General features: G+C 52.7%; 62 protein-coding genes and 1 pseudogene (1 of these 63 cut by a window edge). 58 read left to right on the forward strand and 5 right to left on the reverse strand.

Annotated elements, in window-relative coordinates; translation table 11 throughout:
• The first annotated feature begins 69 nt into the window (after positions 1 to 69).
• The 38 genes and pseudogenes from rpoC to MUN82_RS20970 all read left to right on the forward strand — a co-directional run bounded on the left by rpoC (position 70) and on the right by MUN82_RS20970 (position 26,642).
• The gene (rpoC, locus tag MUN82_RS20785) at positions 70 to 4,419 is read left to right on the forward strand and encodes a DNA-directed RNA polymerase subunit beta' (protein WP_245093507.1); all 4,350 of its coding nucleotides are present in this window, start codon (positions 70 to 72) and stop codon (positions 4,417 to 4,419) included.
• A gap of 95 nt (positions 4,420 to 4,514) precedes the next feature.
• A complete protein-coding gene (locus MUN82_RS20790; RefSeq protein ID WP_245093508.1) occupies positions 4,515 to 4,847 on the forward strand; it encodes a DUF3467 domain-containing protein in 333 nt (110 codons plus the stop codon).
• A gap of 211 nt (positions 4,848 to 5,058) precedes the next feature.
• Entirely contained in the window at positions 5,059 to 5,487 is a 429-nt protein-coding gene (rpsL, locus tag MUN82_RS20795; RefSeq protein ID WP_185281368.1) for a 30S ribosomal protein S12, read from the forward strand.
• A 92-nt stretch (positions 5,488 to 5,579) separates the two neighbouring features.
• Positions 5,580 to 6,047: a 30S ribosomal protein S7 gene (gene rpsG / locus MUN82_RS20800; protein ID WP_187320311.1), complete on the forward strand. Its 468-nt coding sequence runs from the start codon at positions 5,580 to 5,582 to the stop codon at positions 6,045 to 6,047.
• Positions 6,048 to 6,146: 99 nt separating this feature from the next.
• Positions 6,147 to 8,288: an elongation factor G gene (gene fusA / locus MUN82_RS20805; protein ID WP_245093509.1), complete on the forward strand. Its 2,142-nt coding sequence runs from the start codon at positions 6,147 to 6,149 to the stop codon at positions 8,286 to 8,288.
• A gap of 21 nt (positions 8,289 to 8,309) precedes the next feature.
• Complete coding sequence (gene rpsJ / locus MUN82_RS20810) at positions 8,310 to 8,615, forward strand: 30S ribosomal protein S10 (protein ID WP_185281366.1); 306 nt, start codon at positions 8,310 to 8,312, stop codon at positions 8,613 to 8,615.
• A 316-nt stretch (positions 8,616 to 8,931) separates the two neighbouring features.
• Positions 8,932 to 9,552 (forward strand): 50S ribosomal protein L3, encoded by a 621-nt coding sequence (gene rplC / locus MUN82_RS20815; protein ID WP_187320309.1) that lies wholly within the window; start codon positions 8,932 to 8,934, stop codon positions 9,550 to 9,552.
• Between the two features lie 6 nt (positions 9,553 to 9,558).
• Positions 9,559 to 10,197 (forward strand): 50S ribosomal protein L4, encoded by a 639-nt coding sequence (gene rplD, locus MUN82_RS20820; RefSeq protein ID WP_245093510.1) that lies wholly within the window; start codon positions 9,559 to 9,561, stop codon positions 10,195 to 10,197.
• Positions 10,197 to 10,484, forward strand: a complete 288-nt coding sequence (gene rplW, locus MUN82_RS20825; RefSeq protein ID WP_185281363.1) for a 50S ribosomal protein L23 — start codon at positions 10,197 to 10,199, stop codon at positions 10,482 to 10,484. The genes rplD and rplW overlap by 1 nt, the downstream gene beginning before the upstream one ends.
• Before the next feature lie 30 nt (positions 10,485 to 10,514).
• Positions 10,515 to 11,342: a 50S ribosomal protein L2 gene (gene rplB, locus MUN82_RS20830; RefSeq protein WP_185281362.1), complete on the forward strand. Its 828-nt coding sequence runs from the start codon at positions 10,515 to 10,517 to the stop codon at positions 11,340 to 11,342.
• Positions 11,343 to 11,345: 3 nt separating this feature from the next.
• The gene (gene rpsS / locus MUN82_RS20835; protein ID WP_185281361.1) at positions 11,346 to 11,624 is read left to right on the forward strand and encodes a 30S ribosomal protein S19; all 279 of its coding nucleotides are present in this window, start codon (positions 11,346 to 11,348) and stop codon (positions 11,622 to 11,624) included.
• A gap of 1 nt (position 11,625) precedes the next feature.
• The gene (gene rplV / locus MUN82_RS20840) at positions 11,626 to 12,093 is read left to right on the forward strand and encodes a 50S ribosomal protein L22 (RefSeq protein ID WP_245093511.1); all 468 of its coding nucleotides are present in this window, start codon (positions 11,626 to 11,628) and stop codon (positions 12,091 to 12,093) included.
• Positions 12,094 to 12,098: 5 nt separating this feature from the next.
• Positions 12,099 to 12,947, forward strand: coding sequence for a 30S ribosomal protein S3 (gene rpsC, locus MUN82_RS20845; RefSeq protein ID WP_187320304.1), 849 nt, complete (start codon positions 12,099 to 12,101; stop codon positions 12,945 to 12,947).
• 39 nt (positions 12,948 to 12,986) lie between these two features.
• Positions 12,987 to 13,409: a 50S ribosomal protein L16 gene (rplP, locus tag MUN82_RS20850; protein WP_185281358.1), complete on the forward strand. Its 423-nt coding sequence runs from the start codon at positions 12,987 to 12,989 to the stop codon at positions 13,407 to 13,409.
• 6 nt (positions 13,410 to 13,415) lie between these two features.
• The gene (gene rpmC / locus MUN82_RS20855) at positions 13,416 to 13,628 is read left to right on the forward strand and encodes a 50S ribosomal protein L29 (protein WP_245093513.1); all 213 of its coding nucleotides are present in this window, start codon (positions 13,416 to 13,418) and stop codon (positions 13,626 to 13,628) included.
• Positions 13,629 to 13,631: 3 nt separating this feature from the next.
• The gene (rpsQ, locus tag MUN82_RS20860) at positions 13,632 to 13,925 is read left to right on the forward strand and encodes a 30S ribosomal protein S17 (protein WP_219156805.1); all 294 of its coding nucleotides are present in this window, start codon (positions 13,632 to 13,634) and stop codon (positions 13,923 to 13,925) included.
• A 1-nt stretch (position 13,926) separates the two neighbouring features.
• Positions 13,927 to 14,295, forward strand: a complete 369-nt coding sequence (gene rplN / locus MUN82_RS20865) for a 50S ribosomal protein L14 (protein ID WP_187320301.1) — start codon at positions 13,927 to 13,929, stop codon at positions 14,293 to 14,295.
• A gap of 3 nt (positions 14,296 to 14,298) precedes the next feature.
• Positions 14,299 to 14,538 (forward strand): annotated as a pseudogene (rplX, locus tag MUN82_RS20870) (50S ribosomal protein L24); the annotation flags it as partial.
• 39 nt (positions 14,539 to 14,577) lie between these two features.
• A complete protein-coding gene (gene rplE, locus MUN82_RS20875; RefSeq protein WP_245093514.1) occupies positions 14,578 to 15,132 on the forward strand; it encodes a 50S ribosomal protein L5 in 555 nt (184 codons plus the stop codon).
• Entirely contained in the window at positions 15,132 to 15,401 is a 270-nt protein-coding gene (gene rpsN, locus MUN82_RS20880; RefSeq protein WP_187320299.1) for a 30S ribosomal protein S14, read from the forward strand. Before rplE ends, rpsN begins: the two co-directional genes overlap by 1 nt.
• 180 nt (positions 15,402 to 15,581) lie before the next feature.
• Complete coding sequence (gene rpsH, locus MUN82_RS20885) at positions 15,582 to 15,980, forward strand: 30S ribosomal protein S8 (RefSeq protein WP_185281352.1); 399 nt, start codon at positions 15,582 to 15,584, stop codon at positions 15,978 to 15,980.
• Between the two features lie 18 nt (positions 15,981 to 15,998).
• Positions 15,999 to 16,553 (forward strand): 50S ribosomal protein L6, encoded by a 555-nt coding sequence (gene rplF, locus MUN82_RS20890; protein ID WP_245093515.1) that lies wholly within the window; start codon positions 15,999 to 16,001, stop codon positions 16,551 to 16,553.
• Positions 16,554 to 16,562: 9 nt separating this feature from the next.
• On the forward strand, positions 16,563 to 16,913 hold the full coding sequence (gene rplR, locus MUN82_RS20895) for a 50S ribosomal protein L18 (RefSeq protein WP_185281350.1): 351 nt from the start codon (positions 16,563 to 16,565) through the stop codon (positions 16,911 to 16,913).
• Between the two features lie 4 nt (positions 16,914 to 16,917).
• A complete protein-coding gene (rpsE, locus tag MUN82_RS20900) occupies positions 16,918 to 17,445 on the forward strand; it encodes a 30S ribosomal protein S5 (RefSeq protein ID WP_245093516.1) in 528 nt (175 codons plus the stop codon).
• A gap of 6 nt (positions 17,446 to 17,451) precedes the next feature.
• Positions 17,452 to 17,631: a 50S ribosomal protein L30 gene (gene rpmD / locus MUN82_RS20905; protein ID WP_245093517.1), complete on the forward strand. Its 180-nt coding sequence runs from the start codon at positions 17,452 to 17,454 to the stop codon at positions 17,629 to 17,631.
• Between the two features lie 14 nt (positions 17,632 to 17,645).
• The gene (rplO, locus tag MUN82_RS20910; protein WP_245093518.1) at positions 17,646 to 18,095 is read left to right on the forward strand and encodes a 50S ribosomal protein L15; all 450 of its coding nucleotides are present in this window, start codon (positions 17,646 to 17,648) and stop codon (positions 18,093 to 18,095) included.
• A gap of 13 nt (positions 18,096 to 18,108) precedes the next feature.
• Positions 18,109 to 19,425 carry a preprotein translocase subunit SecY gene (secY, locus tag MUN82_RS20915; RefSeq protein WP_245093519.1) on the forward strand — a complete coding sequence of 439 codons (1,317 nt, stop codon included), beginning with the start codon at positions 18,109 to 18,111 and terminating at the stop codon, positions 19,423 to 19,425.
• Between the two features lie 5 nt (positions 19,426 to 19,430).
• Positions 19,431 to 20,201, forward strand: coding sequence for a type I methionyl aminopeptidase (gene map, locus MUN82_RS20920; RefSeq protein ID WP_245093522.1), 771 nt, complete (start codon positions 19,431 to 19,433; stop codon positions 20,199 to 20,201).
• A 4-nt stretch (positions 20,202 to 20,205) separates the two neighbouring features.
• Positions 20,206 to 20,424: a translation initiation factor IF-1 gene (infA, locus tag MUN82_RS20925; RefSeq protein WP_185281344.1), complete on the forward strand. Its 219-nt coding sequence runs from the start codon at positions 20,206 to 20,208 to the stop codon at positions 20,422 to 20,424.
• Positions 20,425 to 20,534: 110 nt separating this feature from the next.
• Positions 20,535 to 20,651 (forward strand): type B 50S ribosomal protein L36, encoded by a 117-nt coding sequence (ykgO, locus tag MUN82_RS20930; protein WP_034256541.1) that lies wholly within the window; start codon positions 20,535 to 20,537, stop codon positions 20,649 to 20,651.
• An 18-nt stretch (positions 20,652 to 20,669) separates the two neighbouring features.
• Positions 20,670 to 21,047 (forward strand): 30S ribosomal protein S13, encoded by a 378-nt coding sequence (gene rpsM / locus MUN82_RS20935; protein ID WP_187320293.1) that lies wholly within the window; start codon positions 20,670 to 20,672, stop codon positions 21,045 to 21,047.
• Between the two features lie 70 nt (positions 21,048 to 21,117).
• Positions 21,118 to 21,510, forward strand: coding sequence for a 30S ribosomal protein S11 (gene rpsK / locus MUN82_RS20940; RefSeq protein ID WP_185281342.1), 393 nt, complete (start codon positions 21,118 to 21,120; stop codon positions 21,508 to 21,510).
• A 140-nt stretch (positions 21,511 to 21,650) separates the two neighbouring features.
• On the forward strand, positions 21,651 to 22,256 hold the full coding sequence (gene rpsD / locus MUN82_RS20945) for a 30S ribosomal protein S4 (protein WP_245093524.1): 606 nt from the start codon (positions 21,651 to 21,653) through the stop codon (positions 22,254 to 22,256).
• Between the two features lie 151 nt (positions 22,257 to 22,407).
• A complete protein-coding gene (locus tag MUN82_RS20950) occupies positions 22,408 to 23,397 on the forward strand; it encodes a DNA-directed RNA polymerase subunit alpha (RefSeq protein ID WP_185281340.1) in 990 nt (329 codons plus the stop codon).
• A 202-nt stretch (positions 23,398 to 23,599) separates the two neighbouring features.
• Positions 23,600 to 24,193, forward strand: coding sequence for a 50S ribosomal protein L17 (gene rplQ / locus MUN82_RS20955; RefSeq protein ID WP_245093526.1), 594 nt, complete (start codon positions 23,600 to 23,602; stop codon positions 24,191 to 24,193).
• A gap of 198 nt (positions 24,194 to 24,391) precedes the next feature.
• Positions 24,392 to 25,663: a phosphopyruvate hydratase gene (gene eno / locus MUN82_RS20960; protein WP_245093527.1), complete on the forward strand. Its 1,272-nt coding sequence runs from the start codon at positions 24,392 to 24,394 to the stop codon at positions 25,661 to 25,663.
• A gap of 154 nt (positions 25,664 to 25,817) precedes the next feature.
• On the forward strand, positions 25,818 to 26,132 hold the full coding sequence (locus MUN82_RS20965) for an FtsB family cell division protein (RefSeq protein ID WP_187320289.1): 315 nt from the start codon (positions 25,818 to 25,820) through the stop codon (positions 26,130 to 26,132).
• Positions 26,133 to 26,186: 54 nt separating this feature from the next.
• Positions 26,187 to 26,642: a hypothetical protein gene (locus MUN82_RS20970; protein ID WP_245093528.1), complete on the forward strand. Its 456-nt coding sequence runs from the start codon at positions 26,187 to 26,189 to the stop codon at positions 26,640 to 26,642.
• Between the two features lie 81 nt (positions 26,643 to 26,723).
• Here the strand turns inward: MUN82_RS20970 and hscA are convergent, their stop codons facing one another.
• Positions 26,724 to 28,583 (reverse strand): Fe-S protein assembly chaperone HscA, encoded by a 1,860-nt coding sequence (gene hscA / locus MUN82_RS20975; protein WP_245093529.1) that lies wholly within the window; start codon positions 28,581 to 28,583, stop codon positions 26,724 to 26,726.
• 635 nt (positions 28,584 to 29,218) lie between these two features.
• On the opposite strand from hscA, the gene MUN82_RS20980 reads away from it, so the two are divergent.
• From MUN82_RS20980 to MUN82_RS20990, 3 genes are all read left to right on the forward strand, one after another.
• Positions 29,219 to 29,422, forward strand: a complete 204-nt coding sequence (locus tag MUN82_RS20980; RefSeq protein WP_245093530.1) for an alpha-L-fucosidase — start codon at positions 29,219 to 29,221, stop codon at positions 29,420 to 29,422.
• A 71-nt stretch (positions 29,423 to 29,493) separates the two neighbouring features.
• Positions 29,494 to 29,646, forward strand: a complete 153-nt coding sequence (locus MUN82_RS20985; RefSeq protein WP_245093531.1) for a hypothetical protein — start codon at positions 29,494 to 29,496, stop codon at positions 29,644 to 29,646.
• Between the two features lie 194 nt (positions 29,647 to 29,840).
• Positions 29,841 to 30,680 (forward strand): murein L,D-transpeptidase catalytic domain family protein, encoded by an 840-nt coding sequence (locus tag MUN82_RS20990; RefSeq protein ID WP_245093533.1) that lies wholly within the window; start codon positions 29,841 to 29,843, stop codon positions 30,678 to 30,680.
• 78 nt (positions 30,681 to 30,758) lie between these two features.
• Here the strand turns inward: MUN82_RS20990 and MUN82_RS20995 are convergent, their stop codons facing one another.
• From MUN82_RS20995 to MUN82_RS21005, 3 genes are all read right to left on the reverse strand, one after another.
• Positions 30,759 to 31,820 (reverse strand): Ldh family oxidoreductase, encoded by a 1,062-nt coding sequence (locus MUN82_RS20995; RefSeq protein WP_245093535.1) that lies wholly within the window; start codon positions 31,818 to 31,820, stop codon positions 30,759 to 30,761.
• A gap of 104 nt (positions 31,821 to 31,924) precedes the next feature.
• Entirely contained in the window at positions 31,925 to 32,866 is a 942-nt protein-coding gene (locus MUN82_RS21000; RefSeq protein ID WP_245093537.1) for a Ppx/GppA phosphatase family protein, read from the reverse strand.
• Positions 32,867 to 32,976: 110 nt separating this feature from the next.
• On the reverse strand, positions 32,977 to 33,858 hold the full coding sequence (locus tag MUN82_RS21005) for a class I SAM-dependent methyltransferase (protein WP_245093539.1): 882 nt from the start codon (positions 33,856 to 33,858) through the stop codon (positions 32,977 to 32,979).
• A 50-nt stretch (positions 33,859 to 33,908) separates the two neighbouring features.
• Here MUN82_RS21005 and dapF point away from each other — a divergent pair, with 50 nt between their 5' ends.
• The 11 genes from dapF to MUN82_RS21060 all read left to right on the forward strand — a co-directional run bounded on the left by dapF (position 33,909) and on the right by MUN82_RS21060 (position 47,429).
• Complete coding sequence (dapF, locus tag MUN82_RS21010) at positions 33,909 to 34,712, forward strand: diaminopimelate epimerase (RefSeq protein WP_245093541.1); 804 nt, start codon at positions 33,909 to 33,911, stop codon at positions 34,710 to 34,712.
• A 49-nt stretch (positions 34,713 to 34,761) separates the two neighbouring features.
• Complete coding sequence (locus MUN82_RS21015; RefSeq protein WP_245093543.1) at positions 34,762 to 35,325, forward strand: GNAT family N-acetyltransferase; 564 nt, start codon at positions 34,762 to 34,764, stop codon at positions 35,323 to 35,325.
• A 138-nt stretch (positions 35,326 to 35,463) separates the two neighbouring features.
• Positions 35,464 to 36,720, forward strand: coding sequence for a glycosyltransferase family 1 protein (locus MUN82_RS21020; RefSeq protein WP_245093545.1), 1,257 nt, complete (start codon positions 35,464 to 35,466; stop codon positions 36,718 to 36,720).
• Positions 36,721 to 36,774: 54 nt separating this feature from the next.
• Positions 36,775 to 37,956 carry a UDP-galactopyranose mutase gene (gene glf, locus MUN82_RS21025; protein ID WP_245093547.1) on the forward strand — a complete coding sequence of 394 codons (1,182 nt, stop codon included), beginning with the start codon at positions 36,775 to 36,777 and terminating at the stop codon, positions 37,954 to 37,956.
• A 239-nt stretch (positions 37,957 to 38,195) separates the two neighbouring features.
• Positions 38,196 to 41,600, forward strand: coding sequence for a preprotein translocase subunit SecA (secA, locus tag MUN82_RS21030; protein ID WP_245093548.1), 3,405 nt, complete (start codon positions 38,196 to 38,198; stop codon positions 41,598 to 41,600).
• 149 nt (positions 41,601 to 41,749) lie between these two features.
• Positions 41,750 to 42,430, forward strand: coding sequence for a deoxyribose-phosphate aldolase (gene deoC / locus MUN82_RS21035; protein WP_245093549.1), 681 nt, complete (start codon positions 41,750 to 41,752; stop codon positions 42,428 to 42,430).
• On the forward strand, positions 42,408 to 42,950 hold the full coding sequence (locus tag MUN82_RS21040; RefSeq protein WP_245093550.1) for an SPOR domain-containing protein: 543 nt from the start codon (positions 42,408 to 42,410) through the stop codon (positions 42,948 to 42,950). The genes deoC and MUN82_RS21040 overlap by 23 nt, the downstream gene beginning before the upstream one ends.
• A 42-nt stretch (positions 42,951 to 42,992) precedes the next feature.
• Positions 42,993 to 44,195 carry a M20 metallopeptidase family protein gene (locus tag MUN82_RS21045; protein ID WP_245093551.1) on the forward strand — a complete coding sequence of 401 codons (1,203 nt, stop codon included), beginning with the start codon at positions 42,993 to 42,995 and terminating at the stop codon, positions 44,193 to 44,195.
• A gap of 26 nt (positions 44,196 to 44,221) precedes the next feature.
• On the forward strand, positions 44,222 to 45,046 hold the full coding sequence (locus tag MUN82_RS21050; protein ID WP_245093552.1) for a hypothetical protein: 825 nt from the start codon (positions 44,222 to 44,224) through the stop codon (positions 45,044 to 45,046).
• Positions 45,047 to 45,284: 238 nt separating this feature from the next.
• Positions 45,285 to 45,737, forward strand: a complete 453-nt coding sequence (locus tag MUN82_RS21055) for an Hsp20/alpha crystallin family protein (RefSeq protein ID WP_245093553.1) — start codon at positions 45,285 to 45,287, stop codon at positions 45,735 to 45,737.
• Between the two features lie 186 nt (positions 45,738 to 45,923).
• Positions 45,924 to 47,429 carry a Do family serine endopeptidase gene (locus MUN82_RS21060; protein ID WP_245093554.1) on the forward strand — a complete coding sequence of 502 codons (1,506 nt, stop codon included), beginning with the start codon at positions 45,924 to 45,926 and terminating at the stop codon, positions 47,427 to 47,429.
• Positions 47,430 to 47,580: 151 nt separating this feature from the next.
• Here the strand turns inward: MUN82_RS21060 and MUN82_RS21065 are convergent, their stop codons facing one another.
• Positions 47,581 to 47,985, reverse strand: a complete 405-nt coding sequence (locus MUN82_RS21065; RefSeq protein WP_245093556.1) for a hypothetical protein — start codon at positions 47,983 to 47,985, stop codon at positions 47,581 to 47,583.
• Positions 47,986 to 48,179: 194 nt separating this feature from the next.
• Here MUN82_RS21065 and MUN82_RS21070 point away from each other — a divergent pair, with 194 nt between their 5' ends.
• From MUN82_RS21070 to MUN82_RS21095, 6 genes are all read left to right on the forward strand, one after another.
• Positions 48,180 to 49,475: a zinc dependent phospholipase C family protein gene (locus MUN82_RS21070; RefSeq protein WP_245093558.1), complete on the forward strand. Its 1,296-nt coding sequence runs from the start codon at positions 48,180 to 48,182 to the stop codon at positions 49,473 to 49,475.
• 234 nt (positions 49,476 to 49,709) lie between these two features.
• A complete protein-coding gene (gene amaB / locus MUN82_RS21075) occupies positions 49,710 to 51,308 on the forward strand; it encodes an L-piperidine-6-carboxylate dehydrogenase (RefSeq protein ID WP_245093560.1) in 1,599 nt (532 codons plus the stop codon).
• Between the two features lie 316 nt (positions 51,309 to 51,624).
• Complete coding sequence (locus MUN82_RS21080; RefSeq protein WP_245093562.1) at positions 51,625 to 52,194, forward strand: RNA polymerase sigma factor; 570 nt, start codon at positions 51,625 to 51,627, stop codon at positions 52,192 to 52,194.
• A gap of 97 nt (positions 52,195 to 52,291) precedes the next feature.
• Complete coding sequence (locus MUN82_RS21085; protein ID WP_245093564.1) at positions 52,292 to 53,035, forward strand: hypothetical protein; 744 nt, start codon at positions 52,292 to 52,294, stop codon at positions 53,033 to 53,035.
• Positions 53,032 to 54,297, forward strand: coding sequence for a hypothetical protein (locus MUN82_RS21090; protein WP_245093566.1), 1,266 nt, complete (start codon positions 53,032 to 53,034; stop codon positions 54,295 to 54,297). Before MUN82_RS21085 ends, MUN82_RS21090 begins: the two co-directional genes overlap by 4 nt.
• A gap of 288 nt (positions 54,298 to 54,585) precedes the next feature.
• A protein-coding gene (locus MUN82_RS21095) for a PaaI family thioesterase (protein ID WP_245093568.1) crosses the window boundary here: on the forward strand, positions 54,586 to 55,100 show its 5' portion. Its footprint extends 10 nt past the window's final position; the window shows 515 of its 525 coding nt (coding positions 1-515); the start codon lies at positions 54,586 to 54,588; its stop codon lies beyond the right edge, outside the window.

A 55,100-nucleotide genomic window follows, 5' to 3' on the forward strand; every position in this document is an offset into this window, starting at 1 on the left:
CCGACCTGTCTTAAGACTAGCGGAACCAACAAACAGATACAAGCCAACAGCTAACAACAGCTACCCTACATGGCGTTTGCAAAAAACAAGAAACTGGTACAGGACTTCTCGAAAGTTACCATTTCGCTGGCTTCGCCCGAATCCATTTTGGAGAGGTCGAACGGTGAAGTAGTGAAACCTGAGACGATCAACTACCGGACGTACAAGCCCGAAATGGGCGGTCTATTCTGCGAGCGAATCTTCGGTCCGGTGAAGGACTGGGAGTGCCACTGCGGCAAATACAAGCGGATTCGCTACAAGGGTATCATCTGCGACCGTTGCGGCGTGGAGGTAACCGAGAAGAAAGTGCGTCGGGAGCGGATGGGCCACATCGAATTGGTGGTGCCCGTTGCGCATATCTGGTACTTCAAGTCCCTACCTAACAAGATCGGCTACTTGCTGGGCCTACCCACCAAGAAGCTCGACCAGATTATCTATTACGAGCGTTACGCTGTAGTGCAGCCAGGTATTTTGGCTGAAGAAGGCGTACAGCAACTTGACTTCCTCACAGAAGACGAGTACTTGGACATCATCGACCGTCTCCCCCGCGAGAACCAGATGCTGCCTAACGAAGATCCGAACAAATTCATCGCCAAGATGGGTGCCGACGCGTTGCAAATGCTGCTCGAGCGTACCAACTTGGATGAGCTGTCTTACTCTCTGCGTGACTCAGCTGCCCACGAAACATCGCAGCAGCGGAAAGCTGAGGCTCTGAAGCGTCTGCGCGTAGTGGAAGCATTCCGCGATGCCGCTACCCGCATCGAGAACAAGCCTGAGTGGATGGTAATCCGCATGGTGCCGGTGATTCCGCCAGAACTGCGCCCACTCGTGCCGTTGGATGGTGGCCGTTTTGCTACCTCCGATTTGAACGACCTGTACCGTCGCGTTATCATCCGCAACAACCGTCTCAAGCGCCTGATTGAAATCAAGGCTCCTGAGGTGATTCTGCGGAACGAGAAGCGCATGCTCCAGGAAGCTGTAGACTCGCTGTTCGACAACTCACGTAAAGTGAATGCCGTGCGTGCTGAGGGTAACCGTGCGCTGAAGTCGCTGTCTGATATGCTGAAAGGCAAGCAGGGCCGCTTCCGCCAGAATCTGCTCGGTAAGCGCGTTGACTATTCTGGTCGTTCGGTTATTGTTGTAGGCCCCGAGTTGAAGCTGCATGAATGCGGTCTACCCAAAAATATGGCCGCTGAGCTGTTCAAACCGTTCATCATCCGCAAGCTCATCGAGCGTGGCATTGTGAAGACGGTGAAGTCAGCGAAGAAGATTGTAGACCGCAAAGACGCCGTAGTGTGGGACATTCTGGAGAATGTGCTGAAAGGCCACCCTGTTCTCTTGAACCGTGCTCCTACCCTCCACCGCTTAGGTATTCAGGCTTTCCAGCCGCGTCTCATTGAAGGCAAGGCTATTCAGTTGCACCCGCTCGTTTGTACAGCCTTCAACGCTGACTTTGACGGTGACCAAATGGCTGTGCACGTTCCGCTAGGACCGGCTGCTATTCTTGAAGCCTCCATGCTCATGTTGGCTTCGCATAACATCTTGAACCCAGCCAACGGCGCGCCCATCGCGGTACCGTCGCAGGACATGGTTCTGGGTCTGTACTATGTGACTAAAGGCAAGCGCTCAACCGACGACGAGAAGATTCAAGGCGAAGGCCGAATGTTCTATTCGGACGAAGAAGTAGTAATTGCTATCAACGAAAAGCAACTTTCTAAGCATGCCTATATCAAGGTGCGCACGAAGGTTCGTGATGAAGACGATAACCTCGTTACTAAAATCATCGAAACCGTTGCTGGTCGTGTGCTATTCAACCAACTCGTGCCCGAGGAAGTAGGATTCGTAGACGAACTGCTGACGAAGAAGAAGCTTCAGCAGATTATCTCGCTGGTGTTCAAGCGGACCGGAATGGCCCGTACCGCACAATTCCTTGACGACATCAAGACGCTTGGTTTCCAGTCGGCTTACAAAGGTGGTCTGTCGATGGGTCTGGGTGATATCCAGATTCCACAGGAGAAGGACGAGCTGATTCTGCAAGCCCAGAACGACGTGAAAGCCGTAACCCAGAACTACCAGATGGGTCTGATTACGGACAACGAGCGTTACAACCAGGTTATCGACATCTGGACGCGCATCAACAACCAAATCACTGAAACCCTCATGGGTCGCCTCGAAAAGGAGAACCAGGGCTTCAACTCGATTTACATGATGATGCACTCTGGCGCCCGTGGCTCGCGCGAGCAGATTCGTCAGCTCGGCGGTATGCGGGGTCTGATGGCCAAGCCGCAGAAGTCGTTGCAGGGTTCGGTAGGGGAGATTATCGAAAACCCGATTCTGTCTAACTTCAAAGAAGGGCTGGACGTAATCGAGTACTTCATCTCTACCCACGGTGCCCGTAAGGGTCTGGCCGATACCGCTCTGAAAACGGCTGACGCTGGTTACTTGACGCGTCGTCTGGTAGACGTTTCACAAGACGTGATCGTGAATGAGGTAGACTGCGGTACGCTGCGTGGCATCGAAACCTTTGCCTTGAAAGACAACGAGGATATCGTAGAATCGTTGGCTGAGCGTATCCTGGGTCGAGTAGCAGTGCACGATGTAATCGACCCGCTGACCGATGAGGTAATCTTGACGGCTGGCGATGAAATTACCGAAGAGGTAACGCGTCGCATTGATCAGACCAGCATCGAATCGGTTGAAATCCGTTCGGTACTGACCTGTGAATCGAAGCGTGGTATCTGTGCGAAGTGCTACGGCCGTAACCTGTCATCGGGCCGGATGGTACAGAAAGGCGAAGCAGTAGGTGTTATTGCTGCTCAGTCTATCGGTGAGCCTGGCACTCAGCTGACGTTGCGTACCTTCCACGTAGGTGGTACGGCTTCCAACATTGCGGTGGAAGCTAGCACCCGTGCCAAGTTCAACGGTGTTATCGAATTCGAAGATGTGCGGACGGTAGATACTACCAATGCCGAAGGTGAATCGGTGAAAGTGGTAATGGGCCGTTCAGGCGAGATTCGCATCGTGGAGCCTGGAACTGGCAAAGTGTACATCTCGCACCACATTCCATATGGTTCATTCCTGCTTGTTGACGAAGGTCAGCAGGTGGAAAAAGGCCAAGAACTCAATAACTGGGATCCGTATAACGCGGTAATTCTAGCTGAGTTTGACGGTACAATTCAATACGATTCAATTACGGAAGGTGTAACCTACCGTGAAGAATCGGATGAGCAGACAGGTCACCGTGAGAAGGTAATCATCGAATCACGCGATAAGACGCAGAACCCGTCTATCATTGTTAAGTCGAGCCGTAAAGATGCTGAGGAGTCTCAAAAAGGCTACAGTGTACCAGTAGGCTCTCACTTGAACGTGGAGAATGGCCAGAAAATCAAAGCAGGTTATATCCTCGCTAAGATTCCGCGTGCCGTAGGTAAGACCCGTGATATCACCGGTGGTCTACCCCGTGTTACGGAACTATTCGAAGCGCGTAACCCCTCGAACCCGGCTGTTGTGTCCGAAATCGATGGTGTAGTAAGCTACGGTACAGTAAAGCGTGGTAACCGTGAAATCTTTGTCGAGTCGAAAGACGGTGTGAAGAAGAAATATATGGTGCCGCTGTCGAAGCACATTTTGGTGCAGGACAACGACTTCATCCGAGCCGGTATGCCTCTCTCTGATGGTGCCATCACGCCGAACGATATCCTGAGCATTCAGGGGCCGGGCGCTGTGCAAGAATACCTCGTGAACGAGATTCAAGAAGTATATCGTCTGCAGGGCGTGAAGATCAACGACAAGCACATTGAGGTGGTAGTGCGCCAGATGATGCAGAAAGTTGTGATTCTCGATGCCGGCGATACGAGCTTCTTGGAGCACCAGGTAATCGACAAGGTGATCTTCATGGAAGAGAACGATACCATCATCGACATGAAGGTGGTAACCGATGCCGGTGACTCTACTAATCTACGCCCTGGCCAGATTGTGTCAGCTCGTAAGCTACGCGATGAGAACTCGTCACTTAAGCGTCGCGATTTGAAGCTAGTAGAAGTACGTGAAGCGCAACCCGCCGTATCGCGTCCTACCCTCCAGGGTATTACGCAGGCTTCGTTGGGCACGCAGTCGTTCATCTCGGCCGCTTCCTTCCAGGAAACAACCAAAGTACTGTCGGAAGCTGCCATCCGTGGCAAAGCTGACGAACTGCTGGGCCTGAAGGAGAACGTAATCGTAGGTCACCTCATCCCAGCCGGCACAGGCTTGCGCGAATACACGCGGCAGGTAGTTGGTTCGAAGGAGGAACTCGAGGCATTGCAAAACGCTCGGGTAACTGAAGAAGTCGTTGCTCCTAAGAGGACTTCGCGCGCTAAGCGTGAATCAGTGTCGGAGTAATGCGATAACGAATGCATAAAGAACGGCCGGTTAGAGTACTCTAACCGGCCGTTTTGTTTCTAGTATCTTTAGCTTCTCATCTTTCTACTTCAAACATGAGTCATCCATCAGATCCGAGCATTCCGCAAGACCCAAATGCTATTAACATAGAATTACCTGAAGACATCGCTGAAGGGCAATATGCTAATTTGGCTATGATTGCGCATAGCAGCAGTGAGTTTGTCATTGACTTCATCCGTTTGATGCCGGGCTTACCTAAAGCAAAAGTAAAAGCTCGTATTGTCATCACACCAGAACATGCCAAACGTTTACTGGCAGCATTAGCTGATAATGTAGAACGCTTTGAGCAAACATTTGGTCCAATAAATGCGCAGCCAGAAATGCCTAGTTTTCCTATGAATTTTGGAGGCGCTGTGGGAGAAGCATAAAATACAACTGATATAGCTACAGGACTTGGTCAAACTGCGTCTCACCTTACCTAGAAGGGTAGGGGAGTATGAATGAGAAGAGCAATGATAGATTATCTTACGATTCTCTAAAACAAACTATTTCAACCTGTTTGCTATTTCAAAACACTTTTTCTACCTTTGCAAGCCTAATTTTTTGGGAGAAAACCCTCCTGGACAAACCATTCCGTAGATGCCTACCATTAACCAGTTAGTACGTAAAGGCCGCGAGAAGCTGACGACGAAGTCAAAGTCGCCGGCTCTTGATGCGTGCCCGCAGCGCCGCGGCGTTTGCACCCGTGTATATACCACTACGCCTAAGAAGCCAAACTCGGCTATGCGTAAAGTTGCCCGTGTGCGCCTAACCAACGGCAAAGAAGTTAACGCCTACATTCCCGGTGAAGGCCACAACCTGCAGGAGCACAGCATCGTGCTGATCCGTGGCGGCCGCGTGAAAGATTTGCCAGGTGTGCGTTATCACATCATCCGTGGTGCCCTTGACACTGCCGGTGTAAACGGCCGTTTGCAGCGTCGTTCGAAATATGGCGCTAAGCGTCCGAAGCCAGGTCAGGCTCCTGCAGCCGGTAAAGGTGGGAAACCAGCACCCGGTAAGAAAAAGTAAATACTAAGAGATGAGTAGTTAGAAGTGAGAGGTGGGCACCCTATTGTGGTTCCTATCTCACTTCTCACTTCTCGGTACTCACTTCTGCTACTATGAGAAAGTCAAAACCGAAGAAGCGCATTCTCCTTCCTGATCCCAAATACAAGGAGACGCTGGTAACCCGTTTCGTCAATTACATGATGTACGACGGGAAGAAAAATCTAGCCTACACTATTTTCTATGATGCCTGCGACCTAGTGGAGCAGCGCACCAAGGAGAGTGGCTTGGAAATGTGGCGTAAAGCCTTGAACAACGTGATGCCAACTGTAGAAGTAAAGAGCCGCCGTGTAGGTGGTGCTACCTTCCAGGTGCCAATCGAAGTTCGCGCTGACCGTCGTATTGCTGTTGGCTCAAAGTGGTTGATCCAATATGCTCGTCGTCGTGGTGAGAAAACGATGAAAGATAAGCTGGCTGGAGAAATTATTGCTGCTGCTAAAGGTGAAGGTGCTGCCGTTAAGAAAAAGGACGACACTCACCGCATGGCTGAAGCCAACAAAGCCTTCTCGCACTTCCGATTCTAAATCGTTGTTAAGGACTTAGGGTCTTAGGAACTTAGTTTTCTCTTTGAAGCTTACTAGGTGCCCAAGACCCTAAGCCCTTAAATAACACTTAATAAAGCAATGGCTGTTAATAAAGACCTGCAATACCTCCGGAATATCGGGATTATGGCGCACATCGACGCCGGTAAGACTACGACTTCGGAGCGCATTCTCTACTACACCGGCAAAACCCATAAAATCGGCGAAGTGCACGAAGGTGCCGCTACGATGGACTGGATGGAGCAGGAGCAGGAGCGTGGTATTACAATTACCTCGGCTGCAACCACTACGTTTTGGAACTATCCAACCGTACAGGGTGACCCGACTCCTGAAACTAAGCAATATAAGATCAACCTCATCGATACCCCCGGTCACGTTGACTTTACGGTAGAGGTAGAGCGTTCGTTGCGTGTACTGGATGGTGCTGTAGCATTGTTCTGCGCTGTGTCAGGCGTAGAGCCTCAGTCTGAAACTGTATGGCGTCAGGCTGATAAGTATAAAGTGCCCCGCATTTGTTTCGTTAACAAGATGGACCGTGCTGGTGCGGACTTCTTCAAAGCCGTTAACGAAATCAAGGAAAAACTCGGTGCTAATCCCGTGCCGCTACAAATTCCTATTGGTGCTGAAGATACCTTCAAGGGCGTAGTTGACCTACTGACTGGTAAGGCCATTGTATGGGACGACGCTACCCAAGGTAAAACTTACAAAGAGGTTCCAGTTCCTGAAGATCTCGTAGACACGGTTGCTGAGTGGCGTGAGAAACTCGTAGAAAGCGTTGCTGAATACGACGACACGTTGATGGAGAAATTCTTCGACGATCCGGATAGCATTACGCGTGAGGAAATGATGGACGTTATCCGCAAAGCGGTTATCGACATGAAGTTTTCGCCTGTAATGTGTGGCTCAGCCTTTAAAAACAAGGGTGTACAGGCTATGTTGGATGCCGTTATGGCCTACCTGCCGTCGCCTCTCGATATGCCTGCTGTCATTGGTACCAACCCTGATACCGGCGAGGAAGTAGAGCGTCACCCCGACAACGATGAGCCTTTCACTGCGCTAGCATTCAAAATTGCTACTGACCCATTTGTAGGTCGTCTATGCTTCTTCCGTTGTTATAGCGGCCAGCTTGACGCTGGTTCGTATGTATTCAACAACCGCACGCAGAAGAAAGAGCGTATCTCGCGTTTGATGCAGATGCACTCCAATAAGCAAAACCCAATTGAGAAAATTCAAGCGGGCGATATTGCTGCTGGTGTAGGCTTTAAGGACATCAAAACAGGTGACACACTGACTGCTGAAGGCAAACCTTTGGTATTGGAATCAATGTCGTTCCCTGAGCCTGTAATTGGCTACGCCATTGAGCCAAAGACGCAAGCTGACGTAGACAAAATGGGTATGGCTATTGCCAAACTCGTAGAGGAAGATCCTACCTTGTCGGTACAGACAGATCAAGAAACTGGTCAGACAGTATTGCGTGGTATGGGTGAACTTCACCTCGAAATCATCATCGACCGTATGCGTCGTGAGTTCAAGGTTGAAATCAACCAAGGTGCTCCTCAGGTTGCTTACAAAGAGGTTCTTACTAAAAAAGTAGAGCACCGCGAAACGTACAAGAAGCAGACGGGTGGTCGTGGTAAATTCGGCGACATTGTATTCGAACTCGGTCCGAAGGAAACTGATCCCGAGAAACCAGGTCTGGAGTTTGTGAATGACATTACGGGTGGTGTTATCCCCCGTGAATTCATTGCACCAGTTCAGAAAGGCTTTGAAGAAGCAATGAAGAACGGCCCATTGGCTGGCTTCCCGCTCGACAACATGAAGGTGCGTCTATTCTTCGGCTCGTACCACGATGTTGACTCTGATGCCTTGTCGTTCGAACTAGCTGCCCGTGGTGGTTTCCGTGAAGCCGCTCGTCAGGCTGGTCCTAAACTGCTTGAGCCCATTATGGCAGTAGAAGTAGTAACCCCAGACGAGTATACCGGTTCCGTAACAGGTGACTTGAACCGTCGTCGTGGTATTATGAAAGGTATGGATACAAAAGGTGGTGCCAACGTAGTGAAAGCTGACGTTCCTCTGTCGGAGCTTTTCGGTTACGTAACGTCACTGCGTACTATCACGTCGGGTCGTGCTTCAGCTTCGCTGACTTTCTCGCACTATGACCAAGTACCTACCAACTTGGCTGATGGTATCATCGCTAAGCAAAAAGGTAACGCCATTCGCTAATTCCGCTTTCACATTACAGAAATGAACCAGAAAATTCGCATTAAACTCAAATCCTACGACCACAACTTGGTGGACAAATCGTCGGAGAAGATCGTGAAGGCGGTGAAGGCTACGGGCGCTGTTGTTAGTGGCCCTATCCCACTGCCCACCAACAAAGAGAAGTTCACCGTACTTCGTTCGCCCCACGTGAACAAGAAGTCACGTGAGCAGTTTCAGCTTTGCACCTACAAACGTCTTGTAGATATCTACTCAACCTCATCGAAGACAGTAGATGCTCTCATGAAGCTAGAACTGCCCAGCGGTGTTGACGTTGAAATCAAAGTCTGAGGATTCAATTTCTCCGACTAATTAGGAAAGGACGCCCTATCAACTATTTTAGTTGATAGGGCGTCCTTTTTTGCACGAAAAACTGTGTAGTACGGGTAAAGCTTAAATACAATAATAATATGTGCTCAGAAGGGCGATGAAGTATTCTGGGCAATAGTAAAGTGTTTGATTGTTAGTGATAAACTGAAAACCACAGCATGAAAATATTTTAGAACTGGGCTGGCTTCTTATGAAAACTTTCCATAGCTTTGCACTCCCATTACGAAAACGCTATTTGGGCGTTTTCACTGTGTCTTTTTCATAAACATCCAATAGAATGCCTGGCATCATCGGTAAAAAAATCGGTATGACAAGCCTCTTCACTCCGGACGGGAAGAATGTTCCCTGTACCCTCATTGAGGCGGGTCCGTGCGTAGTGACGCAGGTGAAAACGCTCGAGAACGACGGTTATACCGCTGTTCAACTCGGTTACGGCGAGAAAAAAGCGAAAAATACCACAAAAGCACTGGCTGGCCACTTCGCCAAAGCTGGTACTACTCCTAAGAAGAAGCTCGTTGAGTTTCGCGTTGATGACGTAACTAGCTATTCGGCCGGCAGCGAATTAAAAGCTGATCTGTTCGAAGAAGGTGAGTTCGTAGACGTAGTAGGCACTTCAAAAGGTAAAGGTTTCCAAGGCGTTGTGAAACGCTATAACTTTGCCGGTGTAGGTGGTCAAACACACGGTCAGCACAACCGCGGCCGTCACCCTGGTTCTATCGGTGCTTGTTCTTGGCCTTCGCGTGTATTCAAAGGAATGCGTATGGGTGGCCGTATGGGTAACGACCGCGTGAAGGTGCAGAACCTGAAGGTAATGCGCATCGTGGCCGATAAAAACCTGATTGTGGTAAGCGGCTCTGTTCCCGGCGCGAAGAATTCTTACGTGGTCCTGGAAAAATAAGGCGAGATGGAACTGTCAGTATACAATATCAAAGGCGAAGACACTGGTCGTAAAGTGACCCTGTCAGACGCCATCTTCGGTCTTGAACCGAATGAGCACGTCATGTATCTCGACGTGAAGCAGTACTTGGCTAATCAACGCCAAGGAACGCACAAAGCGAAACAGCGCAATGAAGTAAGCGGCACGACCAAGAAGCTGAAGAAGCAAAAAGGTACGGGCGGTGCTCGCGCTGGTAGCATGAAGTCGCCTGTATTCATTGGTGGTGGCCGAGTTTTCGGTCCACAGCCTCGCGACTACGGCTTCAAACTTAACAAGAAAACCAAACGTCTAGCGCGTCTGTCAGCTCTTAGCTCATTGGCGAAAGATGGTAAAATTTCTCTTGTAGAGAACATTACGCTGTCGGCTCCGAAGACGAAAGATTTCGTGAACATCCTAGCTGGTCTGAAGCTGAATAACGGCAAGAAGACTCTGTTAGTAACTGGTGAAGTGGACAAGAACGTTGTTTTGTCGGCTCGCAATATTCAGAAAGTAAGCGTGGCTACTCCAGTAGCTTTGAACACGCACGATTTGCTGAATACTGACACATTGCTGTTGTCAGAAGATGGTCTGAAGTCTTTAGAACAACTTTATACCTCTGCTGAATAATGAGCACGCTGAAGAAACCGGTTGTAACCGAAAAGGCTACTAGCCTGAACGAAAAAGGCCAGTACGTGTTTGAAGTAACCCGTACGGCTAATAAGGTTCAAATCAAGAAGGACATCGAGCAGTTTTACGGCGTGACGGTTACGGGCATTAGCACCATCCGCACGAATGGTAAAGTAAAATCGAAGTTCACGAAAGGTGGTGCTGTAAGCGGCCGCCGTCCTCATGGCAAAAAGGCTATTGTAACGGTGAAAGAAGGCGACGTAATCGACTTCTACAGCGGTATCTAAGCCTTCTGATAGAGCAAACCAGCTATAGTAATGGCACTCAAAAAACTAAGACCAACATCACCGGGTCAGCGCTTCCGCATCGCCCCGGCATTCGACGAGATTACGACGTCGACGCCGGAGAAGTCGCTGTTGGCACCCCTCAAAAACTCTGGTGGCCGTAACAATTCGGGTAAGATGTCGAACCGCTATATTGGCGGTGGACACAAAGCGAAGTATCGTGTTATTGACTTCAAACGTGATAAAGCTGGTGTTCCAGCCACGGTGAAGACAATTGAGTACGATCCAAACCGCACTGCCCGTATCGCACTCGTAAACTACGCTGACGGTGAAAAGCGCTACATTATCGCGCCCGCCGGTTTGACAGTAGGTGCTACGATTGTTTCGGGCCCAGGTGTAGCACCTGAAGTAGGCAACACGCTTCCTCTGCGTGAAATGCCACTCGGTACAATTGTACACAACATCGAACTAATGCCTGGTAACGGTGCTGCTATGGCCCGTTCAGCAGGAACTTACGCACAGCTTGTAGCTCGCGAAGATAAATATGCCACTTTGAAATTGCCTTCCGGTGAAATGCGTATGGTACTGGTTACCTGCATGGCTACAGTAGGCACTGTTTCAAATGGCGACCACATGAATGTGCGTCTAGGCAAAGCCGGTCGTAACCGTTGGTTAGGCCGTCGTCCTCGCGTTCGTGGTGTAGCTATGAACCCTGTCGATCACCCAATGGGTGGTGGTGAAGGCAAGTCGTCGGGTGGTCACCCACGCAGCCGTAATGGTATCTTCTCGAAAGGACAGAAGACCCGTAATAAGAACAAGTATTCCGAGCAGCTCATCGTTAACCGTAAAGGCAAGAAATAACCAATGGCACGTTCGCTAAAAAAAGGGCCGTACATTGACTTTCGGCTCGAGAAGAAAGTAACGGCAATGGATGAAGCCGGTAAGAAATCAGTGGTGAAGACTTGGTCGCGCCGCTCGATGATTTCTCCGGATTTCGTTGGCCACACATTCGCCGTACACAACGGCAATAAATTTATTCCGGTATACGTGACCGAAAACATGGTCGGTCATAAGCTCGGTGAGTTTGCGCCTACGCGTAACTTCCGTGGCCACGTAGCCAAGAAAGATAAAGGCAAGCGCTAAGATGGAAGCAGTAGCTAAACTCCGTAATGTGCCTACCTCGCCGCGCAAGATGCGCTTGGTAGCCGACATGGTTCGTGGTCAGAAAGTGACTCGTGCCTTAGGCCTGCTGAAGTTTGAAGCTAATTCGGGCGCCGCAAAAATCGAAAAATTGCTTTTGTCAGCTCTAGCTAATTGGCAGCAGCAGAATGAAGATGAGCGTATCGAAGATGCTAACCTTTATATCAAGACAATCTTCGTTGACGAAGGTCGCCAGTTGAAGCGTTTACGTCCCGCTCCTCAAGGTCGCGGTCACCGTATTCGTAAGCGTAGCAACCACGTAACGTTGATTATTGATACGAAAGTTGAGCCTTTAGGCAGCAAAGCTGCCGCTAAGCAGGCTGCTGAAACGACTGGTAATGCGAGTGACGCAAAAGTTACCCGTCGTTCGTCTAAGAAATCGACCGCAAATCAAGCTGAGGCTACCGCATAAGCACTATGGGACAGAAAGTAAATCCAACCGGCTTCCGCCTGGGAGTCATTAAAGGATGGGACTCGAACTGGTACGGCGGTAAAGATTTTGCCGATAAGCTGGTTGAGGACGAAAAAATCCGTAAATATATCCTCGCTCGTATTCCGAAAGGCGGTATTTCCCGCATCGTAATAGAGCGTACTTTGAAGCGTATTACTATTACAATCAACACGGCCCGTCCGGGTGTTGTAATTGGTAAAGGTGGTCAGGAAGTTGATAAGATTAAGGACGAGCTGAAGCAAATCACTAGCAAAGACGTCCAAATCAACATCTTCGAAATTAAGCGTCCTGAGCTTGATGCGAAGCTGGTAGGAGAAAGCATTGCACAACAATTGCAGGCTCGTATCTCTTTCCGTCGCGCCATGAAGATGTCTATCCAAGCTGCTATGCGGGTTGGTGCTGAAGGCATCAAGATTCAATGTGGTGGTCGTTTAGGTGGCGCTGAAATCGCTCGCTCTGAGCAGTATAAAGAAGGTCGTACTCCTTTGCACACTTTACGTGCAGATATCGACTACGCTTTGTCAGAAGCTCAGACGGTTTACGGTAAGATTGGCATCAAAGTGTGGATCATGCGTGGCGAAGTTTTCGGCAAGCCTGATTTGTCGCCTAACCAACAGCCAACTAATCCTGGTAACGGTGAAAGCCGCAACGACCGTGGCCCACGCGGTGACCGTGGTGACCGAGGCCCTCGTCGTGAGCGTGGCGACCGTAATGACCGTGGTGGTGACAACCGTGGCGGCCAAGGTGGTGGTAACCGTCGTGGAGGCCAAGGCGGTGGAAACCGTGGTGGTCAAGGTGGCGGCCCTCGTCGCTAGGCCCTTTTTCTCATCTCGAATCTTTTTTTCGTATAACTCATGTTACAGCCGAAAAGAACTAAGTATCGGAAGATGCAGAAGGGTCGCATCCACGGCCTCGCCCATCGCGGCAGCACTATCGATTTCGGTTCATTCGCTATCAAGTCTTTGGAGCAGGCTTGGATTACGGCACGCCAGATTGAGGCTGCTCGTATCGCTATGACTCGCGCAATGAAGCGTGAAGGTCAAGTTTGGATCCGCATCTTTCCTGATAAGCCTATTACGAAAAAGCCCGCAGAGGTACGTATGGGTAAAGGTAAAGGCTCACCTGAGTATTGGGTAGCTGTAGTTAAACCTGGCACCATTATGTTCGAATCGGACGGGGTGTCATTAGAAGTAGCGCAGGAGTCGCTGCGTCTAGCCGCGCAGAAGTTGCCGGTTAAGACTAAGTTTGTTGTTCGTCGCGACTACGTAGAAAGCTAAGACAAGATGAAGAACACAGATATCCGCGCCCTTTCGCTGGAAGAGCTGAAAGAGCAAATCAAAACCGAACAGACCAACGGACAGTCATTGCGTTTCGCACATGCCATCTCTCCTTTGGAAAACCCGGTTCGCCTGAAGCATAGCCGCAAAAACGTAGCCCGTCTGCTGACGGAGCTGAACCGTCGCGAGAACGAGCAGGCTAACCAAACTGCTAAATAAACGATGGAAAGCAACGCAGCACAGCAGCCGGTAGCCGGCGCACCTGAGCGCAATATGCGCAAGGAAATCATCGGGCGCGTTTCCAGCTCCAAGATGGATAAATCCATTACGGTAGTTGTGGAAATTAAACAGAAGCACCCGATCTATGGTAAGTTCGTGTCTAAGACCACCAAGTTCATGGCACACGACGAAAACAACGAATGTGGCGAAGGGGATACGGTTCGTATTATGTCGACCCGTCCGCTTAGCAAAAACAAGCGTTGGAGATTGGTAGAAATTCTAGAGCGCGCTAAGTAAGATGATCCAGCAAGAATCCCGTCTGACCGTCGCTGATAACAGCGGCGCCAAAGAAGTGCTCTGCATCCGTGTCCTTGGTGGTACGGGTAAGAAATATGCCAGTGTTGGCGATAAGATTGTAGTAGCTATTAAATCAGCTATTCCTTCTGGCAACGCCAAAAAAGGCACTGTATCTAAAGCAGTAGTAGTACGCACAAAGAAGGAAGTACGCCGCAAAGATGGTTCGTACATTCGCTTTGATGACAACGCTGCTGTACTGCTCAATAATAACAACGAGCCCCGTGGCACCCGCATCTTCGGCCCCGTGGCCCGCGAACTGCGTGAGAAGCAGTTTATGAAGATTGTTTCACTGGCTCCTGAAGTTCTCTAAGCAATGGCAACGAAAACGAAAGCAAAGCCCGTTAAACTGCACGTTAAAACTGGTGATACCGTGAAGGTAATTGCTGGTGATGAGCGCGGCAAAACCGGTGTGATCAAGTCGGTGAACCGTTCTACACAACGTGTAATCGTTGAAGGCCTAAATTTGGTCACTAAGCACAATAAGCCTAGTGCAAAAAATCCTCAAGGGGGTATTACCAAAATTGAGGCACCGATTCACGTGAGTAACGTGCAGCCAATTGCAACGACAAACGCCTAATCTGGCTTCACGACAATGGCTCGACTCAAAGAAAAATATCAAGCAGAAGTAGTACCCGTGCTCCAGGAGAAATTCCAATTCAAGAGCATTATGCAGGTACCACGCATCACTAAAATCTGCATTAACCGCGGCATTGGCGCAGCAGTAGCTGACAAAAAGCTAGTAGATAATGGCGTAGAAGAACTGACTACCATCGCTGGTCAGAAGGCAGTGCCCACTATTGCAAAGCGTTCAGTTTCTAACTTCAAACTCCGCGAGGGAATGCCTATTGGTGCTCGCGTCACCCTACGTGGTGAGCGGATGTATGAATTTTTGGACCGCCTATTGACTGTTGCCCTACCCCGGGTACGTGACTTTAAAGGTATTAATGACAAAGGCTTCGATGGCCGTGGTAATTATACCTTAGGCATTAAGGAGCAAATCATTTTTCCTGAAATCTCTATTGATAAAATCAAATCGATTTCGGGTATGGATATCACCTTCGTAACGACAGCTGAAAATGATGAGCAAAGCTATGAGCTGCTCAAAGCTTTTGGTATGCCGTTTACAAACGCCAAGAAACAAAGCTAATGGCTAAAGAATCCGCAAAAGCAAGAGCGCGTAAGCGCATCGCCACTGTTGCTCGCTATGCTGAGAAACGCGCTGCTCTAAAAGCTGCTGGCGATTACGAAGGGTTAGATAAGCTTCCACGTGACGCTTCCCCCGTTCGTTTACACAACCGTGACATGATTGACGGCCGTCCGCGTGGTTATATGCGGAAATTTGGCATCAGCCGTGTTCGCTTCCGTGAGATGGCTCTCGCTGGTAAAATCCCTGGTGTAACCAAATCGAGTTGGTAAACTAGAAAGGCTGGGTAGTTTTAAAACTATCCAGCCTTCTGTGCCTAAGAAACCATTGGCCGAGCCCAGACAGCCGAGCCAAGCAGTCTTAACCCGAAAATTTCAAAGTTGCCTTGAGCAATGATGAAATTTTCTTATCTTTGCGGCTCTCTAAAAATAGGGACTCGCTCTAATAGTCAAATGAATACAGATCCAATTGCCGACTACCTGACCCGGTTGCGCAATGCCATTAAGGCAAATCATCGGGTAGTAGAGATTCCGGCCAGTAACATCAAGAAGGAGATTACGAAAGTACTCTACCACAAAGGGTACATTCAGAGCTACCGCTTTGATGATTCGTCGGTACAGGGCACTATTAAAATCGCTCTGAAATACAATCCGACTACGAAGCAGCCTGCAATCACTAAGCTGCAGCGTGTAAGCACGCCAGGTTTGCGTACTTATGCACACGTAGAGAATTTGCCTCGCGTATTGAGCGGTTTGGGTATCGCTATTCTGTCAACATCGAAAGGTGTAATGACGGAAAAAGAAGCTAAGAACGAGAATGTGGGCGGCGAGGTGCTGTGCTACGTTTACTAACCGAGAGGATTCGAGACTATGTCACGTATTGGTAAACTGCCGATCAGCCTGCCCACCGGTGTTCAGGTTGATGTAAACAACGAAAATCAGGTAACCGTGAAAGGCCCTAAAGGCACACTGGTAACACCGGTTGATCAAGATATTAAGGTTTCTACCGTTGATGGCCAATTGGTAGTAGAGCGTCCTACCGAGCAGAAGCGTCATAAAGCTATGCACGGCCTATATCGCTCCCTTATCAACAACGCTATTCAAGGTGTTAGCAACGGGTTTGAGGAGAAGCTAGAATTGGTAGGGGTAGGTTACAAAGCTACTGTTGCTGGAAATACGCTGGAACTCGCTCTAGGGTATTCACACAATATCTTCTTGGCTCTACCGAAAGAAGTAACTGCTACTGCTGTTACGGAAAAGGGTAAGAATCCCATTGTTACGCTGAACAGCATCGACAAGCAATTGCTTGGTCAAGTAGCTGCTAAAATACGTTCGCTGCGCAAAGTTGAGCCTTACAAAGGTAAAGGTGTGCGCTTCGTGGGCGAGCAAATTCGTCGCAAGGCTGGTAAAACAGCTTCGAAATAATTTCACATCATGGCTTTCGATAAAGCATCTAGAAGAAAACGGATCCAGCGCATCATCCGCACAAAGGTTGCTGGCACGTCCGAGCGTCCACGTTTGTCGGTATTTCGTAGCAATACAGGCATTTATGCCCAAATTATTGACGATACTACTGGTCACACGTTGGCGTCTGCTTCCTCGAAGCACGTTTCGGTGGAGGGGGGCAACGGAGTCGCCCTTGCTGCCGCAGTAGGCAAAGAGCTTGCCTCCCGTGCTCAAGGTAAAGGCATTACGAAAGTGGTATTCGACCGTTCCGGTTATCTCTACCACGGCCGCGTAAAATCACTGGCAGATGGCGCGCGTGAAGGCGGGCTGAATTTCTAAGACAATGTCCAAAGAGAATAGAGATAACAACAAGGTTGTTCGCGCTAACGAGACCGACCTTAAGGAGAAAGTGGTTGCAATCAACCGCGTTGCCAAAGTAGTAAAAGGTGGTCGCCGCTTTAGCTTCTCTGCTATCGTAGTAGTAGGCGATGGTAATGGAGTAGTAGGTTATGGGCTTGGCAAAGCCAACGAGGTAACTGACGCTATTGCGAAGGGCATCGACGATGCGAAAAAGAACCTTGTGAAGGTGCCACTGTATAAGCATACGGTGCCACACGCAATGGAAGGTAAATACTCGGGTGGATTTGTATTAGTACAGCCAGCAGCTGCAGGTACTGGTGTAATTGCTGGTGGTGCTATGCGCGCTGTTTTTGAAAGTGCTGGCATCAAAGATGTGTTAGCAAAATCAAAAGGCTCTTCCAACCCGCACAACGTAGTGAAGGCCACCTTTGACGCTTTAGCCAAAATGCGCGACCCGTTGCAGATTGCGCAGCAACGTGGTATTAGCCTTCAACAAGTATTTAACGGCTAAGCAGAGATGACACAGATTAAAATCACCTTGGTGAAAAGCGTTATTGACCGCCCTGAGCGTCAGAAACGTACTGTTCAGGCTCTTGGTCTGGGCAAAATAGGCAGCACAAAGGAAGTTGAAAATACTCCTCAAATTGCTGGTATGGTAGCTGCAGTACAGCACCTTGTAGAAGTAACAGAACTCTAGGTAGTAAGTCGAATATGAATCTCAGCAATCTAAAGCCCGCTATTGGTGCTACCCGCAATGAAAAGCGTGTAGGTCGTGGTACGGGTTCCGGCCGCGGCGGCACGTCGACGCGTGGTCATAAAGGTGCCAAGTCCCGTTCGGGTTATTCCAAGAAGTCGGGTTTTGAAGGTGGCCAAATGCCCCTGCAGCGCCGAGTGCCTAAGTTTGGTTTCAAAAATATCAACCGTGTGGAATATAAGAGCATCAATTTGGATGTTCTAGCTTCACTCACTGAAAAAGACAGCACTATTTCTACTTTAGACGCTGCTTACTTCGTGAATGCTGGTTTGGTATCTAAAAACGCTAAGGTAAAGATTCTAGGCCGCGGTGAAATTACCAAAGCAGTAGAAGTTCATGCTCATGCCTTCTCAAAATCGGCTGTTGAGGCCATTGAAAAGGCTGGAGGCAAAGCTGTGACGCTGTAAAGCATACTAAGCAATGAAAAAGTTTATCGAGACGATAAAAAATATTTTCAAAATTGAGGATCTGAGAACTCGGATCCTCAATACTGTTTTTTTCATTGCTATCTATCGGCTAGGCTCTTATGTAGTTTTGCCAGGGGTAGACCCTACTCAGTTAAAACAGGGTGCTCAAGGCCTTTTCGGTATTCTAGACACTTTGTTGGGGGGAGCATTCAGTCATGCTTCCATCTTTGCACTCGGTATCATGCCTTATATTTCGGCATCTATCGTGTTGCAACTTTTGACTATCGCTGTTCCTTATTTTCAGAAATTACAGAAGGAAGGCGAGTCTGGTCGAAAGAAAATCAACCAGTACACTCGCTTCCTTACGATACCTATTGTGATGGCTCAATCAGTGGGTTTCATCGCAACTATCAATGCAGAAGCAATAACTAATCCTGGATTATTATTCACCATTACTACGATGGTAGTAATCACTGCGGGCACATTGTTCTGCATGTGGTTGGGTGAAAAGATTACCGATAAGGGCATTGGTAACGGCATTTCCATGATCATCATGATCGGGATTGTATCACGTCTGCCTGGTGCTTTGATTGGGGAAGCGGCAGCCAAGCGTATGCAAGGCTCTCTTATCTTCCTGATTGAACTCGTTGTGCTATTTTTAGTGGTGATGGCTGTTATTGTGTTGACTCAGGCTGTTCGCCGCATTCCAGTTCAGTACGCTAAGCAAATTGGTGGTACAACGCAATTGAATGCACAGCGTCAGTTCATCCCAATGAAGGTGAATGCAGCTGGTGTAATGCCTATCATTTTTGCGCAGTCATTGATGTTTGTTCCTGCTATTGTTGCATCAGTTTGGCAGAACGAAAGCGATACTGCAAGTTATATTGGGCTGAAATTTTCAGATTACACATCTTGGCAGTATAACCTAGTTTTTGCTACTCTCATTATTGTCTTTACTTACTTCTACACTGCTATCAGCGTTAACCCTAACCAAATTGCAGATGATCTGAAGCGTAGTGGAGGTTTTGTTCCCGGTGTGAAGCCTGGACGAGATACCTCAGAATACATTGATGAAGTATTAACGCGGATTACACTGCCTGGTGCAGTAGCTCTTGCATTGATTGCTATCTTCCCTGCTTTCGCTTTACTGCTAGGTGTAACGCGCCCCTTTTCAGCTTTCTATGGTGGTACGTCCCTCATTATTATGGTAGGGGTAGTATTGGACACCTTAAACCAGGTAGAAAGCTACTTACTCATGCAACGATATGATGGCATGATGAAAAGCGGAAAAGTACGAGGCCGGTCGCAGAATATCGCTTTGGCTTCTTAGTTCTAATGATAGTTTACAAAACAGAAGAAGAATTAGAGTTGATGAGAGCCAGTGCGAAAGTGCTGGCTCAAGCTCATGGAGAGGTAGCTAAGCTTATTAAAGAAGGTGTAACTACGCGGCAGCTGGACCAGCGTGCCGAGGAGTTCATCCGTGATAATGGTGGAATACCTTCTTTCAAGGGCTATAACGATTTTCCCTTTAGTCTCTGTATATCACCTAACTCAGTGGTAGTTCATGGTTTTCCAAGTGACTACACATTAAAGGACGGAGATATAATTTCTGTAGACGGCGGCGTTTTTCTTAATGGTTACCATTCCGATAGTGCTTACACTTACCCTGTAGGCAATGTTGCTCCTGAGATACTAGCGTTGTTACAGCGAACCAAGGAATCACTTTATCTTGGTATTGAACAAGCAGTAGCTGGTAATCGAATGGGCGATATAAGCTATGCTGTACAACAGCATGTTGAAAAACAAGGTTACGGCGTAGTTAGAGAACTTGTGGGACATGGTGTGGGTAAAAAGCTACATGAACGTCCTGAGGTACCTAACTATGGTAAACGTGGTTCTGGCCTTAAGCTACAGACAGGCTTAGTTATTGCCATTGAGCCAATGGTCAATTTGGGTACCAAGCAAATTGTGCAAGAAAAGGATGGCTGGACTATCCGCACGAAGGATAAAATGCCTTCAGCGCACTTTGAGCACACAGTTGTTGTTAGAAAAGACAAAGCAGAGGTACTGACCTCCTTTGAGTACATAGAAAAAGCTTTACAATAGCCACATGGCAAAACAATCCTCCATTGAGCAGGACGGAGTCATTCTGGAAGCACTATCCAACGCCATGTTCCGCGTGGAATTGGAAAACGGTCACCAGCTTATTGCCCACATCTCGGGTAAAATGCGGATGCACTACATTAAAATTCTGCCAGGGGATAAGGTGAAGTTGGAAATGTCTCCTTACGACCTGTCGAAAGGTAGAATCGTTTACCGTTATAAATAAGGGTCTTAGAGACTCAGAATTTCAGGAAGTTGTGTACTTTTGCACCACTTTTCCAGAATTCGGGGTCTTTCTAAGGCCTCATGTCTCATAGACCCTAAGTTTCCAAACTCATGAAAGTCAAAGCGTCCGTAAAGAAACGTAGCGCTGACTGTAAAGTGATTCGCCGCAAAGGCAAGCTTTACGTCATCAACAAAAAAAACCCGCGTTATAAGCAGCGGCAAGGTTAAGCACTCAGATCCTACAACATGGCTCGTATTGCAGGGGTAGATATCCCGGACAACAAGCGGGGCGAAATCGCCCTGACGTATATTTTCGGCATCGGCCGTCCTTCCGCTCAACAGATACTGACTAAAGCTGGCATTTCGCTGGACAAGAAGGTAAAAGACTGGACTGAGGACGAAGCTGGCGAAATCCGTAGCATCATTGCTTCCGAGTACAAAACGGAAGGTGTGTTACGCTCGGAAGTGCAACTGAACATCAAGCGTTTGATGGATATTGGTTGCTATCGTGGTCTACGTCACCGTAAAGGCTTGCCGGTTCGTGGTCAGCGTACCAAGAATAACTCGCGTACTCGTAAGGGTAAACGTAAAACGGTTGCCAATAAGAAAAAGGCTACTAAATAACTAGTAGCGGAAATCGGAGCTAGCGACAGTAGATAGCTTCAACACCTTCCGCATATTTTGCGATAACCAAATGGCACAAAAGAGAAAAGACAAAGCCAAGAAGCGCGTTGTCCAGGTTGAACAGACCGGCCAAGTACATATTAAGGCTTCGTTCAATAATATCATCATCTCCATCACTAACAATAATGGCCAAGTAATTTCTTGGGCATCAGCTGGTAAGATGGGATTCCGTGGTTCGAAGAAGAACACTCCTTATGCTGCTCAAATGGCAGCTACGGATTGCGGCAAAGTAGCTCATGACTTGGGCATGCGTAAAGCCGAAGTATTCGTAAAAGGTCCGGGTTCGGGCCGGGAGTCGGCTATTCGTACCATCCAGAACGTGGGTATTGAGGTGACGACCATCCGCGACGTGACGCCGCTGCCCCACAACGGCTGCCGTCCTCCTAAACGTCGTCGCGTCTGATATAATGAACTGGCAGCTGACGCTTGGCGTTGGTTTGCCCTCCGTGTCGGGTTTCTGATGCAGCCTTTCACCCCTGCAAGGCACATTCGAGAGGCCCGACACACGCAGTTCAACCCCCAGTAAAACTCAATAACCCCGAAATGGCACGTTATACCGGTCCTAAAACCAAAGTTGCCCGTCGCTTCAATGAGCCGATCTTCGGCCCAAGCAAGGCACTCAACAAGAAGAACTACCCCCCCGGCCAGCATGGTCGTGGCCGTCGCAAGAAGCAGTCGGAATACGCTATCCAGTTGATGGAGAAGCAGAAGGTGAAATACCTCTACGGCGTATTGGAAAAGCAGTTTGAAAACCTGTTTCACAAAGCTGCTACCCTCCCTGGCATCACAGGTGACAACCTGCTGGCTTTGCTAGAATCGCGTCTTGATAATACCGTTTATCGTTTCGGTATTGCTCCTACCCGTCGGGCTGCTCGTCAGCTAGTGCTGCACAAGCATATCACAGTGAACGGTGAAGTTGTGAATATCGCTTCATATAAACTACGCGCTGGCGATGTTGTGGGTGTTCGTGAAAAATCGAAGTCGCTGGAAGCTATTACCGATAGCTTGAGCGTACGCAATGCACGCCAGTTCTCGTGGCTGGAGTGGGATGGCAAGGAGATGGTAGGCAAATTTCTAAATGCTCCTTCCCGCGAACTGATTCCGGAGAAAATTACTGAACAGCTTATTGTCGAGCTGTATTCGAAGTAGTAACTGCCCTAGCTGCGGCTGGGGCGTTCATTCGATTTTCTTCGTTGTATTTAATGGATTTGAGTACTGAGTAGTAGGTAGCAGGACGTAAACAGTTTGTTTGTGGTCTTGCTACCTACTACTCATACACACTACATATAAAGCCCCACTTATGTCAATCTTAGCTTTTCAAATGCCGGAAAAGGTCGTGATGGAGAAATCAGACGACTTTTACGGAACGTTTGAATTCAAACCGCTGGAGAAAGGCTACGGCGTCACGATCGGCAACGCTCTGCGCCGCATCCTGCTGTCGTCGCTGGAGGGCTATGCCATCACGTCGGTACGTACCAGCAGCGTTCTGCACGAGTTTATGACTATTGAAGGTGTGATTGAGGATATGTCCGAAATCATTCTGAACCTGAAACAGGTTCGCTTCAAAAAGGTGAGCGACGCCATTGAGGATAAAATCACGGTGCGCATCAAAGGTCAGGAAACTTTCTCGGCGGGTGATATTAATAACTTCACCAGCGGTTTCCAGGTCCTAAATCCGGATCTGGTGATTTGCCACGTTGATCCGGGTACGGAACTCGAGTTTGAGTTCACGATTCAGAAAGGCCGTGGTTATGTGCCAGCTGAGGAAAACAAACCAACTGACCAGGTTTTCGGCCAGATTGCTATTGATGCGATTTTCACGCCTATCAAAAACGTGAAATATAGCATCGAGAATACCCGTGTAGAACAGAAAACGGACTACGAGCGTTTGTTGGTTGAGATTCAGACCGATGGCTCTATCCATCCGGAGGAAGCGTTGAAAGGCGCTGCCAACATTTTGATCCAGCATTTCATGCTGTTTTCTGACAATACAATGACTTTCGAATCGGCTAAGCCTGAGGAAGAAGAAACTGTAGATGAGGAGACGCTGCATATGCGCAAGGTTCTGAAGACGCCATTGGCAGACATGGACCTAAGCGTACGTGCTTACAATTGCCTCAAGGCCGCTGACATCAAAACGCTAGGCGATTTGGTGCAGCTGGACATGAGTGACATGATGAAGTTCCGCAACTTCGGTAAGAAATCGTTGACAGAATTGGAAAACCTCGTAGAGGAGAAAGGTCTGACCTTTGGGATGGATCTTGGCAAATATCGCCTCGACGAAGATTAGTATTGAATAGCCGAATGGCTGAACTGCTGCATGGTTGCTCAATGAGCATACCACCAACGGTTCGGCCATTCGGCTGTTTACTTGTTACAGAACACACTTTTTTTAACCAGTGAGCCCTGAGGGACGTCGGTACTAATGTGGAGGCAGCAACACTGCTTACCCGCCGTGGCCGGCATCCGCAAGCTTACATTTTCTCTTTTTTATGCGTCACGGTAAATCCATCAACCACCTGGGTCGTACTACGTCCCACCGCAACGCGATGCTGTCGAACATGGCAGTTTCGCTGATTCAGTACAAGCGTTTGACTACGACGGTAGCCAAAGCAAAGGCACTGCGCCAGTTCGTAGAGCCGTTGCTGACTAAAGCCAAAAACGACACGACGCACTCCCGCCGTACTGTATTTGCTACTCTGCAAAACAAAGAAGCCATCAAAGAACTGTTCGGCGATGTAGCTGCTAAGATTGGTAGCCGTCCCGGTGGTTACACTCGCATCATTAAGCTGAGCCAGAACCGTCTGGGTGATAATGCTGAAGTGTGCATCATCGAGCTGGTTGACTACAACGAAACGCTGTTGGAAGCTAAGAATGCTGGTGAAGCAAAAACTACTACCCGTCGTTCGCGTCGTGGTGGCAAGAAGGCTGCTGACGCAACTAGCGCTACCGAAGTAAGCAGCGAAGCTGTTGCTCCGAATGCTACCGTTGAGGTATCAGCTCCCGAAGATACCCCCACTACTACTGTGCAAGAAGGCGAAAGCCGCGAAGAAGCACAGCAGCGTGACGAAGAAGCTGCTTCGTAAGCAACTACTTCGAAATGAAAAGGACTGGCATCAAGCCAGTCCTTTTTTGTTGATAGTCTATAAGCGACAAACCAAGAGAAGCGGACTACCCTACCGATATTTCTTACCTTGGGCCACCAAACTTCTCATCAATCGCTATGCATAGCCGCTGGTGAGAGCTACCCTACCACTTTTCAACCTCTCATAATCTTTCACATCATGAGCATTATCACCTCCATCCACGCCCGGCAAATTTTTGATTCGCGCGGCAATCCTACCGTGGAAGTAGACGTGACAACTGATTCTGGCGCGACTGGCCGGGCTGCTGTGCCCTCAGGTGCTAGCACAGGTAAGCACGAAGCCGTAGAGCTGCGCGACGACGATAAGTCAAAATACGTAGGCAAGGGCGTGCTGAAGGCCGTAGACAACGTAAATACCAAGATTGCGGAAGAGCTGATTGGTTTCTCGGTATATGAGCAAGCCTTGCTCGACAAAATTATGCGGGAGCTAGATGGTACGCCAAATAAGGCAAACCTGGGTGCTAACGCTATTCTGGGTGTATCGTTGGCAGCTGCTCGTGCAGCGGCGCAAGATGCCGGTATGCCGCTCTACCGTTATGTAGGTGGGGTAGGGGCCAACACGCTGCCCGTACCGATGATGAATATCCTGAACGGTGGCTCGCACGCCGACAACTCTATTGACTTCCAAGAGTTCATGATTATGCCCGTAGGTGCACCATCATTCTCGGAAGCACTGCGTTGGGGTACTGAAATCTTCCACAGCTTGAAAAACGTGCTCAAGAAGCAAGGTCTTAGCACCAACGTAGGTGATGAAGGCGGCTTTGCGCCCAACATCAAATCCAACGAAGACGCTATTAAGGTGGTGTTGCAGGCCATCGAAACGGCTGGCTACAAGCCTGGCGACGACGTGATGATTGCCATGGATGCCGCTGCATCGGAATTCTACTCTGATGGTCATTACCACTTCAAGAAGAGCACTGGCGATAAGCTGACTTCTTCGGAGATGGTAGCGTACTGGACCGACTGGACCAAGAAGTACCCCATCATCAGCATTGAGGATGGTATGGACGAGGACGACTGGAGTGGCTGGAAGAGCCTGACTGAGAGCATCGGCTCGACTACCCAACTGGTAGGCGACGACCTGTTCGTGACCAACGTAGAGCGTTTGCAGCGTGGTATCGACGAGCAGATTGCTAATGCTATCCTGATTAAGGTAAATCAGATTGGTACCCTCACCGAGACGATTGACGCCGTGAACCTGGGCCGCCGCAACGGATACAAGAGCATCATGTCGCACCGCTCGGGCGAAACAGAGGACAGCACTATTGCTGACCTGGCTGTGGCACTGAACACGGGGCAAATCAAGACGGGTTCGGCTTCACGTTCCGACCGGATGGCCAAGTACAACCAACTGCTCCGCATTGAGGAGGAACTGGGCGAAACGGCTTATTTCCCCGGCAAGAAAATGTAAAGCAGCGATTTTGCTGAATAGGCTGATAAAGAGAATGGCACCGTTGCTTTCGAGCGGCGGTGCTGTTTTTGTTGTGAGCGGTATCAACTGAAATCTTGATATTTGTGGTAGGTGCCCGCTCTATGAGGTTTCCTACCCTTACTGACCAGTTGCTATGAGTTTACTTGACGTATTTCATCGTGTGCCGCGCTTTCTGCGCAGTTTCTACTTTCTGGCAGGGATGGGCTTTCTGGTGTGGATGTTCGTCTTCGATGCCAATGACTTGGTGAAGCAATATGATATGTATGCCAAATGGCGTGATCTGCAAACCGAGCGCGACTACTACCTCAAGAATATTGAGCAAGTGAAGCAAGACCGCGCCGAGCTATTGAGCAGCCCCGAATTGCTGGAGAAGTTTGCTCGCGAAAAATACATCATGAAGCGGCCAGGAGAAGACGTGTTTATCTTAGTGCCACAAGAAGACGAATAAGACGCAAAAGCCGGTGCTGCCCAACGCAGCACCGGCTTTTGCAGTAACAGAGTCATGATCTATTTTACCCAACAGCAGCGAGCAGCTTTTTTTACCTTTTTATTCATCGTCTGCGGCGGTTTACTATTGGCAGCAGGTCTGCCACCTAAAAAAACGTCGCAGGTGCAACTAACGCGAAAATTCCTGTTGACGGTGCTGCAAGGCAAATACCGTGATGCCTACCCACTCCTAACGTCTGAAACTCGACAACATCTGACAACTGCTCAGTTTCGCACGGATAGCCGGGTACTCTACGAGCATGGAAAGCGCTTTGGGCCACGCATCACGCTGTATAAGCTGGGATTTCGCTTCGGTGACGATCAGAAAGCGCATCCGTTCTACCAGTTTCACTTTGCCAGCGATACACTCCGTCCAAAGCCACAAGTGCTGCTAGACGTAAGCTTTCGTGACTCAACGGCTACTCAAGTGATGACATTTGGACTGGTACCAGCGCCGCAAAAAAGAAAGTAAAGCATTACCTACCCTTCTAAATGCAGTGAAGGCCTTTATCACGTGAGAAAGGCCTTCACTGCATTTAGAAGGGTAGGGTTTCTACTCTATTTTTTTACCCGACATGGCTTGCTTGATGGAGATGTTCATCACGCGCTCAGCGAAGGGGCGGGTGTATTCTTCCAGCGTGTCCATGGCTTTCAGAATGGTATCCTTATCGTTGCTGGCAAGGCTTTCGCGCAGGGTTTCGGTGAGGGCAGCTGTTTGGGTGATTTCCGTCTCCTCCAGATACTGCGAGTTTTTATTTACGAACCGCTCTACCTGATACAGTAATTGCTCGGCAGCGGTGCGGGCCTCAATCACCATGCGAGCCGATACGTCGTCGCGGGCGTGCGTGAGCGAGTCCATCAGCATTTGCTCTACCTGTTCATCGGTGAGGCCATACTGGGGCTTGATTTCGACCTGCTGACTAACGCCTGAACGTAGCTCAATGGCTTCTACCTTCAAAATACCGTCGGCATTCAAGATAAAGTTAACGTCTACCTTAGGTAGGCCGGCGGGCATAGCTGGAATGCCGCTCAACACAAACTCGCCTAGCTTGCGGTTTTCCTTTACCAAGTCTCGCTCGCCCTGGTACACGGAAACCTTCAGGTTTACCTGACCATCTACCGAAGTGGTGTATTGGCGGCCGGCTTTGGTCGGAATTTTAGAGTTGCGCGGAATGATGGAGTCCATCAGGCCGCCCATGGTCTCAATGCCCAGCGTGAGCGGCGTTACGTCGAGCAGCAGCACGTCGCGGCGGTTGCCAGCCAGGATGTCGGCCTGAATGGCAGCGCCCAGGGCCACTACTTCATCGGGATGCAGAGAATTGTTGGCGGGTTGCTGGAAAAAGGCCGACACCGAATCGTAGACCAACGGCACGCGGGTAGAGCCGCCTACCAGCAGCACGGCATCCAGGTCTTTTGGGCTGAGCTTGGCGTCGGTTAGGGCTTGTTGACAAGCATCCAAGGTGCGACGCACAAGGGGCGTAATTAGCTCATTAAACTTGGCCTTGCTTAAGGGTAGGCGCACCTCATCAAACTGTACTTCAAACTCGTCGTTTTGGCTGAGGTGGCGCTTGGCCTGCTCCGCCAGCAAGCGCAGCTGCTGCTGGGCTGTTACGTTCTGAAATAGCAGGGTAGAGAGTTGGTACTCTGTAGCCCAGTAGTGGTAAATGGCTTGGTCAAGGTCGTCGCCACCCAGGTAGGTGTCGCCGTTCGTGCTCAATACTTCAAAAATGCCTTGCTGAATGCGCAGAATCGAAATATCGAAGGTGCCGCCGCCTAGATCGTACACAGCTACGGTTTTTTCCTCATCGGGCGAGAGGCCAATGCCGTAGGCCAGCGCGGCGGCGGTAGGCTCGTTTACGATGCGCAGCACCTCCAGACCTGCCAAACGGCCCGCGTCGCGGGTAGCCTGGCGTTGCGAGTCGTTGAAATAAGCTGGTACCGTGATAACGGCGCGGTTGACAGGTGTTTTCAGAGCGTGCTCGGCGCGCTGGCGGAGTTCCTTTAAAATCTCCGCCGATAGCTCGATGGGGGAGTAAAATCGTTCGCCTACCCGCACCTGCACTAAGCCTTCCGAGTTGTCGTCAATAATTTTATATCCCAGCTGTTCGGCGTGGCCCCCTAGGTCTTGATAAGCTTTTCCCAGCAGGCGTTTCACCGAGTAAATAGTGTTCTGCGGATCGGTAAGCAGATACTGCTTGGCCTCGGTCCCTACTACGGGCGCGGTGCCATCGGCCGGAAAATGCACCACCGACGGCACAATAGTGCCCCGGCCCTGGTCGTTGATGGCCACAGGCTGGCGGGATTCTGGGTGAATGTAGGCAACCAGCGAGTTGGTCGTGCCCAGATCAATTCCGACAATAATTTCTTCCTGTTGCAGGCTCCCAGTGGAAAGGTTGATTGCGACTTTAGCCATAAGATGCGAAAAGCAGCGCGCCAAGCGCGCGATGAGGCGAACGGTAGAGGATGTAGTGTGTGCGTACGTATACGAACAAATAAACCGTTGCGGGCGCGCAAAAGTAAGGAAGAAACAATGGTTGGGTAAGGGAGGAGCGCAGGTAGCTTACCAAAGTGGCGCAGTTACCAACGAGCGAGGTGGATTTTCAGCTGAAGCTGCTTAAAAAGTAAGTCAGAACGTCTTGCGGAGCCTGTTGAAGCGTCTCGCGTGCTGATGTTTGCGTGGTAATGCAACGTCAGCACGCGAAATGCTTCGACACGCTCCGCAGGACGTTCAATCTTCTGACTTCCTAGACAGCCTCAGCTATGTAGCATAGCAGCGTTCCAAACGATGTAGAAACGCATACTTGCAACTGCCTATCGTTGTCATAGTAAGCAGCGTGCAAGCAGCACGTATTTGCATCGCTACCCATTCGGTGTAGCATGTCAGAATTTGGGCTGCCAAATACGTTGTGCTGCAACTGGACCAACGGCGCAAGGGTAGGCAGTTTGTCTTTGGTATTCCCCCTGCTTATTCGTGCCGTTTTTCTTCTCTTGCTTTGATGATGCATAGCAGAACCCTACTAAAAAACTGCTACTGGCTGCTCCGGCTGCTTGGATTCTGAGCGTGATGGGTGCAAACTGGAGCTGGCAACGGCGCCCGAGGGTAGGGGAGCAATTCCTTTTCAGCCTACCTGGGACTCGTTGGTCCAGTATCAGACACCCGAGTGGTTCCGTGACGCGAAGTTTGGCTTGTGGGCGCACAGGGGGCCACAGTGCCAACCCGAGCGCGGCGACAGGTATGCCCGCGGTATGTAACAGGAGGGGTCAGACCAGTACAGGTTTTATTGCGAAAAGTATGGGCACGCATCGAAGTTTGGCTTAAGGATATGATACAGGAATGGAAAGCCGAACAATGGAACCCCGAGGAAATACTGGGCGCTAAAGGCAAGCTCCGGTTTGCGCATATCCCCAAGGGCTTGACCATTGTATTACCCACTCAGAAGCCGAATGCCATTGCTTACGCCCTGAAGATTGCTTAGGCTTGATAAGAGATAAAGCATATAAAATGACTGCAGTATGTGCCTGCAAGACAGAATTGCTAGCATATAGCACTATGCTAATAAAATGAAGTAGTGGGAAACTGAATCATCCGGTAGCATTGTTCGTATAGGACCAGGTAAGTGCCGAACGTGCGCGTGGGCGCTTTTTTCTTCCAGTAAGACTCTTATTCCCAATGGAAAAGCCGAGTGTAGTACATCGTCAGCGACTGAAGCGCCGGGCCAAGCGGTTCACGCGTCGTATCATGCCTTTTGTGGCCGCTCTGTTTCTGGCAACGCCGGTAGCAGCGCCCGTTAGCAAAACGCTGGCGCGCACCCGTACGCACCAGACCCTACCCACGGCCGAGGAGATGCGTGCTACCTTCCTCAACCAGCGGTTTGATAAACTTTATCAGGCCATGAACCTGGAAGCGCAAGGGTTGCGGTTTGAGGTGTTTGAGAAGGCCATGACAGGCTACCTCAACCTGAAAGAAGCCGACAAGCTGGGCGGAAAAGACCGTCTGACGGTAGTAGATTTCAGCTTGCCCTCCACCGAGAAGCGCCTGTGGGTATTAGACTTGGATAGCAAGCAGGTTCTTTTCCATACGCTAGTGGCGCACGGCCATAACTCTGGCGAAAACATGGCGACCAACTTTTCCAACGAGAACGAGTCGAACATGAGCAGCCTGGGTTTCTACGTGACGCAGGCCGAGTATGTGGGCAAACACGGCCGGTCCCTTAAATTGGTAGGCCTCGATGAAGGCTATAACGATAACGCCTTGAAACGCGCCGTCGTCATGCACGGTGCAGATTACGTGAGCGAAGACTTTATTCGGCAGAATGGCCGCTTGGGACGTAGCCTGGGGTGCCCGGCCCTACCCATGGACCAGTATGCTCAGATCATTGACGCGGTAGGCGGACAAACCTGCTTGTTCCTAAATGGCAATGATGCATCGTACAGTTCGCACTACCTCAACCAAGATATAGCAGCACAGGCACTGGCCGCGGCTAATACCAACACTGGTCAACTCATTTAGCGTAGAATATTCTAAGAAACGCAACAAGCCGCCGTGAGTCATTCGCGGCGGCTTGTTGCATTGGTGGGGTAGGCAGTTCTACAGGGTAAGCCCAAACTTTTGGCCGACCGTTTCGAGGTCTTTTACCACCGGATCGAGCAGCGGAATGCCATCCAGCAGTCGCTTGGCCGACGATTCGCGCTCTGGGTCGCCGGGGATGAGTACTTGCTGGCCGGGCACAGCGCGGGCGTTGCGGAAAGTGGAAATCCAGTTGTCCATGTGGGCCTTGAACTCGTCGGCGGGGCGGAAGGCATCCACGCGCATTGCCCCGAAGAAATGGCCGATGCCTTGCCCCACCGGATCGGCGGGCGGTTGCAGAAACGCCACGAAGGGTGGCACCCACGGCCCGTAGTTGGCGCCACTCAGCACGGCCGAGAAAATATCGACTACGCTGCCCAGGCAATACCCCTTGTGCGAACCAGTTTCGCCGCCCAGTGGCTGCAGGGCGCCGCCATCTTTCAACTCATTCGGGTTGGTCGATACGTTGCCTTCCTTGTCCTGAATCCAGCCGGTGGGGGCTGGTTGATTTTTACGTTGCAGGATTTCCAGCTTGCCGTTGGCGGCCGTGGTAGTAGCGAAGTCTGCCACAAAATCGGGCTGCTCGGCGGCCGGAATGGCTACGGCAATGGGGTTAGTGCCCAACAGACGGTCGAGGGAGTGGGTAGGGGCCACTAAGGGCGAGGCGTTGGTCATGGCCAAGCCGATCATATCGTGCGCCAGCGCCTTCATGGCGTGGTAGCCCGCAATGCCGAAATGGTTGGAGTTTCGCACCGATACCCAACCGGTACCCGCCACGCGGGCTTTCTCAATGGCTACCTCCATCGCCTTGGGCGCTACCACCAGGCCTAATCCCCCGTCGCCATCTACCACCGCCGTGCTGGGCGTTTCGTAGGTCACGCCCACACGGGGGGTGGGGTTGATGCGGCCGGCTTCCCAGAGCCGCACGTAGCCAATCAGCCGGGCCACGCCGTGCGAGTCTACCCCGCGTAGGTCGGCGGCCAGCAGACTTTCGGTGGCCAGCGTCGCGTCGGCCTCCGGGCAGCCCATGCTGCGGAATACGTTTTCGGTGAAGGCGAAAAGATGGTTGTAGGAAAAGGTCATGGTGTTCGAACTGTTTCTGTGAAACGTCATGCCGCACACAGGCGCAGCATGACGTTTCGGTATGGCTTCTCAGATTCCTCGCTATGCTCGGAATGACAGGATTGCTACCCCAACATCTCCGCCAGCATGCCTTCCTTCAGAGCATAAGCAGAGGCAATAATCTGGGTCAAACCGTAAGTCTGCAATACGTAGTCGATGAGGACGCTGGCCACCACAATCATATCGGCGCGCATAGGCAGCATACCGGGTAGGGCGCGGCGGCCAGCGTTGTCGAGTGTGCGGAAAAGATGGTAGCTTTCGTAGAAGCTCTCTGGCGAAAGGGGGGTAGCGGGTGGCGGTGAGGTAAGGCGCGGTTTACCCAGACGAGCCATGTGCATATCGGCCAGCGTATCGAAGGTGCCTGATGAGCCCACCAACACCGTAGGTTGGTACTGCTGCACGGCCACCGTGAGGGGGGCTAGCGAAATAGCGAGGTAGGCCTGCTCATCGGTAATATCAGAGGGTAGGAGCGGGTCGTGGCGAAAAAACTGATCCAATAGCCGTTGCCCACCAATCTCGAAGCTCTGCTTCCAGAAAATCGTGTCGGCATCGGCAATAATAAACTCTACCGAGCCACCGCCAATGTCCATCAGCAAGTGGCGTGTAGTGCCCAATGGCACGGCTTGCCGGATGCCGTAGGCAATCAGCTCGGCCTCACGGGCCCCGTCAATTACGTCTACCCGAATACCTGTTTCCTCAAACACGCGCTGCACAAACTCGCGGCCGTTGCGGGCCACCCGCACAGCGCTGGTGGCGGTGGCGCGCACTTCTGTTACTTGGTGCAGCTCAATTTCTTCCTTGAAGCCTTGCAGCGTGTGCAGAGCCCGGTCCATGGCGGCGGGTTGCAGCTCGCCTTTGCTCACCCCGCCTTCGCCCAGTTTCACGCCGGCTTTGGTGCTGAGCAGCGTTTTGGGCGCCGCGTGGCTGGCCTCGGGTAGCTCCACAATCAGCAGGTGAAAGGTATTGGTGCCCATGTCGATAAGGGCAAGGCGACGGTGGCGGATCATTGATTTTTGGTTGTTTATTTTCGGATTCTGGCTATTTGAGTACTTGAAGTTGAGAAAGGCGAGTTGACTAAGCGAGAGCCACAAACCAAAATCAAACAACCAAAAACCAGTTAGTTAGCAAACCGACAGAAGGTGCCCAGCGGCAATTTACGCTGACCTTGGTCGTGCAGGTAGATTTCGCCGATTTCGCGCTGCCCGGCCGGCACACCGAAGATGGCGGTGGTCAGATTGTCCAGAATCAGGGCCGAGAAGCCCAGTGAGTAAAGGTTAATCAGGAAAAAATGATCTTGCGGGTCTAGTAACTCGCGGCAGAGCTTGAGCATTTCGTTCAGCTCGTCTTCCAACTGCCATTTTTCGCCGTTGGGGCCGCGGCCGTACGCAGGCGGGTCCAAGATCAGGCCCTGGTATTTGTTGCCACGTTTCACCTCGCGCCGCACGTATTTCATGGCGTCTTCCACTAACCAGCGCACGCCATCAATACCCGAGGCCTCCATGTTGTCGCGGGCCCAGAAATTTACCTGCTTCACCGAGTCGAGGTGCGTGACGTCGGCGCCGGCGGCACGGGCGGCCAGCGTGGCGGCACCGGTATAGGCAAACAAGTTCAACACCCGCGGGGTAGGGGTGCGGCGCTTGCGGGTTTGCTCGAAAATAAAACGCCAGTTGGGGTCCTGCTCCGGAAACAGTCCCACGTGCTTAAACGACGACAACCCCAATCGGAACCGCAGCCGTAGGTCGCCCTGATCGTAGTTGATCACCCACTGCTCGGGCATACTAGGTTTCAGCTTCCACTGACCGCGCTCCTGGCTGCCTTTCTCGCGGGTGAAGGTGGCGTGGGCACGCTGCCACTCCGAGGCCGGCAGGTGCGGGTCCCAGATAGCCTGCGGCTCGGGCCGGGCCAGGATATAGTTGCCGAAGCGCTCCAGCTTTTCAAAATTGCCCGCGTCCAGCAGTTCGTAGTCCGGCCAGGTGCCAGTGGTGAGGAAAGAGTACATAGCCACAAAGGTAGGGAGTAGGGTAGAACGGCGCGCCGTATCTTTGCGGCATGACGCAGCTCTCTTTCTTCAAATACCAAGGTACCGGCAACGACTTCGTGATGGTAGACGACCGAGCCAATCAGTTCGACGCCACCAACCACCAACTGGTGCACCACCTCTGCGACCGGCGCCGGGGTATTGGGGCCGATGGTCTGATTTTGCTGCGCCTGCACCCCGAGTATGATTTCGAGATGGTGTATTTCAACGCCGACGGGCATTTGGGCTCTATGTGCGGCAACGGCGGACGTTGCACCGTGGCCTTTGCCCGCCAGGTAGGCGTGATTGATACCATGGCCCGCTTTCTGGCCGCCGATGGTCCCCACGAGGCCACCATCGACGCCGATGGTACCGTGCACCTGCGCATGCAGGACGTAGCCGGCCAAGAAGAAGTAGCGGCCCACAACGGCGTCTTTCTCAATACCGGCTCACCCCACCTCGTGCGGTTTCTACCCGCCGACTCCCTGGGCGCCTTCAATGTGTTTGCCGAGGGTAGGGCCGTGCGCTACGGGGCACTATACGCCGAGAAAGGAACCAACGTCAACTTTGTAGAAGAACCCAGCGCGCCCGATGCGCCCTGGCAAGTTCGTACCTACGAGCGCGGAGTAGAAGACGAAACCCAGAGCTGCGGCACCGGCGTAACGGCTGTGGCATTGGCAGCTTCGCGACGCGGTGCTAGCAGCCCTGTACACCTGCGCACACCCGGTGGCGACCTGCGCGTGGCGTTTCAGGCCCACCCCGACGGTTCATTCACAGCTATTTATTTGAGCGGCCCCGCTACCCGCGTATTCGACGGAACCATCGAAATAGTGTAGCTTTCGGCATCAGTAACTAGTTGCTATTGCGTATTTCTATCTTGAGTTGATGTTGCGTTGTCCTTTGGTGAGCTTGCGGGCGCTCGAAAAATCGGATTTAGACTTTCTCTATCAACTCGAAAACGACCCTGTGATTTGGGGAGTGTCGGATACGCTGGCGCCCGTGTCGCGCTATATGCTGCGCCGCTACCTCGACCACGCCGCCGCCGACTGGCACGAGGTGCGCCAATTACGCCTCGTAATTTGTGCTACCGCCGACGAGCGGCCCATCGGCACGCTCGATTTTTTCAACTACGACCCCCTGCACCAACGTGCCGGGGTAGGCATCACCATTCTGGCCGCCGAGCGACGGCGGGGCTTTGCATTGGCTACTCTGGAGCTGGTGCTCGACTATGCCTACCACACCCTACGCCTGCACCAGCTCTATTGCACTGTATCGGCCCGCAATACGGCCAGTTTGCGATTATTTCGGGCGGCTGGCTTTCGGCGGGTAGGTGTCCGGCACGATTGGCTGCGCACCGCCGCTGGCTGGGAAGATGCTGTAGAATTTCAACGCTTGCTTATAGCACCCGTAACGCTTGCGGCAGTTGTAGCGGAAGAAGGTAAACAGTAACGAGAGTAAGCCCACAAATTGTTGCACCTCGACAATATCCTTTTGTTGGCAACCCCGTATGCCAGAAATACTACGGCACAGCAAGTGTGAGATCTGCTGTGTGTGGGCCATCCTCTACCTTTTTTACTGTTCCCGTACATGCCGTCTCCGCCTTCGGCCAAAGAATCTGCGCGCGCTACTGAAGCCGCATCTGCTCCTGTTCTACATCCTCTTCCTGCCATCAGCGATACTACTGTGCCTGATCTGGTGTGTTTTGCGCACTTGCATTGGGATTTCGTGTGGCAGCGCCCTCAGCACCTGCTCTCACGATTTGCGCAGCAGGGGCGTGTGTTCTACGTCGAAGATGCCTTTGTGCACCCCGATCAGGTGGAACCGCACCTCGAAATTAAGGAGCGGCAAAATGGGTTGAAGGTAGTAGTGGCCCATCTGCCCCACGGCCTAGATGAGGCCCACAGCAACCAGATTCAATATGAGTTGCTGGCGCGCTACTTTGCTGAAAACAGCATCGAGAGCTATATTTTTTGGTACTACACGCCCATGGCGCTCGATAAGTCGCGTCAGTTTAAGCCCGTGCTGACGGTATATGACTGCATGGACGAATTGGCCGCATTCAAGTTTGCGCCGCCTGCGCTACGCGAGCGGGAGCAGGAACTTTTTGAAAAGGCCGATCTGGTATTTACGGGCGGCCACACGCTCTACGAGGCCAAAAGCCAGCAGCACCGCGACGCTCACGCTTTCCCGAGCAGCATCGACAAAGACCACTTTGGCCAGGCCCGGCAGGAGCTACCCGAGCCCGCAGATCAGGCCGGTATTGCTCACCCCCGCATCGGTTTCTTTGGGGTAGTAGATGAGCGGCTTGATATTGAGTTGCTTGGCCAACTGGCCGAAGCGCACCCTGAGTGGCAATTTGTAATCATTGGCCCAGTAGTGAAAATTGATCCGGCCACCTTGCCACACTTTGCCAATATTCACTACCTAGGTGGTAAAAACTATCAGGAACTACCCGCCTACCTACGGGGTTGGGATGTAGCCACGCTGCTCTTCGCCGACAACGAAAGCACCAAGTTCATTTCACCTACCAAAACGCCCGAGTACTTGGCCGCTGGCCGGCCAGTAGTAAGCACCCCCATTCGTGATGTGGTGCGGCCCTACGGCGACCTGAACCTGGTGCACATTGCCGCTACTGCTAATGAGTTTGCGCAAGGAATCGAGAAAGCCTTGCAGCAACACCAGGATGCCGATTGGCGCCAGCGCACCGACGACTACCTCAGCACCATTTCTTGGGACCTAACCTGGGAGCAAATGGTGAAGCTTATGCAAGACCGCATGGAGCGCAAAACGAACCCGGCCTCGGAAGATTCGGCTTCCAGCCCTACCCCCGACGAGCGTAAATAAGCAGTTGCTTTTACACTAAACTTCCTACCATACAACCCAAAACACCCCTCTATTATGTTTGACTATCTCATCGTCGGGGCCGGGTTTGCCGGCAGCGTGCTGGCCGAGCGGCTAGCCACTCGTTCCAACAAGAAAGTACTCATCATTGATAAGCGTAGCCACATCGGCGGCAACGCCTATGATCATTACAACGAAGAAGGCATCCTGATTCACAAATACGGGCCGCACATCTTCCACACCAATTCCAAGGACGTATTCGATTATCTGGGCAACTTCACGGAATGGCGCCCCTACGAGCACCGCGTATTAGCTTCCGTAGACGGGCAGTTTGTACCGATGCCCATTAACTTGGATACCATCAATAAACTGTACGGTCTGAACCTGACTAGCTTTCAGGTAGAAGAATTTTTTGCTTCGGTGGCCGAGCCGGTAGCTACTATCAAAACCTCAGAGGATGTGGTAGTAAGCAAGGTAGGGCGCGAGCTGTACAATAAGTTTTTCAAGAACTACACCAACAAGCAGTGGGGCCTCGACCCCTCGCAACTGGATAAGTCGGTGACGAGCCGCGTGCCTACCCGCACCAATCGCGACGACCGGTACTTCACCGATACCTACCAGGCCATGCCCCTGCACGGCTACACGCGTATGTTTGAAAAGATGTTGGATCACCCCAACATCAAGATCATGCTGAACACGGATTATCACGAGGTCATTGACTTCATTCCGTTCAAGGAAATGATTTTCACCGGCCCGGTAGACGAGTATTTCGACTATAAGTTTGGCAAGCTGCCCTACCGCTCGCTGGAGTTCAAGCACGAGACCTTGAGCAAGGAAAAACATTTGGCCGCGCCCGTAGTGAACTACCCTAACGACAACCTCTACACGCGCATCACCGAGTTCAAGGCCCTCACCGGCCAAGAGCACCCCAAAACGGCTCTTGTGTATGAGTACCCACAAGCTGAGGGTGACCCATACTACCCCATTCCGATGGCCGAAAATGCAGAGCTGTACAACAAGTACAAGAAGCTGGCTGAGGAAACGCCCAACGTGCACTTCGTGGGTCGCTTGGCTACCTACAAGTACTACAACATGGACCAAGTAGTGGCCCAGGCCCTCACGCTGTACAAGAAGCTGACAGAAAAATCAGACGAGGCAATCAAGAAGCCTGCTATTTCGGGTTCTGCCTCGCTGGTTGAAAAACTGGTGTCCCGCGACCCGGCTAAGCCGAAAGCGTAAGGTAGTTTTTGGTTGGTTGTTTTTAGTTTTTGTCAGAAGGCGACAATTGCAAGAGCCAAAAACCAAAAACAACCAACCAAAACAAAGCTGACACCTTTTCAGCAAACTAAAACCCCGCACACTCTTTGAAGTGTCGGGGTTTTAGCGTTTTGAGGAACAGGGCCGCGCTCGGTCGGGTTTTACTCGAAAATCTGTAAATTTGAGGTGCGCCCCGGCGTTTCATTTTCTATACTACCAGCATGTTTGACTTTCTAGGGAAGACCGTCGCCAAGCTTTTCGGTACCAAATCGGACCGGGACTTGAAGGAGATTATCCCATACGTGGCACTCGTGAACGACGAGTATGCCAAACTGGCACCGCTCTCCGACGACCAGCTGCGCCAACGCACCAATGAAGTGCGCGCTACAATTAATGAGCGCCTGAGCGCCATTGATGGCCAACTGGGCAGCTTGCACCAGCGCATCGCCGACGAGCCCAACCTAGACGCTGCGCAGAAGGAAGTTATCTTCGACCAGATTGACGAGCTGGAAAAGCGGCGCAATAAGGAGCTGGAAGTAGTGCTGCTAGAGGTCCTTCCTCAGGCGTTTGCCATAGTGAAGGAAACCGCCCGCCGCTACAAGGAAAATGGCCAGTTGGTGGTAACCGCTACTGACTTCGACCGCGAAATTGCTCAGCGCAAAAAGAACGTTACTATTTCGGGTGACAAGGCTACCTGGGCGAACAAGTGGATGGCGGCTGGTGCCGAAATCACCTGGGACATGGTGCACTACGATGTGCAGCTGATTGGCGGCGTAGTGCTGCACCAGGGCAAAATTGCCGAAATGGCTACTGGTGAAGGCAAAACGTTGGTATCGACCCTACCCTCGTTCCTAAATGCGCTAGCCAAGCGCGGCGTGCATTTGGTAACCGTGAACGACTACCTGGCCAAGCGTGACTCCGAGTGGAACGCGCCGCTATTTGAGTTCCACGGTATCACAGTGGATTGCATCGATAAGCACCAGCCCAACACCGATGCCCGCCGGCAAGCCTACCTAGCCGACATCACCTACGGCACCAACAACGAGTTCGGCTTCGACTACCTGCGCGACAACATGGCCCGCGACCCGCAAGAACTGGTGCAACGCAAGCACCACTTTGCGATTGTGGACGAAGTGGACTCCGTATTGATTGATGATGCTCGTACGCCGCTCATCATCTCCGGCCCTGTGCCGCGCGGCGATGTGCACGAGTTCTACCAATTAAAACCCCGCATTCAGATGTTGGTGGATGCCCAGCGCAAGCTGGTGCAGAACTACCTGGTGCAGGCCCGCAAGCTCATCAAGGAAGGCAATACGGGTTCCGAGGAAAACGAGGGCGGCCTGATGCTGTTCCGGGCCCACCGTGGCCTACCTAAGAGCAAGCCGCTTATCAAGTTCTTGTCGGAAACCGGCATGCGCGCCGTGATGCAGAAGACGGAGAACTTCTACTTGCAAGACAACGCTCGCCAGATGCCCAAAGCCGACGAGCCGCTGTATTTCACTATCGACGAGAAGAACAACCAGATTGAGCTAACCGAAAAAGGCATCGACCTGATTACGGCTCAAGGCGAAGATCCGCACCTGTTCATTATGCCCGATATCGGCTCTGAAATTGCCGCCATCGAACAGAACAAAACCCTAAACGACGAGGAAAAGCTGCACCAGAAAGACCAACTGATGCAGGATTACCAGGATAAGTCGGAGCGGGTGCACACCGTGAACCAACTGCTGAAAGCTTACACGCTGTTTGAACGCGACGACCAATACATCCTGACCGAAGATGGTAAGGTGAAAATTGTGGACGAGCAAACCGGCCGCGTGATGGAAGGCCGCCGCTACTCCGACGGCTTGCACCAGGCCATTGAGGCTAAGGAAAACGTGCGTGTAGAAGACGCTACGCAAACCTACGCTACTGTTACGCTCCAGAACTACTTCCGCATGTACCATAAACTGGGCGGCATGACGGGTACGGCCGAAACCGAAGCCGGCGAGTTCTGGGAGATTTACAAGCTCGACGTAGTGGTGATTCCGACCAACCGCGGTATTGCACGTCACGATGAGCACGACAAGGTATACAAGACGGTACGTGAGAAATACAACGCCGTAGCTGAGGAAATCCAGACGCTGGTGCAGGCTGGTCGCCCGGTGCTGGTAGGTACTACCTCTGTAGAAATTTCGGAGCTGGTGAGCCGTATGCTGAAGCTGCGCGGCATTCCGCACCAGGTATTGAACGCCAAGCAGAACCAGCGCGAAGCCGAGATTGTGGCTGCTGCAGGCAACCCCGGCACTGTGACTATTGCTACCAACATGGCCGGCCGTGGTACCGACATCAAGCTGCGCGGTACTGCCAAGGAATCGGGTGGTTTGGCCATCATCGGCACCGAGCGCCACGAGTCGCGGCGGGTAGACCGCCAGTTACGCGGTCGTGCCGGCCGTCAGGGCGACCCAGGTTCGTCGCAGTTTTTTGTGTCGCTGGAAGATAACCTGATGCGCCTGTTCGGCTCCGACCGCATTGCCAAACTCATGGACCGCATGGGCTTAGAAGAAGGCGAAGTGATTCAGCATTCCATGATTACTTCTTCCATTGAGCGTGCGCAGAAGAAGGTAGAAGAAAACAACTTCGGTACCCGCAAGCGCCTGCTGGAGTACGACGATGTGATGAACGCCCAGCGCGAAGTGGTATACAAGCGCCGCCGCAACGCTCTGTTCGGCGAGCGTCTGGAATTGGACATCTGGAATATGATTTACGACGTCTGCGACGACATCGTAACCGGTCACAAAGTTACCAACGATTACGAAGACTTCAAGCTGGCTATCATCCGCGTGTTCGGCTATGATACGCACCTCACGGCCCAGCAACTTAGCGGTATGCAAGCACCTCAGCTCACGCAAGCGCTCTACGACGAAGCACTAGGGTATTACCAGAGCAAGAACGATTTCATCGCGTCACACAACCTGCCGCTGGTCAACGACCTGATCGGCCAGAACGCGCCATTCGAGAATATTGCTATTCCCTTCACCGATGGCCGCAAGCAGGTAAACGCTGTTGCCAACCTGCGCCGCACCCAGGCTACCCAAGGCCACGAAATCATTCGGGGTATGGAGAAAGTAGTGGTACTGGCTGTAATCGACGACGCCTGGACCAAGCACCTGCGTGCCATGGACGACTTGAAGCAGGTAGTGCAAAATGCTGTGTACGAGCAGAAAGATCCGCTCCTAGTATATAAGTTCGAGTCGTTTGAGCTGTTCAAGCAGATGATTGGCAAGGTGAACGAAGAGACTGTGACCTTCCTATTCCATGCCGATGTACCCAACCAGCAAAATGGACAAGCTGAGGAGCCCGAGTTCTACATAGAAGACGAGTTGCCCGCGCCAGCACCCTCGCCCAAGCTCAAAGCACAGAAAGAAGTTTCTTCGGTTTCGTTGGGTGCCGGTCCAGAAGATATGGGGCCCGACGAGCCCGTAGTACTGGAAAAACAGCAACCCGTGCGGGCGCAGAAAATTGCGAATCGCAACGAGAAGGTGAGCGTCCAGTACATGGATGGCCGCATTGTGAGCGACGTGAAATATAAGACCGTAGAAGATGATCTGGCCAGCGGCCGGTGCGTATTAGTGGAGGAAGCATAAGCTGCTCTACCTACCCAAAAAGAGACGGTGGCAGTTGGATTTATTCCATCTGCCACTGTTTGTTTCCGGGAGGGCCAACGCCCCTGCTATTCTTTGCACAGTTATTGAGTATAGCCCGCTGCTAACCGAATATTAACCTGTTCGCCCTCATGGAAGTGACTACTACGCTTGCGCACCGTATCGACCATACGCTCCTCCGGCCCGACGCCACGCAGGCAGATATCGATAAGCTTTGCACCGAAGCAGCCCACTATGGGTTCGCCTCTGTTTGTGTGCCTCCCTGTTTTGTGCGCCGCGCTACCGGCAAGCTGGCAGGCTCAGGGGTGTCTGTCTGCACAGTGGTAGGCTTTCCATTAGGTTATCAGCTCTCTAAAGTGAAGTTCTTTGAGACGCATCAGGCATTGAGCGACGGCGCCAAGGAAATCGACATGGTAATGAACCTGGCGGCTTTCCATTCGGGACAGTATACAGAAGTAGAAGAGGAAATTGGAGAAATAGCAGAACTTTGCCACCTGCGCGGTGCCAAGCTAAAAGTCATCATCGAAACCGCTCTGCTCTCCGACGAGGAAATTGTGCTGGCTTGCCAGCTCTGCGCCGAGGCGGAAGTGGATTTTGTGAAGACTTCTACGGGCTATGCCAACCGAGGGGCTACGGTAGCAGATATTCGGCTGATGCGTCGTCATTTGCCGGGCTCTATCCGTATTAAGGCCTCCGGGGGCATTCGCACCCGCGCGGCGGCGCTGGCCTTGGTTGCGGCCGGTGCCGACCGTATTGGCTCCTCTAACAGCATTGCCCTGCTGGACCTGCATGATGAAACGCCTATTCCGTAACGTGTTCTTGCTGCCGACTTTGTTTGCAGTGGCGGCCTGTGCCACCAACTCCCCCTCGGGCCCTACTGCCTCCCGGCCCGATACCACCCGCCGTACCCCGTCCGAGGACGTAAGTAAATACCGACCCGTATTTGAGGCACCTGTTACTGCTGCGGCTACCACACCAGCCCCGGTACCCAAGAAACCGGTAGTGCCTACCAACCAAGTGAATGCGCAGATTGAGCAGCGCCTGCGCGACCAGGCGGCCGCCAATCTGAACGTTAAGTATGCTCAGGGCTATCGTATTCTGGCCTATGCAGGGCTGGAGCGCGACCAGGCTATGGCTGTGCGGCGGGCCATTATCAGTCGCTACCCCGAAGAAACAGACTATCTGACTTTTAAACAGCCTGTGTACCGGCTGTATATCGGCGACTACCTGACCCGTCTGGAAGCCGAGCAGGCCTTGCTGCGCCTCAAACCATTGGCTCCCAAAGCCGAATTGCAAGTGGCGCAGGTGCTGCTGAGCAAGGCGGGGCAATAAGCGGGGTAGGGCAAAGTCAAACTTCGCCCTACTTTTGTGCCTATGATTCAGCCCGAAAAAATCCAGGAACTGGCCGCTGCATATGCTGCCGATGTTGTAGCGGTGCGGGAACACCTGCACGCTCACCCCGAGCTTTCATTCCAGGAAACCAACACGGTGGCTTACGTAGCCGAGCAACTGCGCCAGCTAGGACTAGACCCTCAGCCCGTAGCGGGTACTGGCTTGGTAGCCCTCATCGAAGGCCGCAACCCCGAAAGTCGGGTAGTGGCCTTGCGGGCTGATATGGACGCCCTACCCATTCAGGAGCAAAACGACGTACCCTACAAATCGACCAACCCCGGCGTGATGCACGCCTGTGGGCACGACGTGCACACGGCATCACTACTGGGCGCAGCTCGTATTCTGATGCAGGTGCGTGATGAGTTTGAAGGAACCATTAAGCTATTGTTTCAGCCTGGTGAGGAGTTGCTACCCGGTGGCGCCTCACTGATGATTAAGGATGGCGTACTGGAAAACCCGCGGCCACAGAGTGTGTTGGGACAGCACGTATTTCCGCACTTGCCGGCTGGCAAAATCGGGCTACGGGCCGGGCGCTACATGGCCAGCACCGATGAGCTTTACCTCACTGTGCGCGGCAAAGGTGGCCACGGCGCCATGCCAGAGCAAAACATTGACCCCGTAGTGGTAGCAGCCCATATCATTGTGGCGGCCCAGCAGATTGTAAGTCGGCGCGCTAGTCCCAAGCTACCCTCGGTGCTGTCGTTCGGGAAGGTAATTGCCAATGGCGCTACCAACGTTATTCCCAATGAGGTATACATTGAAGGCACGTTCCGGACCCTGAACGAGGAGTGGCGCGACGAAGCGCACCGGCACCTGCGCACCCTATGCGAAGGCCTAGCGGCCAGCATGGGTGCTAGTTGCGAGCTGGAAATTCGTCGCGGCTACCCCTATCTCGAAAACGAACCCCGTCTTACAGCCCGTACCCGCCAGGCCGCCGAAGCCTACCTGGGCGCCGACAACGTGGCGGAGTTGGATCAGTGGATGGCCGCCGAAGACTTTGCATATTACTCACAGGTATCTGATGCCTGCTTCTACCGCCTCGGTACCCGCGCCGCCGATGGCCGCTACGCCGCCTCCGTACACACGCCTACCTTCGACATTGACAAGCAGGCCCTGGAGGTAGGGCCCGGCCTGATGGCATGGCTGGCCCTGCACGAATTGGCCGCGCTACCATCGGCTAAATAATTACTGTTGTTATATCTAGTGTATTCATGAAAATTGCTACCTGCTTTGTTGGCTTATTGGTAGCGTTGCTGGCAACGGCAACGGTTGCCATTGCGCAGCGCCGGACCGTCAACGATGTGGCCTTGCTACCGCAGCTACAAGCAGAATATGCCCTACATGGCGATGACTACTTGCTGCTAAACCTACGTGGACTTATCAGCCCTGGGCGTACCGGCAATGGCTTGGAGCGAACGGGTTTGCAGGTAGGCTATGAGCGATTCTGGAATACCCAGTGGAGTGGGGGAGCTACTGTAGGGTTTAAAGTATCTGAAGACAACCGTTTCAGTACGGATCTTAATACGTTCTCCCCCAACCTCGCGCCTGAACTATTTGTGCGGCACTGGAACACCATCGGAGGTTTTAATTTTCGACAGCGCTTAGGGGTTGCATACGCCGTGTATAGTACCCAGATGGTCGATAACCGTGCTTTTACCAGTCTACGCCTCGATGTAGACCGGCCCGTACCGGTAGGGGAAAAGGTAACTCTACTGCCGCGCTTGGCCTATGAAGCAACGGCCTACCTCCGTTTTCAGCGAGATGAAGCCACCCAACCAAAAGAGCGGGTTATTGACTTTGGCTACGCTCGCGCCGAAGTAGGCGTGCGGTTCTCCAACCGCTTCGATATCACACCATGGTTCGGTTATCAAACCGAATACATTTTTGCTTTGCCACAAACGGACGGCACGGGCAAAGTGACGATTCCCGGTGGGCGGCTGAATAAAGTGACGCCCGTAGCAGGACTAGATGCACGCTTCACACTGTTTCGAGGCGGTAGTGTATTTGAAAGGCGCCAATTACCTACTCAGCACTAAGCGCCGTAGTAAGCTTACTGACATTGCGTCATATATTTAATTTCAGCAAAAGTGCCTTCACAAGCAGTATGAATACTATTGGCTGAAAATATTTCAGATGAATATAGACTATGCTACTCGAAATAAGACAAAAAGTCATATAAATGTCAACTATACAGCCACTGGTACAGATTTTATAGAATAGAGGGTAGGAACACGATGTAGTTCTTCTTTAACTCTTAACTTCTACAGTACCAATATGGCAACTCTGCTTTATAACAACCTGCCTGCCCGCCGTTCGGCGCGTCCCTTCAACACGGTCTTCAACGAGCTCCTGCGCGAGACGCTGCCTGCTGCCATCGAGCCTGCCACGTCGTTTGTACCTAGCACCGATGTACTGGAGTCGAAAGATGGCTACGAGTTAGTGCTGGTGGTGCCCGGCGTAGCCAAAGACAGCCTTAGCCTCGACGTAGAGGAAGGCAAGCTCACGATCAAGGGTGAGCGCAAAGCTCCAGTAGCAGCCGAGGGCGACGATACTATTGCCCGCTTCCGCCGGGTAGAAACCAGCTACGGCACCTTTACCCGCAGCTTCCGCCTACCCGATACGGTGAATGCCAAGGCCATTGTGGCCGATTTGGCCGACGGCTTGCTGCGCGTGCAGCTTCCCTTTGATACCGACAAGGTGACCAAGCACCACATTGAGGTGCGCTAGGTAACCGCTCTACGAAAAAGGCTCCGCACGGAGCTTTTTTCTTTGATATAGTGTTATCTGAATGCAACGCATACCAAGCGGCCGGGCTCTTCCGTTAGCGAATCGAAACCAGTCGCCGCTCATGGTTTTTTCATTCAGAATTTCTACTTTAAGACTGTTTTCATTTTCCAACCCTCTTTCTATCCCATGCAAGCAAGACAAATGATGCTCGGCCTCGTAGGCTCCGCTATCCTGGGCGGGGGCGTGGCCGTGGGTGGTTACAAACTGCTGGAGCCCGCCGCGGGCTCCCAGCAGCAAGTGGTAGCCGCCGACCCCAATGTTCGCTACACCAGTGAGCTGCGTTCTTCCAACTACTCCGTGCCCGAAGGCCTCAACTTCGTGGCCGCTGCCGCTTCCGTGACGCCCGCCGTGGTGCACGTGATGACGGAATATTCACCGCAAATGAACCAAGACCAGAGCGCGATGGGCATGGACCCCTTCCTGCGTCAGTTCTTTGGCGAAGATATGCGGGGCTACCGCCAGCAGCGCGGCCCGCAGATGGGCTCGGGCTCCGGGGTTATCATTGCGGCCAACGGCTATATCGTCACCAACAACCACGTGATTGAAAAGGCCGACAAGATTGAGGTGGTGATGGACGACAAGCGCAAGTTTAAAGCGAAGCTGGTAGGCGCCGACCCCAACACCGATATTGCCGTGCTGAAGGTAGAGGCCGACAACCTGCCCTTCGTGCGCTACGGCAACTCCGACGACGTGAAGATTGGCGAGTGGGTACTGGCCGTAGGCAACCCGTTTAACCTAAACTCCACCGTAACGGCCGGCATTATCTCTGCCAAAGGCCGTAACATCAACATCCTGCGCCGCGAGGACAACATGGGCATCGAGTCGTTTTTGCAGACCGACGCTGTCGTAAACCCCGGTAACTCGGGTGGTGCACTGGTGAACCTGAAAGGCGACCTGATCGGTATTAACTCGGCCATTGCCTCGCACTCAGGGGCGTTTGAAGGCTACTCGTTTGCCGTGCCTAGCTCTATCGTGAGCAAGGTAGTAGACGACTTGCTGAAATACAAAGTAGTGCAGCGTGCCTTGCTGGGTGTGAATATCCAGGAGGTGAATGCTCAACTGGCTGCCGAGAAGAAGCTGAGCAGCCTGAACGGCGTGTACGTGGCTGGTGCTAATAAAGGCAGCGCCGCCGCCGCCGCTGGCTTGCAAGAGGGTGACATCATCACCGCCATCAACGGGGTGAATGTAAACACCTCCTCGCAATTGCAGGAGCAAGTAGCTCGCTTCCGTCCCGGCGATAAGATCAAGGTAAGCTACCTGCGTGGTTCTGACGCTCGTACGGCTACCGCTACCCTGCGTAATGCCACGGGTACTACCGATGTAGTGCGTGAGGAAGTGGCCGCTGCTACCGTGAAGTACGAAGGTGCCACCCTGAGCGCCGTATCGCGCCAGGAAGCCAGCAAGCTGGACTTACAAGGTGGTGTAAAAATTACGGGTATCCGCAGCAGCAATTTCCGCCGCACGGGTATTGCCGATGGCTTTATCATCACGGAGATTGATAAGCACAAAGTATCCAAGCCGCAAGACGTGCAACGCTACCTCGATGCGGCCAAAGACAGCGAAGGCGTACTGCTGAAAGGCGTGTACCCCGATGGCCGCGAAGCCTACTACCCTATTGGGCAGGCCGGCTAAAAAGTGTCTTGCTTGTGTAAAGCAAAAAGCCCCCAACCGTGTGGTTGGGGGCTTTTTTTATCGAAATGTAGGCTGCGAGAAGTACATGAGTTTTACAAAGACGTAAAGTGTCCTACTGCAGGATACGAGCAATGTATTTTATACAATGAGCTTATTCCAGCAACCACTCCATGGCCTTGCCTTCGTCGCATACCAAATGCATCTGGTAGGCTTGGTGCGCGATACCATGGTCGAGGTAGCTTTGCTGTTCGGCACTGGCCGCATACACCGCCATGCGTGCCGGGGAGCACAACACCGATAAGCGCAACGGCTGTGGGGCCAACCGGGCAGCAGCGCGCGGAAAGAAAACGCGGGTAGTCCAGTCGCCAAGCTGCGGATTGAGGTGGGCCCGGCGGCGTACGTCGAGCAGCCAGCGGGCCGTGCCGTGCTGCTCGGCTACGGCCAAGATGGCCTCAAAGTCGTCTTGCAGGGTAGGAAACGGGGCATCGGTAGGCCAGCGTACAATCAGGGCGCCCAGATCGGGGCGGTAGGCGATGGAGCAGGTAGGGGACAGCATAACCAGGGCGGGAGAGGATGAAGGGTGGGTTAGGTAAGCTACGCATTTTGACGAATATGTCGTTTAGGCTATGCTGTAGATTTAGGAGCACAGCCGCTTAGCCAGCTAGACCAACAACCAGTCGGGAAAAGCTCAACCGTAGAGCAGCTGTATCGGTTGGATACAATCCGCGTTCAGTTTCCTACCTTCCTCCTATGTTCCGCCGCCTCTTATTGCTTTGGTTGCTGGCCCTGCCGGCCGCACCGGCCGCCGCCTACTCGGTACTCACCCACCAAGCCGTTATCGACTCCACCTGGAACAAGCACTTAAGGCCACTGCTGTGCCAGCGCTACCCCGGCACCGACTCGGTGCAATTGGCCGAAGCCAAGAGCTACGCCTATGGCGGGGCTATTATTCAGGACATGGGCTACTACCCGCTGGGCGTAGAGTTTTTCACGGACCTCACGCACTACGTCCGTAGTGGCGACTTTGTACGCAACCTGCTGCGCCAGGCGCATACCCGCAATGAGTATGCCTTTGCCCTGGGCGCCCTCTCGCACTACGCCGCCGACAACATAGGCCATCCGGAAGGTACCAACCGAATTATGCCCACCGTGTACGCGGACCTGCGCGCTACGTACGGCTCTGTTGTGACCTACGAAAACGCGCCTATTCGTCATACTGAGTTGGAATTTTCGTTTGATGTGGTGCAAGTAGCTGCCGGCCGCTACCGCACCCAGGACTACCACAAAGCCATTGGGTTTCGGGTAAGCAAAGAGGTACTGGAGCGGGCCTTTCGGGCTACGTATGGGCTGGAGCTGGGGCAGGTGTTCCCGAGCGTAGACCTTAGTGTGGCCTCGTTTCGGTTTGCTGTAAACCAGCTGTTGCCGGCGGCAGCGCGGGCCGCCTGGCATAGTCAGCGCAAAGAAATCCGGCGGGTGAGCCCCCGTGCCCGGCGCCGTGAATACCTCTACAAAACCAACCGGAGCAAGTTTGAGCGTGAGTTCGGGACCAAATACGAGAAGCCGGGCTTTGGCGCGCGGGTGGTTGCCAAGATCATCAATCTGCTGCCAAAGATCGGACCGCTGAAAGCCTATGCTTTTGAGTTGCCCAGCCCAGCTGGCGAGCAGCAGTTTCGGCAGAGCTTCCGGGCCGTATTGCGCGAGTATACCACCCTCACCGCCGAACTGCCCCGCGATACGGCCATGCTCGACCCGCACCTGCTCAACACCAACCTCGACACCGGCCAGCCCATACGCCCCACTATCTACCACTTGGCCGATGCTACGTATGGCGAGCTGCTGCGCGAGCTGCACAAGCACAACTTTGAACACCTCTCGCCCGACCTGCGTGCCGATTTGCTCACCTACTTCATTCAGGGAGTGCCTACCCTCGCCCAGCAAACCGACCAGCTCGGCGGCCACGACGCCGACGAAGACCAGCGTGAGTACGAGAAGGAACGCAAGGAAACCGAAGAAGCGCTGGCCGCCCTGCGGGCACTGGCACCGTAAGGAGGGTAGGGCACAACAACTAATTGTCATCCTGAGCCTGCAAAAGATCTTCTCAGGATAACAGGTGATTGTCAGATAGTATTGTTCAATTTCGTTATTGCTTGTTCAGGCAGTAAACTAACGGACCTCTCTGCATCGCGCCGATGTTATTAGCTTTGTTACGACCATTTGATGCGTCCAGAAGAGTAAACGAAAACGCTTGTACTGCCACTCTAATATCCTACCCCTTCCGATATGAAACAAGCCCTTGAAGAAGCTGCTGCCACTGGCGCGGCCCCCGCGCCAGAAGATCCGCACGGCATCCGGACAGTGTTGCAGGAACTGGGCGTGCAGCCCGAAAATGCTGCGTACTCCACCGGCCGCTATTGGAGCAAGGTAGGCAGCGGACCGCAACGAGCCATCCACTCGCCCGCCGACGGGCAACTGATTGCGCAGGTGCAGCTGGCCACTCCCGAGGAATACGAGCAGGTGGTGAAAGCCGCTCAGGAGGCCTTCACGGCCTGGCGCCTGGTGCCCGCACCCAAGCGCGGCGATATAGTGCGGCAAATTGGCAACAAGCTGCGTGAGTACAAGGCGCCGCTGGGCAAGCTGGTAAGCTACGAGATGGGCAAGATAGAGCAGGAAGGCTTAGGCGAAGTGCAGGAAATGATTGACATCTGCGACTTTGCCGTGGGACTTTCGCGGCAGCTGCACGGCTTCACGATGCACTCCGAGCGCCCTGCCCACCGCATGTATGACCAGTACCACCCGGTGGGCGTGGTCGGCATCATTTCGGCTTTCAACTTTCCGGTGGCTGTGTGGAGCTGGAACGCCATGCTGGCCGCCGTATGCGGCAACGTGTGCATTTGGAAGCCCTCCGAGAAAACACCGCTGGTGGCAGTAGCTGTGCAGCACTTGGTAGCGCAGGTATTGCAGGAAAATGACCTGCCCGAAGGCATCTTCAATCTGATATTAGGTGATGCAGGGGTAGGCGCAGCCATGGCCGCCGACGAGCGGATTCCGCTGGTGTCGGCTACGGGTAGCACCCGTATGGGCAAGCAGGTAGGCGCGGCCGTAGGTGCCCGCTTGGGCAAGTCGCTGCTGGAGTTGGGGGGCAACAACGCCATCATCCTCACCGAGCATGCCGACCTGGACATGGCCATGCGCGCCGTGGTGTTTGGGGCGGTGGGCACGGCCGGGCAGCGCTGCACCACCACGCGCCGCCTCATCATCCACGAATCAATTTTTGACGATGTACAGGCACGCCTCCTCAAAATATACCCCAACTTACCCATAGGTCACCCCCTGGCCGACGGCACATTGGTAGGCCCACTCATTGACACACAGGCTGTGGAAGCCTTTTCCAATGCCCTCGCCAGCGTGCAGCAGGAAGGCGGTACATTGCTAACAGGCGGTGAAGTACTAAGCGGTGCCGGCTATGAAACCGGCACTTACGTGCGTCCCGCGCTGGTACTGGCCGAAAATCACTACCACACGGTGCAGGAGGAAACCTTCGCCCCGATTCTCTACTTAATCCGATATAGCGGCGACGTGCAAGAGGCCATTGCCCTGCAAAACGGTGTGCGGCAGGGCCTGTCGTCCAGCATCTTCACCCTGAACCTGCGCGAGGCCGAAGCCTTCCTGGCTAGCACTGGCTCCGACTGCGGCATTGCCAATGTGAATATTGGCACCTCAGGCGCCGAAATAGGCGGGGCCTTTGGCGGCGAAAAAGACACCGGCGGTGGCCGCGAGTCTGGCTCCGATGCCTGGAAGGCGTATATGCGCCGCCAGACCAATACCATCAACTACTCTCGCGAGCTGCCGCTGGCGCAAGGCATCCGGTTTGACGTATAGCGCAGGGTAGGGGTGGCTGCAGCCGCCCGTAGCCGGGCGCAGTGGATTGTGAAATTAGAAAAGGAGCGTGTTGTGAGCTATACCATAGTGTAGCTCACAACACGCTCCTCTTTTTGTGTTTAATACAAAAGACAGGGTTACTCTCGTTGTGTATTCAGCTGGTATTTTGCCTGCCAGCAGCAAAATACCAGCCCTTGCAACCTTCCTCCTCAATCACTTGTCTTTCTCCCGCTTACCTGCTGAAACTAGCAGCTTAGCCCAGAATTTCGGATATTGGACAGCTAACCTGATTCCGAAACCCTGAAACGCCTTTTGCATGGAAGCTTTCGCGTATACCGATATCAATGCCCCGCTCGTAGAACGCTGCCGCCTTGGCGACCGGCGTGCGCAGGCGGAGATTTATAAACGCTACTCGAAAGCCATGTTCAATGCTTCCCTGCGCATCACCGGCGACTTTGCTGAGGCTGAGGATGTGTTGCAGGAAGCGTTTCTAAGCGCGTTTCGGGAGTTGCACAGCTACAAAGGCGATTCGTCGTTTGGCTCCTGGCTGAAGCGCATCGTCATCAACAAAAGTATCAACTGCCTACGCAACCGTCGGCTGCAAGTGGTGCCTTTAGCAGAGCAGCACGACGCGGCCGGCGCCGATGCCGACGACTACTTCTCGGAGGCCGATGCGCGGGAGCTGCACTGGCGGGCCGACGTAGTACGCCGCTGCGTGCAGGAACTTCCCGACGGGTATCGGGTTGTACTCTCGCTCTACTTGCTCGAAGGCTACGACCACGCCGAAATAGCTGGCATTCTCGATATCACCGAATCAACTTCCAAATCACAGTATAGCCGGGCGCGTAAGAAGCTGCTCGAACTTGCCCGGCAGCACGGATTGTAAAACCCCCGCGGCCCCAGACGCGTTATTCCACCACCCATCATATACACTGCAAGCAGTTGACCGTGGCCAGATGCGGCTGTGTGTATCTCTATTGAGTATGAACAAGAACCCTAACGGATTAGAGGCTTTCGTGGAGCTGCATCGCGCTGACTTCGACGCATTTGAGCCCCGCCCCGACTTATGGGACGACTTAGAACAAGCCCTGGATGCTCCGGCAACTCCAGCGCCTGCTCCCCTGCGTATTGCAACCGATGAGGCTCTGGCGCAACCAGTAGCTGCTGCCATCGACACTCCAATAGCCGAAACGCCTCCTATGCGCCGTCGCTATGCATGGGCTGCTGCCTGTGCCGCTCTATTGCTGGCTGGCAGCGGTTATTTTTGGAAAACAACAACCCAAAATAACTTCGCTTGGGCCACTCCACCCGCGGCTACCAGTGCCCCATCAGCAGCTCCCGATTTGTCGCTCCACATGGGCATCGAGCCAATGGCCGTAGAAGCTTCCAACGCGCCTGCCCAACGCCTAGCTACGGCCGTGCAGCGAATGGAAGCCTACTATGCTACGCAGATCCAGGAGCGTCAGGGTGACTTACATGAATTAGAAGCCGCCACCGCCGCTACCCCCGATGCCGACTGGCGCCAGGAGTTGACCGCGCTGGACTCTACCTACCGCCAGCTACGTGTGGAGCTGTACCGTAACCCCGAGCCCGACGTAGTGCTGGATGCCATGAACCGCAACCTGCAAATCCGGCTGGATATTCTCAATCAGCAGTTGCGCACCCACGAGCAGGTACAGGCCTACGAAGAGCCGTTTGCGCTGGCCGATAATCACCGTCGCAAATGAGCGGTTGGCAATTTACACAGGCGGCCTGGGGTAGGGCACTGCTTACCTCACTTTTATGGGCAGGGGCCTCTTTAGCCTACGCCCAAACGGCTGCCCCCGCAGAAACATCGGGTGAGTTTTACAGGCAGCCAGCAGCTGCTGAAGCTGCCACAGCACTCCCTCAGCAAACGGCTCCTACCCAAGGAACCACTACCCCGGCCCAAGGCGAGGCCCCAGCCCAGGGCGAAACGCCGGCGCAGGACCCCGGCGCTATTGCCGTGGAAAAGTCGCGCAAGCTGAGCCGCACGTTTGCAGCCGTGCCAGGCAAAAGCTACATGCTGGAAACTCGCTATGGGCGCGTACAAATCAACACGTGGAGCCGCAAGGAAATCCGAACGGATGTAGAAGTGCTCACGCGTGCCTCAACGGACGAGAAAGCCCAACAGCTGCAAGATATGATTCAGGTGCAGCTGCAAGAAAACGACCCCGCTACGGGGGGCGTCTCGGCTCGCTCGCGCTTCGGGCTGATGCCCAAGGAGTGCTGGAGCAAGCGCCGCATCTACGAAGTGAACTACACCATCTGGCTGCCCAAGAATACGCCGCTGAAGCTCCAGAATACCTTCGGTGAAATCAGCATCAACGGCGACCTGACGGGCAGCACCGACTTGGCCGTGCATTACGGGCAACTGCGCGCCGGGCGTTTAGATGGCGCACAAAATGCCGTACGCGTGAGCAACGGCCAGGCCACTGTGGCCTACGCCCGCGCCGCTACCATAGATGCCTGCTACTCCCGTCTGCGTCTGAGCGCTGGGCGAACCATCGAGCTGCGTAATAACTACTCGGATATCGACATGGGCACGGTGCAGGACCTGACAGTGCACAGCAAGTACGGCGACGTGGTGCTGGGGACCGTGCACAGCCTCAGTGGCTCATCGGGCTTCTCCAAGTTCAGCATCGACAAGCTTGACAACAAGTTGGATATGAAAGTGCAGTATTGCCCGGCTTTTGAAGTGCGCAATACGGGCAAGAACTTCCGCCAAATCAACCTCGATGGCGGCTACAGCACCTTTCTGCTCAACTTCGCCGCCGATGCCGGATTTTACTTTGATGTAAACACCGACCACGGCAAGCTATTAGTCGATAAAGACATGGTGAAAGTGGCTTCCGAGGAGAGCAGCGAGGCTACTAGCGATATGCAAGGTAGTTTTGGGGTAGTGCAGGCGCGCAATGCCAGCAATGTGAACATCAAGGTACGTTACGGCAACGTCCGCTTCAACCGCTAGAGTAGCGTACCGAACTACGCGCTATGCATGGAAAAGGCCGGCTTAATAGCTGGCCTTTTTTTGTGCTCTGTATCGGGTAGTTCTCTGTGAGAGGATACGACGTGCAAGCACGTGCAGCTGGTAGTCCAGAAGTTCTCGGCGGCGAGCCAAGTAGTTTTCACTCTGCGCAAAAACGCTACCCTCGTTCCCTTAATCTCATACCAGGGTCAGCCGATGATAAAGAGCTGATGCAGTGGGTGAGATGAAGTAAGAGGAAGGCGGAGTGTCAGGGTAGGGGCTGGTTCGCGTATGGCTGATATATTGTGTCTCCGCACCGTGTACCGACTGACTATTATGAACCCTGCTCAGCAAACGTTTCAACGCAATATCTTGAGTCCGTGGAAGCTGCAGCTTTTTCTGCTGCGTAGCTTGCCGATGGCCTACCTGGCGGGGCTACGGGTGCGGAGCCTGACGGCGGAGCAGGCTACGGTTACGATACCATTCAAATACCTTACGCAGAATCCGTTTCGGAGCATCTACTTTGCCTGTCTGAGTATGGCGGCCGAGCTGGCTAGCGGAGTGCAGGCCATGCTGCACATCCAAGGTGCGGGTAGGGTGTCGATGCTGGTGGTGGGACTAGAGGCAGAATTCACGAAGAAGGCTACCGGTCTTATCACGTTCACTTGTTCCGATGGTGCGGCAATTGCCCAGGCTATTGCCGCTAGCCGCGCTACTAGCGAAGGCCGCACGGTAATATGTACCAGCACCGGCCGCGATGCTGTCGGCGACGTGGTAGCCGTGTTTCGGGTACAGTGGTCGTTCCG

This window comes from Hymenobacter aerilatus, assembly GCF_022921095.1.
Lineage (GTDB): Bacteria > Bacteroidota > Bacteroidia > Cytophagales > Hymenobacteraceae > Hymenobacter > Hymenobacter aerilatus.

What these genes read in the sequence shown, in the direction of transcription:
- hscA (WP_245093529.1), bottom strand. Translation starts at nt 28,583, where the DNA reads ATGGCTAAAGTCGCAATCAACCTTTCCACTGGGAGCCTGCAACAGGAA.
- MUN82_RS21045 (WP_245093551.1), top strand. Translation starts at nt 42,993, where the DNA reads ATGATTCAGCCCGAAAAAATCCAGGAACTGGCCGCTGCATATGCTGCC.
- MUN82_RS21080 (WP_245093562.1), top strand. Translation starts at nt 51,625, where the DNA reads ATGGAAGCTTTCGCGTATACCGATATCAATGCCCCGCTCGTAGAACGC.
- MUN82_RS21055 (WP_245093553.1), top strand. Translation starts at nt 45,285, where the DNA reads ATGGCAACTCTGCTTTATAACAACCTGCCTGCCCGCCGTTCGGCGCGT.
- rplO (WP_245093518.1), top strand. Translation starts at nt 17,646, where the DNA reads ATGAATCTCAGCAATCTAAAGCCCGCTATTGGTGCTACCCGCAATGAA.
- amaB (WP_245093560.1), top strand. Translation starts at nt 49,710, where the DNA reads ATGAAACAAGCCCTTGAAGAAGCTGCTGCCACTGGCGCGGCCCCCGCG.
- dapF (WP_245093541.1), top strand. Translation starts at nt 33,909, where the DNA reads ATGACGCAGCTCTCTTTCTTCAAATACCAAGGTACCGGCAACGACTTC.
- MUN82_RS21000 (WP_245093537.1), bottom strand. Translation starts at nt 32,866, where the DNA reads ATGATCCGCCACCGTCGCCTTGCCCTTATCGACATGGGCACCAATACC.
- deoC (WP_245093549.1), top strand. Translation starts at nt 41,750, where the DNA reads ATGGAAGTGACTACTACGCTTGCGCACCGTATCGACCATACGCTCCTC.
- rpsQ (WP_219156805.1), top strand. Translation starts at nt 13,632, where the DNA reads ATGGAAAGCAACGCAGCACAGCAGCCGGTAGCCGGCGCACCTGAGCGC.
- infA (WP_185281344.1), top strand. Translation starts at nt 20,206, where the DNA reads ATGGCAAAACAATCCTCCATTGAGCAGGACGGAGTCATTCTGGAAGCA.
- rpsG (WP_187320311.1), top strand. Translation starts at nt 5,580, where the DNA reads ATGAGAAAGTCAAAACCGAAGAAGCGCATTCTCCTTCCTGATCCCAAA.
- rplF (WP_245093515.1), top strand. Translation starts at nt 15,999, where the DNA reads ATGTCACGTATTGGTAAACTGCCGATCAGCCTGCCCACCGGTGTTCAG.
- MUN82_RS21065 (WP_245093556.1), bottom strand. Translation starts at nt 47,985, where the DNA reads ATGCTGTCCCCTACCTGCTCCATCGCCTACCGCCCCGATCTGGGCGCC.
- ykgO (WP_034256541.1), top strand. Translation starts at nt 20,535, where the DNA reads ATGAAAGTCAAAGCGTCCGTAAAGAAACGTAGCGCTGACTGTAAAGTG.
- MUN82_RS21020 (WP_245093545.1), top strand. Translation starts at nt 35,464, where the DNA reads ATGCCGTCTCCGCCTTCGGCCAAAGAATCTGCGCGCGCTACTGAAGCC.
- MUN82_RS21040 (WP_245093550.1), top strand. Translation starts at nt 42,408, where the DNA reads ATGATGAAACGCCTATTCCGTAACGTGTTCTTGCTGCCGACTTTGTTT.
- MUN82_RS20995 (WP_245093535.1), bottom strand. Translation starts at nt 31,820, where the DNA reads ATGACCTTTTCCTACAACCATCTTTTCGCCTTCACCGAAAACGTATTC.
- rplN (WP_187320301.1), top strand. Translation starts at nt 13,927, where the DNA reads ATGATCCAGCAAGAATCCCGTCTGACCGTCGCTGATAACAGCGGCGCC.
- rpsD (WP_245093524.1), top strand. Translation starts at nt 21,651, where the DNA reads ATGGCACGTTATACCGGTCCTAAAACCAAAGTTGCCCGTCGCTTCAAT.
- rpsJ (WP_185281366.1), top strand. Translation starts at nt 8,310, where the DNA reads ATGAACCAGAAAATTCGCATTAAACTCAAATCCTACGACCACAACTTG.
- rpmD (WP_245093517.1), top strand. Translation starts at nt 17,452, where the DNA reads ATGACACAGATTAAAATCACCTTGGTGAAAAGCGTTATTGACCGCCCT.
- rpoC (WP_245093507.1), top strand. Translation starts at nt 70, where the DNA reads ATGGCGTTTGCAAAAAACAAGAAACTGGTACAGGACTTCTCGAAAGTT.
- rplR (WP_185281350.1), top strand. Translation starts at nt 16,563, where the DNA reads ATGGCTTTCGATAAAGCATCTAGAAGAAAACGGATCCAGCGCATCATC.
- MUN82_RS21060 (WP_245093554.1), top strand. Translation starts at nt 45,924, where the DNA reads ATGCAAGCAAGACAAATGATGCTCGGCCTCGTAGGCTCCGCTATCCTG.
- fusA (WP_245093509.1), top strand. Translation starts at nt 6,147, where the DNA reads ATGGCTGTTAATAAAGACCTGCAATACCTCCGGAATATCGGGATTATG.
- rplP (WP_185281358.1), top strand. Translation starts at nt 12,987, where the DNA reads ATGTTACAGCCGAAAAGAACTAAGTATCGGAAGATGCAGAAGGGTCGC.
- rpsM (WP_187320293.1), top strand. Translation starts at nt 20,670, where the DNA reads ATGGCTCGTATTGCAGGGGTAGATATCCCGGACAACAAGCGGGGCGAA.
- map (WP_245093522.1), top strand. Translation starts at nt 19,431, where the DNA reads ATGATAGTTTACAAAACAGAAGAAGAATTAGAGTTGATGAGAGCCAGT.
- secA (WP_245093548.1), top strand. Translation starts at nt 38,196, where the DNA reads ATGTTTGACTTTCTAGGGAAGACCGTCGCCAAGCTTTTCGGTACCAAA.
- rpmC (WP_245093513.1), top strand. Translation starts at nt 13,416, where the DNA reads ATGAAGAACACAGATATCCGCGCCCTTTCGCTGGAAGAGCTGAAAGAG.
- rplB (WP_185281362.1), top strand. Translation starts at nt 10,515, where the DNA reads ATGGCACTCAAAAAACTAAGACCAACATCACCGGGTCAGCGCTTCCGC.
- rplQ (WP_245093526.1), top strand. Translation starts at nt 23,600, where the DNA reads ATGCGTCACGGTAAATCCATCAACCACCTGGGTCGTACTACGTCCCAC.
- rplW (WP_185281363.1), top strand. Translation starts at nt 10,197, where the DNA reads ATGAGCACGCTGAAGAAACCGGTTGTAACCGAAAAGGCTACTAGCCTG.
- rpsC (WP_187320304.1), top strand. Translation starts at nt 12,099, where the DNA reads ATGGGACAGAAAGTAAATCCAACCGGCTTCCGCCTGGGAGTCATTAAA.
- MUN82_RS21085 (WP_245093564.1), top strand. Translation starts at nt 52,292, where the DNA reads ATGAACAAGAACCCTAACGGATTAGAGGCTTTCGTGGAGCTGCATCGC.
- MUN82_RS21050 (WP_245093552.1), top strand. Translation starts at nt 44,222, where the DNA reads ATGAAAATTGCTACCTGCTTTGTTGGCTTATTGGTAGCGTTGCTGGCA.
- rplC (WP_187320309.1), top strand. Translation starts at nt 8,932, where the DNA reads ATGCCTGGCATCATCGGTAAAAAAATCGGTATGACAAGCCTCTTCACT.
- secY (WP_245093519.1), top strand. Translation starts at nt 18,109, where the DNA reads ATGAAAAAGTTTATCGAGACGATAAAAAATATTTTCAAAATTGAGGAT.
- rpsH (WP_185281352.1), top strand. Translation starts at nt 15,582, where the DNA reads ATGAATACAGATCCAATTGCCGACTACCTGACCCGGTTGCGCAATGCC.
- MUN82_RS20965 (WP_187320289.1), top strand. Translation starts at nt 25,818, where the DNA reads ATGAGTTTACTTGACGTATTTCATCGTGTGCCGCGCTTTCTGCGCAGT.
- rpsS (WP_185281361.1), top strand. Translation starts at nt 11,346, where the DNA reads ATGGCACGTTCGCTAAAAAAAGGGCCGTACATTGACTTTCGGCTCGAG.
- MUN82_RS21015 (WP_245093543.1), top strand. Translation starts at nt 34,762, where the DNA reads ATGTTGCGTTGTCCTTTGGTGAGCTTGCGGGCGCTCGAAAAATCGGAT.
- MUN82_RS21090 (WP_245093566.1), top strand. Translation starts at nt 53,032, where the DNA reads ATGAGCGGTTGGCAATTTACACAGGCGGCCTGGGGTAGGGCACTGCTT.
- MUN82_RS20990 (WP_245093533.1), top strand. Translation starts at nt 29,841, where the DNA reads ATGGAAAAGCCGAGTGTAGTACATCGTCAGCGACTGAAGCGCCGGGCC.
- MUN82_RS20790 (WP_245093508.1), top strand. Translation starts at nt 4,515, where the DNA reads ATGAGTCATCCATCAGATCCGAGCATTCCGCAAGACCCAAATGCTATT.
- MUN82_RS20950 (WP_185281340.1), top strand. Translation starts at nt 22,408, where the DNA reads ATGTCAATCTTAGCTTTTCAAATGCCGGAAAAGGTCGTGATGGAGAAA.
- MUN82_RS20985 (WP_245093531.1), top strand. Translation starts at nt 29,494, where the DNA reads ATGATACAGGAATGGAAAGCCGAACAATGGAACCCCGAGGAAATACTG.
- MUN82_RS21070 (WP_245093558.1), top strand. Translation starts at nt 48,180, where the DNA reads ATGTTCCGCCGCCTCTTATTGCTTTGGTTGCTGGCCCTGCCGGCCGCA.
- MUN82_RS20970 (WP_245093528.1), top strand. Translation starts at nt 26,187, where the DNA reads ATGATCTATTTTACCCAACAGCAGCGAGCAGCTTTTTTTACCTTTTTA.
- MUN82_RS21005 (WP_245093539.1), bottom strand. Translation starts at nt 33,858, where the DNA reads ATGTACTCTTTCCTCACCACTGGCACCTGGCCGGACTACGAACTGCTG.
- rpsK (WP_185281342.1), top strand. Translation starts at nt 21,118, where the DNA reads ATGGCACAAAAGAGAAAAGACAAAGCCAAGAAGCGCGTTGTCCAGGTT.
- rplD (WP_245093510.1), top strand. Translation starts at nt 9,559, where the DNA reads ATGGAACTGTCAGTATACAATATCAAAGGCGAAGACACTGGTCGTAAA.
- glf (WP_245093547.1), top strand. Translation starts at nt 36,775, where the DNA reads ATGTTTGACTATCTCATCGTCGGGGCCGGGTTTGCCGGCAGCGTGCTG.
- rpsN (WP_187320299.1), top strand. Translation starts at nt 15,132, where the DNA reads ATGGCTAAAGAATCCGCAAAAGCAAGAGCGCGTAAGCGCATCGCCACT.
- rplV (WP_245093511.1), top strand. Translation starts at nt 11,626, where the DNA reads ATGGAAGCAGTAGCTAAACTCCGTAATGTGCCTACCTCGCCGCGCAAG.
- rpsL (WP_185281368.1), top strand. Translation starts at nt 5,059, where the DNA reads ATGCCTACCATTAACCAGTTAGTACGTAAAGGCCGCGAGAAGCTGACG.
- eno (WP_245093527.1), top strand. Translation starts at nt 24,392, where the DNA reads ATGAGCATTATCACCTCCATCCACGCCCGGCAAATTTTTGATTCGCGC.
- rplE (WP_245093514.1), top strand. Translation starts at nt 14,578, where the DNA reads ATGGCTCGACTCAAAGAAAAATATCAAGCAGAAGTAGTACCCGTGCTC.
- rpsE (WP_245093516.1), top strand. Translation starts at nt 16,918, where the DNA reads ATGTCCAAAGAGAATAGAGATAACAACAAGGTTGTTCGCGCTAACGAG.